The sequence below is a fragment of the Ruegeria sp. BB10 genome (assembly GCF_056535725.1).
The window spans coordinates 1,918,224-1,972,335 of the sequence record NZ_JBQFIW010000001.1 but is presented as its reverse complement, the minus strand read 5'-3'; the positions used below and the strand labels follow the sequence as shown (position 1 = coordinate 1,972,335).

Genomic DNA, 54,112 nt, shown 5'->3' with positions numbered 1-54,112 from the left:
AGGTGAGTGAGCTAGAAAATAGGCGGCGCGCTGATATGCCTATAATTAGGGCTTTTATCATGTATCGCAACCATGCAATTCACCGAATATAGCGAGTAGTAGGAGCAAATCTTTGTCAGAATCAGTGATTGCACTGGGTGCGAATCTCAATTTGAGATCATCTGGGCCCAAGGTGACACTTGAACGGGCTATTGACGCGATTTTGCGTCAGGGGGTGGTGATTCGCGCCGTCAGCCGCTTTTTCGAGACCCCTTGTTTCCCTGCCGGAGCTGGGCCGGATTACGTCAATGCCGCTGCATTGATCGAGACTGAAAAGACCCCGGCCGAGGTTCTGCAACTACTGCATGAGGTCGAACACGAATTTGGCCGCGAGCGGGTGCAACGGTGGGGCATGCGGACATTGGATCTGGATCTGGTCTGTTATGACGATCTTATACTGCCGGATCGTGCTGAATACGACCATTGGCTTAACCTGCCGCCCGAGGCGCAGAAACAGCAGGCGCCCGAGCAATTGATCTTGCCGCATCCGCGCCTGCAGGACCGGGCATTCGTGTTGGTTCCGATGGCGGATGTAGCCCCTGATTGGCGGCACCCGGTGCTTGGTCGGACCGTCACCGAGATGGTCGCAAGTCTGCCTACCGAGGATGTCGAGGCTGTAACCCCTCTGTGAATGGTGCAATTGACGCCATTTCCTGCTTGTCAAGGCGGGGATTCGCCCTTAGATAAACGTCTTCCTGACATGGATTCAGTAACGGAGAGCGCCCCATGGCCCGCGTGACGGTTGAAGATTGCGTAGACAAGGTTCCAAACCGGTTTGAACTGGTGATGCTTGCCGCCCATCGTGCGCGCGAGATTTCCGCCGGTGCATCGATCACCGTCGACCGTGACAACGACAAGAACCCTGTTGTGTCGCTGCGCGAGATCGCGGACGAAACCCAAGGTGCCGACGAGCTGCGCGAGCGTCTGATCGAAGCCAACCAGACCCAGATCGAGGTGGATGAGCCAGAAGAAGATCAGATGGCTCTGCTGATGGGTGCGGAATCGGACAAACCGGTCGAGGATGATATGTCGGAAGAGAAGCTGCTGCGCGCTCTGATGGAGGCTCAAGGCCAGGGGTAACCCCCAAACACGAAGGTGCGGACCGGATGATTTCTGCTGAAGACCTGATTGCGCTGGTCCGCAACTATAATCCCAAAACCAATGCCGACCGCATCGCCCGGGCTTATGAGTTCGGGATGCAGATGCATGACGGTCAGTTCCGCCATTCCGGCGAACCCTATTTCACCCATCCCGTTGCCGTTGCCGCCATCCTGACCGAACAGCGTCTGGACGATGCGACAATTATCACAGCGCTGCTGCACGACACGATCGAGGATACCAAGGCCAGCTATGGCAAAGTGTCCGAGCTGTTCGGGGATGAGGTCGCCAAACTGGTTGATGGCGTCACTAAACTGACCAATCTGCAGCTGTCCAGCCGTGAGACCAAACAGGCCGAGAATTTCCGCAAGCTGTTCATGGCTATGTCCAAGGACCTGCGGGTTATTCTGGTCAAGCTTGCCGACCGTTTGCACAACATGCGCACCATCAAAGCGATGCGTCCGGAAAAGCAGGTGGTCAAGGCGCGCGAGACGATGGATATCTACGCGCCACTTGCGGGACGGATGGGTATGCAGTGGATGCGCGAGGAACTGGAAGACCTCGCCTTCCGAGTGCTGAACCCCGAAGGCCGCCAATCTATCATCCGCCGCTTTATTACTCTGCAACGGGAAACTGGCGATGTGATCCACCGCATCACCGGCGATATGCGGCACGAGCTTGAAAAGGCCGGGATCGAGGCAGAAGTGTTTGGCCGTGCCAAAAAACCTTATTCGATCTGGCGCAAGATGCAGGAAAAGGATCAGGGGTTTTCACGCCTGTCCGACATCTATGGCTTCCGCATCATCACCCAGACCGAAGAAGACTGTTACCGTACCCTTGGCGCTATCCACCAGCGCTGGCGCGCGGTGCCGGGAAGGTTCAAGGATTACATCAGCCAGCCGAAATCGAACGGATATCGCTCGATTCACACGACGGTGTCAGGGCGTGATGGCAAACGGGTCGAGGTTCAGATTCGCACCCGTCAGATGCATGACGTGGCCGAAACCGGTGTTGCGGCGCACTGGTCGTATCGCGATGGTGTGCGTTCGGAAAACCCGTTTGCAGTCGATCCCGCCAAGTGGATTGCCAATCTGACCGAACAGTTCGACAGCGAGGATGATCACGAAGATTTCCTCGAAGCCGTCAAGCTTGAGATGTATTCGGACCAGGTGTTCTGCTTCACGCCCAAGGGTGATGTGGTGAAACTGCCGCGCGGCGCGACGCCGATTGATTTTGCCTATGCCATCCACACAAGGATCGGCCATGCATGCGTCGGGGCCAAGGTGGACGGTATCCGTGTGCCGCTGTGGACCCGGATAAAGAACGGGCAATCGGTGGACGTCATCACTGCGGATGGGCAGACCCCACAGGTCACATGGCTTGAGATAGCGGTCACCGGCAAGGCCCGCACCGCCATCCGCCGCGCCTTGCGCGAGGTGGATCGTGAACGGTTCATCAAACTGGGCAAAGAACTCGCACGTTCAGGTTTTGATCATGTCGGGCGCAAGGCCACCGACAAGGCGCTGGACACCGCAGCCAAGCACCTGCGTCTGAAAGACCGGCACGAGCTGCTGGCCCGCCTCGGCAGTGCCGAGCTTACGGCACATGATGTGGTCAGCGCCGTTTACCCGGAGCTGACCCAAGACGATGGCGACGCCATTTCCCCTCGTCGTGCTGTGATTGGTCTGGAACCGGGTCAGAAATTCGACCGCGCGCCCTGTTGCCAGCCGTTGCCGGGCGAACGCATTGTTGGCATCACTTTTCGCGGCAAGGGCGTGGTGGTTCATGCCATCGATTGCGACCGCTTGTCCGACTACGAAAGCGAACCGGATCGCTGGGTCGACTTGCACTGGCATTCTGGCACACACCCGGCAGTCTATGGGGTGACGCTGGACCTGACCATCGGCAATGACGCGGGTGTGCTGGGGCGTATCTGTACATTGATCGGTGAGAAAAAGGCCAATATCTCGAACCTGGAATTCGTTGACCGCAAACCGGATTTTTACCGTCTTTTGATCTCTGTCGAACTGCGCGACCTTGAACAGTTGCATTCGCTGATGTTGATGCTTGAGGCTGAAAGCGACGTTGCCGCGGTCGAGCGGCATCGGAATCGGGAAAAAACCGCAGTTGCGGCAGGCTGAGAAGGGGTGATCAGGAGTGGTTTTCAAGCGCCGAGACCGACGCTCGCCCATTCAGATCGCTTCGGAATTCATCTATCCGCGCGGCGGCTGGACCCGTGCCTTTCATTACGTCAAACACCGCATCCGGCGGCTGCCCGATTCACCTGAGCGTATCGCGCGTGGTGTCGGAGTGGGCGTGTTCACGGCGTTCACGCCGTTTTATGGGTTCCACTTCTTTATCGCGGCCCTGCTTAGCCGGATTTTCAATGGCAATTTGCTGGCATCGCTCAGCGGTACCTTCTTTGGCAACCCTCTGACTTATGTGCCCATCGGGGTCGTCTGCCTGCAAACAGGCCATTTCCTTTTGGGTGACGACTTTGAAGAGGAAGAAACCCACGGCCTGATGGATAGCTTCTTCAAGGCGTTGAGTGACCTGAAGAACAACTTCATGGCGATGTTCACGGGCCGCGATGCCGATTGGCGCGGGCTAAGTGTGTTTTATGATGAGGTGTTCTTTCCTTATCTGATCGGCGGCATCTTTCCTGGGCTGATTGCCGGGTATATCTGCTATTATCTCAGCCTGCCGGTGGTACGCACCTATCAGCAGCGCCGCCGCGCCCGGATCAAGGCGAAATTCGATGAAATCAAACGTTTGGCCGAAACCAAGGCTGCCGTTCCGGTGGCAAACCCTCTAGGCTCGGGCCGGAATTCGGGAAAGGAATCAAGCGATGTCTGACAAACACCTGCGTCTGGGCGTGAATATCGACCACGTGGCCACCGTGCGTAATGCACGTGGCGGGGCTTATCCTGACCCTTTGCGCGCGGCCAAGCTGGCTGAGGAGGCCGGTGCCGACGGCATCACTGCTCACCTACGCGAAGATCGCCGCCATATCTCGGACGCTGATATCGATGGGTTGATGGAGGTTCTGTCGGTGCCGTTGAATTTTGAAATGGCCGCCACGCCCGAAATGCAGCAGATCGCCCTGCGCCACAAACCGCACGCGGTTTGCATCGTTCCCGAAAAACGCGAAGAGCGGACCACCGAAGGCGGGCTTGAGGTTGCGCGCGAGGAAAACAAGCTGGCCCATTACATCGCCCCTTTGCGCAAGGCGGGGTGTCGCGTGTCGATCTTTATTGCAGCCGACCAGCGCCAGATCGAAGCTGCCCACCGCATCGGCGCAGAAGTGATCGAACTGCACACCGGCGCCTATTGCGATGCCCACGCCGAGGGCCGCATGGACGAGGCCACGCGCGAAATGGAATCACTGCGCGAGATGTCCGCCTATGCCCACTCGCTGGGACTGGAGGTTCACGCGGGCCACGGCCTGACCTACGACACGGTGCAACCCATCGCTGCGTTCCCCGAGGTGCGCGAGTTGAACATCGGTCACTTTCTGATCGGTGAATCGATCTTTCGCGGGCTGACCCCTGCGATTGCCGAAATGCGCCGGTTGATGGATGAAGCGCGGGGGTGATCGCTTCATATCACCATTGTCGGAAGATGGGGTAATGCAATGAAAGCAATTTCATATCGTAACTTTGGTCCAGCAGAGGACGTGCTTGAACTGATTGATATGCCCGATCCGGTGGCTGGGCCGGGTGAAGTTGTGGTTCAGATCAAAGCCACCGGAATCAATCCGTCGGATGTTAAGTTGCGTGGTGGTGCGCGGCCCGGGGCGGTCATGCAGCACCCGCTTGTCATTCCACATTCGGATGGTGCCGGAGTGATTGTGTCCGTTGGCTCAGGTGTCGATCCGTTCCGGGTTGGTGAAAGGGTCTGGATCTGGAATGGCCAGTGGCAACGCGCGTTCGGAACCGCTGCTGAGTATATCGCTTTACCGTCAGAACAGGCCGTTACTCTTCCTGACACTACCAGCTTCGCCGAAGGTGCGTGTTTTGGGATTCCGGCAATGACCGCATGGTACGCCTTGTATGCTGACGGGCCGATCGCTGACAAAACTATCCTGGTGACCGGCGGGGCGGGTACTGTGGGGCGTTACGCCTGCCAAATGGCCGCTCTTGGCGGGGCTCGGGTTATCACCACGGTCAGTTCGCAGGAAAAAGCAGCGCACTCTGGTGCAAAGGAATTTGTGAATTACCGTACCCAAAACGTGGCTGAGACTGTATTGGATATGACAGACGGCGCGGGCGTTGATCGTATTGTCGAAGTGGACTTTGCGGCAAATCAGGATGCGTCTCTGGCACTAATCCGGCCGGGTGGTACCATCGCAAGTTATTCTTCCGTGTCGCAAATGCGACCAGAGCTCGATTTCTACGGTTTCATGTTCAAGAACATCCGCTTGCATATGTTGATTGTTTATCAACTGGATGCTGTTGCACGGCGCAGGGGCGAAGCTCGACTGAGTGAATGGTTGAAGCAGGGGGCATTGAACCATGCAGTAGTACCAGGCGGGCATTTAGCCAACGCAGCGGCAGCCCACCAGATGGTTGAAGCCGGTGACAAACTGGGCACCGTGGTTCTGGAGGTCTGATGTGATCCTTGGCATCGGCACAGACCTCGCAAATATCGAACGCATTCAGGGTACGCTCGACCGGTTTGGCGACCGGTTCCGCAATCGTGTTTTCACCGATACTGAACAGACCAAGGCCGAGCGCCGCGCCGATACGGCCGGGACCTATGCCAAACGCTGGGCCGCGAAAGAGGCATGTTCCAAGGCGCTGGGCACCGGCCTGCGCATGGGTATCGCGTGGAAGGATATGGCGGTCACTAACCTGCGTACAGGCCAACCCGTCATGCATGTCACCGGTTGGGCCGCCGAACGTCTGAAAGAGATGACGCCCGAGGGCCATGAAGCCATCATCCATGTCACTCTGACAGACGACCACCCTTGGGCACAGGCCTTCGTGGTGATCGAGGCCCGACCACTTCAAGATAACGCCACGCAGCCTTGACTTGCCCCCGTCGGCCCCGCATGTAGCACCCCAACAACCAAAGGACCGGAGAGCAGTATGGCCGAGGACGTCAAAACCGGAAATCCCGTGTGGGAGACGATCAAAACCATCGTCTATGCCCTATTGATCGCGGGCGTTTTCCGTACCCTGTTCTTTCAGCCGTTCTGGATTCCTTCGGGCTCGATGAAACAGACGTTGCTGATCGGGGACTTCCTGTTCGTCAATAAAATGGCCTATGGCTATTCTTATGCTTCTTGCCCAAGCCTGATTATTCCCAGCGTCGGCTTGAACGTCGATGCGGAAGATATTTGCGGTTGGATGAAAGGTGACAACACGCGCATTTGGGGTGGTGAGCCCGAGCGCGGCGACGTCATCGTTTTCCGTCATCCCGTCACCGGGCGCGACTATATCAAGCGGCTGATCGGCCTGCCGGGGGATCGCGTTCAGGTCCGTGAGGGGCAGATCATCTTGAACGGTACACCAGTGCCGCAACAACCCGACGGCGTCTTTACCGAAACCGCCGAACCTCAAGGCCCGCAAGGCCTACGCCCGCGCTGCGAGAACGGGCCTGTCGGCATTGGCGGTGTCTGCGAAAAGAGCCGTCTGATCGAAACCTTGCCCAACGGGGTCTCTTACGACGTGCTGAACATCACCGATCAGGGTTCGGACAATACCGGCATTTATACTGTGCCCGAAGGCCACTATTTCTTCATGGGTGACAACCGCGACAATTCCAGCGACAGCCGCTTGCCACAATCCGCCGGGGGCGTGGGGTATGTTCCTTATGAAAACCTGATTGGTCGTGCTGATCGGATCATGTTCTCGTCCGCGGGTCGGTCGATGCTGTTCTTCTGGACCTGGCGTGGTGACCGCTTCTTCAAGGCGATCAATTGAAGCTTTCCGCCGAGATAAAAGCGTTTGAGCAGCGATTGGGGTATGAGTTCGCAGACCCCGAACTGCTGGTGCGCGCGTTGACTCATGGATCGGTCTCTTCGGCGACCCGACCCGACAATCAACGGCTGGAGTTTCTGGGCGATCGCGTTCTGGGCCTGGTCATGGCGACGGCTCTGCTTGAGGCCGACAAGAAGGCATCCGAAGGCCAACTTGCCCCCCGCTTCAATGCGCTGGTCCGCAAAGAGGCCTGCGCCGACGTGGCCCGTCAGATCGACCTGGGCGCGGTATTGAAACTGGGCCGGTCGGAAATGATGTCTGGCGGCCGCCGTAAACAGGCCCTGCTGGGCGACGCGATGGAGGCGGTCATTGCCGGGATCTATCGCGACGCCGGGTTCGAAGCGGCGCGGGATGTTATTCTGGCGCTTTGGGGGGATCGTATCCACACGGTCGAAGCTGATGCGCGGGACGCCAAAACCTCGTTGCAGGAATGGGCGCAGGCGCGAGGCCAGAAGCCGCCGTCTTATGTCGAGATCAAGCGCAGCGGCCCGGATCACGCCCCCGTCTTCACGATTGCCGCTCGACTGCAAGACGGCACCGAGGCTCAGGCAACCGCAGGTTCAAAACGTCAGGCAGAACAGGCCGCAGCCAAATCGCTGTTGGAAAACCTACCTAAGTAGATTGCGGTCTTGGGCAGGGGGCAAGCCCCTTTTTGCCCGTATTGGTGTGGTCAAACTGAACCTCAATTCACCCGAATATATCCGGTTAGCCCGCTTTTTTGATGCTCGATCACGTGGCAATGAAACGCCCAGTCGCCCGGGTTGTCGGCGACCAACGCGATCTCGACCACCTCATCTTTCAACAGCAACATCGTGTCGGTCAGCAATGGTGGTAACGGGCGAAGGTTTGATTTTATTGGTACAAAAGCCAACCCATGCAGGTGGATCGGATGCAGGTTCGGTGACTCGTTACGCAATCGCAATACATAACTTTTACCTCTTTGCAGCGTGGCCAACGGACCAACCCCTTTCGCCGCATCCCCCGGCCAAGGCGTTCGGTTGATCGACCAGAAGTTATATCCCAGAGAGCCACAAAACCCATTGGTCGGCTCGCCTCCTTCGGGTGTCCAGCCAAAGACAAATTCGTGCAATTCGGCATTCGCCAGATCCGGTTTTGTTGTGGGGTTCACGGGTAGGGGGCGCAGCTCGCGCAGATCGCGCGAGACGGGCGCACCAACTGCACGCAAGCGGGTCATGGAGCGATGCGGCTGTCCAGGAAACTTGGCCATCAGATCGACAGTCTGACCCTCGCCTAGTGGCATTTTCAAAGCAAAATCCACACGCTGTCCGGGTCCAATCAGCAAGGGGTCATCGGCACTGGGCAATGGAAGGTCAACTTCAACCGGGTGACCGTCCCATGCGATAATTCGGACCTCGGCACCGTTCAGATGCACCTTGTAGATGCGGGTTGTGTCCGTGTTTACCACGCGCAAACGCACAAGGCTGCCTGCGGCGTGATCATAAACCGGTCCATCCAGCCAGTTCGCCGTTTGCACATTACCAAAGGTTCCCGCCCTTGCGGCCCCGCGCGCGGTGTAGGCAGGCAGGAACGACCCGTCATCATTCAGGCGGAAATCACGCAGGTTGATCACCTGCTCGCTGTCAAAACCGGGATCTGCGGCCTCGGCGATCACCAACACTCCGGTCAGACCATGGGCCATCTGTTCCATCGTCATGCAATGAGGGTGATACCAATAGGTGCCCGCATCCGGAGGCGTGAATTCATAGTCAAACACCTCACCCGGTCCAATCGGCATTTGGGTCAGATAAGGCACCCCGTCCATGTCATTCGGAATACGCAACCCGTGCCAATGCATCGCCGTATAATCAGGCAGGGTGTTGCGCACCGGCAGGCGCATCACCTCACCCTGTTTGCCATGTAAAACCGGAGGCGGCGCGTCGGGCGACAGGCTGACCATACCGGTGGTGACCTGATCGCGCAGGGCAAAGCTGGCGGGTTGGACGACCAGCTCTTGCGCACCTGCCGCTAAACCAAAGCCACCTAGACCCAACGCCCCTGTGGCAGCGCCACTACCCAAAAGAAACTCGCGACGGTTCATTTCAGCCTTATGAAAAGAAGGATTGCCTGGCTGTTATTGGCGTGGCGTGATCCGGTGATGCCATCCCGACCGCATGGCCGCAATGCGACAAATGCCTCTGGCCCGCGGGGGCTTTCTGCTATAGGGGTGCGCACTTGCAAACAGGATCGCAACACACATGACCACACGCGCCGGATTTATCGCCCTGATCGGAGAGCCCAACGCAGGCAAATCCACCCTTCTGAACCGCATGGTCGGGGCCAAGGTCTCGATCGTGACGCATAAGGTGCAAACCACCCGCGCCCGCATTCGTGGTGTGGCGATGGAAGGGGATGCGCAACTGGTATTCGTTGACACGCCCGGCCTGTTCAAACCCCGCCGTCGTCTGGATCGCGCCATGGTCGCGGCCGCCTGGGGCGGGGCTGCGGATGCTGATGTGGTGGTGCTGATGGTTGAGGCGCATCGCGGCATCACCGAAGGGGTCGAACGCATCCTCGAAGGTCTGGAAGAGATCGGGCAGGGCCGTACCATCGCGCTGGCGATCAACAAGATTGACAAGGTCCCGTCCGAGAAACTGCTGGCGCTGACCAGCGATCTGAACGCGCGCTATCCTTTTGCCGAAACTTTCATGATCTCGGCCGAGCGCGGCTATGGTGTGGACGATCTGCGTAAGTGGCTGGCCGCAGAACTGCCCGAAGGGCCGTGGCTGTATCCAGAAGATCAGATTGCCGATCTTCCGATGCGCATGATCGCCGCCGAGATGACGCGCGAGAAACTGACCCTGCGCCTGCATCAGGAACTGCCCTACCAGTTGACCGTCGAGACCGAGAACTGGGAGGAACGCAAGGACGGGTCCGCCAAGATCGATCAGGTCATCTATGTCATGCGCGATGGTCATAAAGGTATCGTTCTGGGCAAACGCGGCGAGACCATCAAGGCCGTCAGCCAGGCGGCGCGGGCCGAGCTGGAAGAGTTCCTCGACCGCAAGGTTCATCTGTTCCTGCAGGTCAAGGTGCGTCCGAACTGGCTGGAAGAATCCGAGCGCTATTCGGAAATGGGGCTGGATTTCAAAGACGGCAACGCATGACGCGCCTGACGGCTGATTTCTGGGTCCACGCCTATCTGGCGCGGCTGCGGTTTCAGGACATTCCGGCCTACGTAGTGGCCCACGGGGACGACACGGCCGGCGCTGTGCTGGTTAAGCTGAACACTCTGGACGGGCGGGCCGTGGCCTTCCAACGCAGCTTTGATCTGATGAGCGGCGAGCGCAAATGGGTTGAACTCTCTAGCGGTGCGGAAATGGATGTGGATGAAGCCATTAAACGCCAGCGCAGCTTTGACCCAGACCTTTGGGTGATTGAGGTAGAAGACCGGCAGGGGCGGCATCTTCTTGGAGAAGAAGGGCTGGATTAACTGCAGCTTGGTCTGGCGGACAAAGTCTAACAATCTATTTCTATTTAGCGTTACAACCTGCACACTGAAATACCATCTGGAATTGTGCCCCCTTCTTAAGAGTTTGGAATTTATGAAAACCTTCTTGTTAGCCTGCCGTCTTCCCTTTTTGCTCTTGGTTTGCACAGCGACTTCCGCAGCGGCGCAGCCCAGATTGGGTTGGATCTATCAACTTGACGGGCTTGCTGCTTTTCAGGGCGATGCGAGTTTGAGTGGAGGTGGAGAGTTCTCGGCAAGCCGTGCTTTTGTGCGAACCACCGCGCTTTATAACATGGACGGAGGGAACTCCGTTGGGGTGTCGGCTAGCTTCGGTAGGTTCGATTACAACTTTAGCGAAGCAAATAACCAGCCTTGGGAAGATATCCGAGACATTCGCGTTTCCTTGCCAGTGCGGATTCGAGTTGGAAATACAGCCACCGCCTTTATATCGCCACAGATCAGATGGGACTATCAAAGCGGCGCTACTGCCTCGGACGGACGTACCTATGGAGCTTTTGCGGGTATTGCATGGAAGCTAAGTGAGCGTCTTACCATCGGCCCTGCATTTGGCGTGTTTTCGCAGTTGGAGGATGACGATATCGATTTCTTCCCAGCCTTGTTGGTGGATTGGGATATAAACGACCGCTGGAACTTGAACACAGGCTCAGGGATTGGTGCTACCCAAGGTCCAGGACTCACGCTCAGCTACGCGCTAAATAACGAAATGAACCTGTCGCTTTCGGCTCGCTCCGAGAGAATACGGTTTCGATTGGATGGAGATGGCTTGGCTCCGGATGGGGTGGGTGAAGACAAAAGCATCCCTGTTGTGCTGGCGTTAGGTTACAGTCCCAATCCTGGCGTTTCGTTGAATGTCTTTGCAGGGGCTGAGTTGGATGGCCGTTTGACATTGGACGATGCAAATGGTTCGGAACTCAGTCGCCAGAATTACGAAACGGCACCATTGGTCGGCTTTGCGTTCAGAGTAAGGTTCTAATTGCCCTTCTGGTTCAGTTTTTCCCTCTAGACTACCCGACCTGCGACTATCCTTTGAAAACCTGGAGCCATGGGGGACCGGGATTGGCCTAGTGCGATCACGGCATACTTCTGAATCTAATTGTTGCGTCAAAATCGGAGGTATTGATACCGCACAGACAATTGTCGATTGACGCGCAAAGAAACCACTCTTATCCAGCCAGTTCCACCCCGGTTTTGCGCAATACCTCGGAAATTTTGGCACCGTCTTGAACCGGGCCTGGTGCTTCACGATCAAGGTCCGCGAACATCTCGATGGCGCGCGAACCCCTGCCGCTTATCTCAAGCAGATGTGCGCCCCCGGGGCCAAACTTGAAACTGTGTACTGTCCCGGCCGGGAAATGAACCAGCGTACCGGCGGGGGCGCTTCTGGTTTCCTCGTCCATGACAAATTCGACCTCGCCTTTCACCACAAAAAAGGTCTCATCCCAAGGGTGCGTGTGGGGCGGTGGGCCATTGCCTTCGTGACCGTAATTGAGCGTGACTGCATAATCCCCGATCTGTTCAAGACGTGCTAGCACAGTGATTTTGTCGCCAAGAACGTTCAGGGGTTCAGGGTAGTCGGAAGGTGAGGTGAAAAAAGGTGTTCTCATGGTGTACTCCTGTCTGTTCTCGGGGCGTATCCCGTTCAAATCAATCAATGAACCTGCCCCAGCAGCGCGCCGGTGCCGTTGATCATAGCATTTGTCGGAAGGTCTGGGGACTTTTACAGAATTGCAGCGGAACCGGCATATATCTTGCGCATGATCGGTTGTTGCGGTCTTGTGGCCGGGAAGTTCTATACCCATCAGGAGCCCACTTTGGATTGGCGTGATCACGGCATCCTTCTGACCTCGCGCCGCCACGGCGAAACGGCGGCGATCATCGAGGTTTTTACCGAAGGCCACGGTCGCCATGCTGGGGTTGTGCGCGGGGGCGCCAGCCGCAAGACCGCGCCGATCCTGCAACCGGGGGCGCAGTTGGACGTTCTGTGGCGCGCGCGACTTGAGGAACATATCGGAACGTTTCAGGTTGAACCCCTGCGATCCCGCGCGGCGGCGGCGTTTTCGGGGCGCTTGGCGCTGGCCGGGTTAAACGCTGTTGTCTCCTTGTTGTCCTTTTGTCTGCCGGAACGAGAGCCGCACCCTGCCGTCTACAATCAGACGGAACAGCTGATGGATTTGCTGGGCCAGGATGAAATTTGGCCGCTGGCTTATCTACGGTGGGAACTGGCCATGTTGGAAGAGCTTGGGTTCGGGCTTGATTTGTCCGTTTGCGCCGTGACGGGCACACGTGAGGGGCTTGTTTATGTCTCGCCCAAATCCGGCCGGGCGGTCAGCGGCGAAGCGGCAGGGGAATGGGCGGATAAGCTGTTACCTCTGCCGCCTTGCCTGCGCGGAGAAGGCGCTGCGCCGGACGCAGAGATCGCAGCGGGTTTGCAAACGACCGGGTATTTTCTGGAACACCGCGTGGCCCCGTCGCTGGGGCACCACCCGTTGCCAGAGGCGCGGGCACGATTTGTGGATCAGTTTACTCGACGGCTGTAAACACCATCTCGTGCCCGTCTTCATTTCGCAGGATCAATACATCACCAGAGACCTCGGACTGGGTCATGGCCATAAGGGCTGCGAAGTAGAACCCTTCAGCCTCAAGCCCGGCACAGGCGGCGCGGGTCGCAGTAAGGTCTGCGATCTCAAACCACGGATATGGCGCGTTCAGAGTACCGCTGTAGCTGTTGCAAGGGGCATTTCCTGCTATCTTGCCTTCCTCGGGAAAGCGCAACAGGGCGCTGGTCTCAAAGGGTTGTCCGTCGATTTCCTGCAACGCCCATGTTTGATCAGCCGCGCCGTAGGCAGCGACGGTTTCGTCTTTGTCGCATTGGAAAAGGGCCAGCAGGGGTAGGGTCAGGATCAGGCGGGTCATGGGATGGTCTTAGCGCAACCTTTGAGCGGACGGAACCGACGTCAGTAGGGGATCTCGCCGCTAATCAGTTCTTCCCGGACCTCCAGACGAGGGCGCCAGTTATACTTGGTATCTTCCCGGACCGGCTCCCATGTCAGCGCACCGCTGGCCCGCCAAGGGTCAAGGATAATCCCGTCATACATCGAATCCCCCTTGGCACTGATCAGGGCCGAGTGGTGGATGATCCGAAACGCCGTCGGCGGGGAAGTCGCCCAGTGCAGGTCCAGCGTGCGGAAATTCTCTTGCTTTAGGCGTGTGGTCATGGCCTGAGCCCAATCATTGCACAGCCCAAACTCGCGAAAGCCGTTGATGACCTTGGCGTTGTGGATGATGGCTGAGTCTGTGACGTTCCATTCCTGCTTCAATTGCTGGGAATAAGAGTAGGCAATCGTGGCGGCTTTGTTTGCCTCGGCCGGATCGACCTCGGGGCCAAGGGCCAGGATGGCCATCGCCAGATCGTCAATATCGCTTTGGCCGACGGTCGGTTGCTTGGTCGCGCATCCGCCAAGGGCGATTGCGGCTAGAACCGCACACAGTGCGAAAAGTGGTCTGGTCATTCTTCGTGCCATTCTTTCTTGAGCGCAGGATGCTCTAACCAGGTTCGTACCTGAGATCAAAGGGGAAGTTCGCCATCAGCGGATCACAACCTGCCCCGAACAGAAAAAGACCCGGCGCCAGGGCCGGGTCAGTTGGGGAAACGGGAATACCGAAAACGGTCAGCTCAGCAGTCGTCTTGCGATAACCTGAGCCTGGATTTCGGCAGCCCCTTCGAAAATATTCAGAATACGCGCATCGCACAGGACACGGCTGATCTTGTATTCCAACGCAAAGCCGTTGCCGCCATGGATTTGCAGACCGTTGTCCGCAGCCGCCCAGGCCACACGCGCGCCCAACAGTTTGGCCATACCTGCCTCAAGATCGCAGCGCTGGCCGTGATCCTTTTCCCAGGCCGAGAAATAGGTCAGCTGCCGCGCGATCATGATCTCAACCGCCATCATCGCCAGCTTGCCCGAGACACGGGGGAAGTTGATCAGCGATTTGCCGAATTGCTTGCGGTCCTGCGCGTATTGCATGGCGATATCCAGCGCACTTTGTGCCACGCCGATGGCGCGGGCTGCGGTCTGGATACGGGCCGACTCGAAGGTTTCCATCAACTGTTTGAAGCCTTTGCCCTCTTCGCCACCCAGAAGGTTTTCACCTTTCACATGGAAACCGTCAAAACCCAGCTCATATTCCTTCATGCCGCGATAGCCCAGCACTTCGATCTCGCCACCGGTCATGCCGGGGGTGGGGAAGGGGTTCTCGTCCGTGCCAGTTGTTTTTTCAGCCAGGAACATGGACAGGCCGCGGTGATCGGTAGTGTCCGGATTGGTCCGCGCCAGCAGGGTCATCACATGGGTTCGGGCCGCGTGAGTAATCCAGGTCTTGTTGCCGGTGATCTGGTAATCGCCGTTCTCATCCTTGACGGCGCGTGTACGCAGGCTGCCCAGGTCGGAACCGGTATTGGGTTCCGTGAATACAGCTGTTGGCAAAATTTCGGCGCTGGCCAGTTTCGGCAGCCAGTTGGCTTTTTGCTCGTCGGTGCCACCCGCGATGATCAGTTCGGCCGCGATCTCGGACCGGGTACCCAGTGAACCCACACCGATGTAACCGCGCGACAGTTCCTCGGACACCACGCACATCGAAGCTTTGGACAAGCCGAAGCCGCCGAATTCCTCGGGGATGGTCAGGCCGAAGACGCCCATTTCGGCCAGTTCTTCGATGATTTCGATCGGGATCAGCTCGTCCTTGAGGTGCCAGTCATGGGCGTTCGGTTCGACCTTTTCCTGTGCATAGCGGCGGAATTGGTCGCGGATCATTTCCAGTTCTTCATCCAGACCCGAGGCGCCGAACATGGTGGAACCGGCCTGATCACCCATCAGGCCAACCAGTTGTGTGCGGGCGGCCTGTGTGTTGGCCTGAGCCATCAGCGTCTGGACTTCGGTGCATTGGAAACCGGACAGGGCGTCCCAGCCAAGGCCCATATCTTGCAGACGCACGACCTCTCCCTGGTTCATCGGGATGCCACCTGCGACCTGATGCAGATACTCACCAAAGGCGATCTGATGCAACAGCTGTTCCATTTCGCCAAATTTGCCATCTGCATCCAGGGCTTCGGCCCAGCGTTGCATCTGTTGTAGTGATTGGTTGTACGTCGCCAGCCACGAAAGGCCGTGGGCGGCGGTTTGATTGGCTTCAATCAACGCGCCAGAGACCCGGCCGTCAGCGGTGACTATCCCGCGGACCGACTCGCGGGCGCGTTCAAAAACTGCTTCAACGGCAGGCAGGGCCGCGCGGGTCAGCGTCAGAAGGTCGGGCAAAATCGCGGATGTCGTCATATGGGTCATATCCTGTCCGTCATGGGCCATGAATCACGTCCTTCTTTAGAGTCGTCTGGTCATACCATGCTGCACGTGCAGCGCAACAAAAATGCGAATTAAGCAGTGAAAAAGTTCGAAAATTGCTTTGTCGATTTTGCGATGCAGCGCGCGCCAAGAGTGTTATCACGGGCGCATGACATTGTTTTCCTTACTCAGTCCGCATGAATTGATGCTGGCCGCCGCCCTTGCTTTTGTTGCGGGGTGGGTCAAGGGCATGGTTGGATTTGCCATGCCGATGGTTCTGGTGTCGGGGCTGAGTATGTTCTTGCCGCCCGATCTGGCGATCGCCGGGTTGATCTTACCAACGCTGGTAACCAACGTGTTTCAGGCCCTGCGCGAGGGGGTGCCCGCCGCCGTGTCCGCGATCAAGCAGTTCCGTACCTTCTTGATGGTAGGTTTTGTGTTCCTGCTGTTGGGGGCCCAGGTTGTCAGCGCCGTGCCCGCGTCCACGTTTCTGTTGATGATTGGCCTTCCGGTTACGGTTTTCGCGCTGTTTCAAGTGCTGGGAATGCAGTTGACACTGAGCAAACCATCGGCACGTGTCGAGGTGTGCATAGGCGCGATTGCCGGGTTTATCGGAGGGATGTCCGGCATCTGGGGGCCGCCAACCGTCGCCTATCTGACTGCACTGAACACACCGAAGGCAGTGCAGATGCGCGTGCAAGGCGTGATATACGGACTGGGATCAGTGGCATTGTTGCTGGCGCACATAGCGTCGGGCATTTTGCGAGTCGAGACGGCACCGTTCTCGGTTGCTTTGGTCCTGCCGGCACTGTTTGGTATGTGGGCGGGCTTGCAGTTGCAATCACGAATCGATCAGGCGTTGTTTCGAAAGGTAACGTTGCTGGTTTTGCTGGTCGCAGGGGTGAATCTGCTTCGTCGTGCGCTAATCGGTTAGTGGCGCCTGTCCGCAAGCCGAAAGGCAAAATATAGCCCCAGCATCAGGAAAAACAGACCTGAGATATCACCGATCAGAAAGGCGACATATTCGACGCGCGCGCTGCCAAAAGCCAGATTGGTCAACCCCGAGACAAGGAAAGAGGTGACGATCCCAACCCCCATGACGCATGACCAGCAAGGTTTGCGATCAGCGTGGGGAAACAGATCCCAACCTGCCCACTTAAATAGATAGAACACCGCAGGAACGGTGGTGACGGCAATGAACATCGCCATCAGTCGGCTTGGCAGAAACACGTCGCTGCCGCCGAGAACGGCAAAAACCAGGAAAACGCCGGGCAACAAGGCGAATATCGCCCGCCATCCTAACAGCCACGCCGATAGAACCCGCACCCCGTGCGGAAGAAACAAAAGACTGGCCCGACTGGGGTATTCCGGAAAAAACACGTTCTGAAGCGGCATCAGGACCTCAAAAGTGAGGTACGATGCGGCGACATAAGCCGATGAGGCAAAGAGCGTGTCAGTAGCCCACCTGCGCACGTTGATCAGCCACCTGTACGCAGGAAGAAGGCATTACTTGGGTGCATGAACGATATACCGGCCCCGGTTGGCGGTACCGCTTTGCGACAGATACCCTTTCTGTACCAACGATTTCAGCGCACGAAAGAATGTCGGGCGCGAGACGCTTTGAACCAGCGTGTGTTCAATCAAGCCGAATGTGCGCACTTCGTCATCGGATTTGGACAGCTCTTCGGCGGCGTAATAAATGTCACGCTCAACCGGAGACAGCTGTTCCAGGCCCAGCGTCCGTTCCATGCTCTGCATCAGTTTACGCAGTTCGGTCAGTTTTGAGATTTCTGTCATATTCTACCTGTCGCTCTTCGTGTCGATGCCGCTTCACGGCGACAAAATGCGATTTACCGATTTCTTAAACAATATCAGTAAGTCTCATATTGACACTCATCCCCTTTAGCTTACACTAGTCACGTTTTCAGGTTGCTCATCGTGCTGATGTGAGAGTTCGCCCGAGCCACCCAAAGGTCTTTTTTCTTTCCGCCCGGTGCGTAAGCGCCGGGCTTATTCATTTCAATAGCGTCGAAATTACCTCAGGCAGGCATGCCGGGCAACGCATTTGTACGTGAAGTCTGTATTATGCAACTTTAGCGAGAGCTCTTTTGCGATACCCACTAAGGAAAAAGGGGGCGTCAGCGCCCCCTTGTCCAATTACCCGATTGCAACGGCTTTGATGTCGTCGTCGATGAACGGCAGGTACTGCTCAAAGTTCTCGGCGAACATCTTCACCAGTTTCTCGGCCTGTTTGTCGAATGCCGCCTGATCGTCCCAAGTGCGGCGCGGGTCCAGCAGAACCTCGGCTACGCCGGGTACGGTCACCGGCACGTCAAAGCCGAAATTTGCGTCCTTGCGGAATTCGGCATCACGCAGCGAACCGTCCAGTGCCGCAGTCAGCAGCGCACGGGTGGCTCTGATCGGCATCCGCGACCCAACGCCGTAGGCACCGCCGGTCCAGCCGGTATTCACCAGCCAGCAGGTCGCGCCGTGCTGAGCGATTTTTTCACGCAACAGGTTGCCGTAAACTTCCGGACGGCGCGGCATGAACGGCGCGCCGAAACAAGTCGAGAAGGTCGGCTGGGGTTCGGTGACGCCACGCTCGGTTCCGGCCACTTTGGATGTGAAGCCCGACAGGAAGTGATACATCGCCTGCGCCGGGGTTAGCCGCGCGATCGGAGGCAGAACGCCGAACGCATCGCAGGTCAGCATGATGATGTTCTTAGGGTGACCACCCAGTGCGCTGCTGGACGCGTTCGAGATATACTCGAGCGGATAAGCGCAGCGCATGTTTGCGGTCAGCGAGTCGTCGTCGAAATCCAGTTCCTTGGTTTCGGGGTCGAAAACCATGTTTTCGATGACCGTGCCGAATTTGCTGGTTGTCGCATAGATTTCCGGCTCGGCCTCGGCATTCAGATTAATGGTCTTGGCATAGCAGCCGCCTTCAAAGTTGAAGGTGCCGCGATCCGACCAGCCATGCTCGTCGTCACCGATCAACGTACGCGACGGGTCGGCCGACAGGGTAGTCTTACCCGTGCCGGACAGGCCAAAGAAAACAGCGGTGTCGACTGGATTGCCAACCGCGTGGTTGGCCGAGCAATGCATCGGCATCACACCTTTTTCCGGCAGCATGTAGTTCAACAGGGTGAATACGGACTTTTTGTTTTCACCTGCGTATTCCGTGCCGCCGATCAGGATCAGCTTGCGATCGAAGTTCAGTGCAATCACCGTCTCAGACTGGCAGCCGTGCTTTTTCGGGTCGGCCTGGAAGCTGGGGCAGTTGATGATGGTGAAATCCGCGATGAATTCATCCAAATCCTCGCGATCCGGACGGCGCAACAGGTGGCGGATGAACAGGTTGTGCCAGGCCAGCTCGGTGACCATCCGAACGTTGATCGAATAGGCTGGGTCTGCTCCGCCAACGAGGTCCTGCACGAAGTAATCCCGGCCCTTCATGTGAGCCAGCATATCATCATAAAGCGCGTCAAAGCCTTTGGGGCTCATCTCGGCGTTGTTTTCCCACCAGATAGAGTCAAGGACGCTTTCAGTTTTGACGACATGTTTGTCCTTGGGTGAGCGACCGGTAAACTTGCCGGTAGTGACCAGAAATGCCCCGCCGTTGCCAAGTGTACCCTCGCCACGCTTCAACGCCTCTTCAATCAGCGCCGGTTCCATGAAGTTGTAATAGACATTGCCCAATCCCTCGATGCCCTGATCTTCGAGGCGGAATTGCGGGTTAACCCGTCCAGATGTCATGTGTGTCTTCTCCTGTGGCGGCGCATTGGCGATTGGCCTGGATGCGCTCTTGGGGCATTTGCCGGAAAAACCCGGCGGTCAAGCGCCTCTTATCACGGTCGTTTAGGGCATGAACAGGACGGTTTGGCGCAGTTAGCGCCACCAAGCTCAAGTTTAGCGCCACCAAGAATTTCCTGATGGAAATCTGGGCAGTATTTTGCGGGCTGCAAGGCATTTTTGCCGCATAGCTGCCGCAAGAATGGCATGATTCGCAGTTACGGATTGATTCGGCGCGTCAAAACCGCCAACAATGACTTACAAAAAAGCGTATTATTGCGTAGGTGAGCAGGAATAGGGGTGAACCCGATGTCAAAGATTGCACTGGTGGACGACGACAGAAACATTCTGACGTCCGTGTCCATGACGCTCGAAGCTGAAGGATTCGAAGTCGAAACCTATAATGATGGGCAGGCGGCTCTGGATGCTTTCAACAAGAAACTGCCCGATATGGCCGTGCTGGATATAAAGATGCCGCGTATGGACGGTATGGATCTGTTGCAACGGCTGCGACAGAAAACCCAGATGCCGGTGATCTTTCTGACCTCGAAAGATGATGAAATCGATGAGGTTTTGGGCCTGCGCATGGGCGCGGACGACTATGTAAAAAAGCCCTTTTCCCAACGTTTGCTGGTCGAACGCATCCGCGCATTGCTGCGTCGACAAGAGGCGACGGCGGGTGATGCGACCAACGCCAATACCGGCGAAACCAAGGTGATGGAACGAGGCGAACTGCGGATGGACCCGTTGCGCCATGCGGTCAGTTGGAAGGGTGCGGATGTCTCGTTGACGGTGACCGAGTTCTTGCTGCTTCAGGCGTTGGCGCAGCGACCGGGCTTTGTCAAAAGCCGTGATCAGCTGATGGATGTTGCATATGATGACCAAGTCTATGTCGACGACCGGACCATCGATAGCCACATCAAGCGCCTGCGCAAGAAAATGCGCACCGCAGACCCTGAGTTTTCGGCCATCGAAACGCTGTATGGTATCGGATACAGGTACAACGAAGAATAAGTGTGGCCACTGAGAAGGGGTAACCGGGTCTCGTGCGCGATACGGAACAAGCAAACGAGTTGCGCGACGGTGACGTCGTTCTGGGGGATGATTGGGTCATCCCACAAGACCCGGATTCGGCTGAACTCCGGGCCTCGCGCCGACGTCGCAACATGTTCTCGCTGCGCGGGTCGCCCCTTGCGCGTCGGATTATTACCTTCAATCTGATTGCCCTTGTGATCCTGGTCACCGGGTTGCTGTATCTCGACGATTCTCGCGAAGAGCAGGTCCAGCAGACTGCGCGCAACCTGATCGGGGACGCGCAGCTAGTCAGCAATGTGTTCGAAGCCCAGCTGCGTCAAAACCAATCCGGAACCGCACAGGATGCGGCGGCGTTGGACGTTAAGGATACGCTGGCGGGGCTTAGCCTGCCTGACGGCGGCGAGGTCTTTGTCTATGACATGGATGGAACGCTGATCGGCTGGACGCGCGGAGTTTCGACCTCAACGCAGACCTATGCATTGCTGAAAACCGAAGCCGAAGTGCAGACCGGGAGTACTCTGATCAGTGACGCACTGAACGCTGTGTGGACCGGGCTGTCCCGGGTGTTCACCCGTTCCGACCCCGACGAAGCACCAACGCTGGCACAGCGCGTGCAGGAAATCATTCCATTGTCGATTCAGGGGCAGAAGCAGATAGAGGCGGTAAAGGATGACGCTGGTCAGACGGTCATCGTTGCCGCGGCTCCGATCCTGCAAAGCGGCGAGCCGGTGGGCGCCGTCGCAATGGCTGGTCCTGCTGGACAGATTGACGCGCTGGCCCGGCGCGCGCAGGAACGCATTTTGCAGATGTTTGTTGTAGCATTGCTGGTGTCCATCGGTCTCAGCCTTGTTTTGGCCTCGACCATCGCCAACCCGTTGGCCGATCTGGCCGCTGCGGCCGAGATGGGCAAAGATCGCGGTGCCGGGGTAAATCCCGGCCGTATCCGCATCCCGGACCTCAGTGCGCGGCCGGATGAAATCGGACGCCTCAGCCGCGCCCTGCGTGGGATGGTAACAGCGCTGTATAATCGTATCGATGCGAATGAACAGTTTGCCGCCGATGTGGCGCATGAGATCAAGAACCCGTTGGCCAGCCTGCAATCCGCGGTGGGAACCCTGCGCGTGGTCAAACGCGACGACCAACGCGACAAGTTGTTGGGCGTGATCGAACATGATGTGCGGCGGCTGGATCGTCTGGTCAGCGATATTTCGAACGCATCGCGTCTGGATGCCGAACTGGTCAAAGAAGAGGAACAACCCTTTGATCTGCTGAAATTGCTGGGCAATATCGGTCAATATCTGGGCGAAGAGGCCCGTACCAAAGGCATCGACTATATCACTGACCTGCCGTCTCAGCCGATTATCGTGAACGGGCTCGAAGCACGGCTGGCGCAGGTATTCGTCAACCTGATCACCAATGCGATTTCTTTCTGCGAAGACAGCGATGCCATTCGGGTCTGGGTGCGGCGTCGCGAAAACCGGGTATTGATCGTGGTCGAGGATACCGGCCCGGGCATCCCGGAACAGGCGCTGACCAAAATCTTCAAACGGTTCTATTCACAGCGTCCCGACGAGCATTTCGGCAATAACTCGGGCCTTGGACTGGCGATCTCGAAACAGATTGTCGAGGCCCATGGCGGTGTGATTTGGGCCGAGAACATCCGCCCAACCGAGGCAGATATTACATCAGACCCACAAGGCGCGCGCTTTGTCGTGGGGCTGCCTGTATAAGCGCATGAGCGGCAAGACCCTCTTGGACATCCAACATCAAGACAAGGCCATCCTCCATGCGACATGTGTTGCCGTCGAGGGGCAAGGCGCATTGATTCTGGGGCAGTCGGGTTCGGGCAAGTCGGCGCTGGCCCTGCAGATGATGGCGCATGGCGCAACTTTGGTGGCTGACGACCGAATTGCCCTGTCGATGGTGGGCGATACGGCTATGGCTGATACTGCTCCAAACCTACGTGGATTGATCGAGGCACGGGGCATTGGTTTGCTTCGGGCGCACACGGCGGGGACAACGCCGATCCGCTATGTGGTTGATCTTGATCAAAACGAACCCGCCCGCTTGCCCGATCCCGATAAGACCCTAGTTCTAAAGCAATCCGTTCCCTTGCTACGGGCGGCAGGCGTCCCCAATTTGGCGGCAGCACTCATGCAACTTTTGAAAATGGGACGCGTGGACCCGGAATGGCCCAGCACATGACCTCGCAACGGCGCATCGTTCTGGTAACCGGCCCCTCGGGCGCCGGGCGCTCGACGGCGATTCGCGTTCTTGAAGATCTGGGTTTTGAAGCCATCGATAACCTGCCGATGGGTCTTTTGATGCGCCTGCTGGACGGTCCGCAAAGCGATCGTCCAATGGCGCTGGGCATCGACGCACGCAACCGCGATTTCTCGACCATCGGATTTATTGAGCTGGCGGTCAGGCTGCGGCGGATGGAGCAGGTGGACTTGACTACCCTCTATCTGGATTGCAGCGACGAGGTATTGCTGCGGCGTTTCTCGGAAACCCGGCGTAGGCACCCTGTGGCCACAGATGCCAGCCCGGAAACCGGTGTGCGGCAGGAAAAGGAACTGTTGGCTCCGATCCGCGAGATCGCCGACACATTGATCGACTCCAGCCCGCTGAACGTCCACCAATTACGCGAAGAGGTCGAACGCTGGTTCGCTCCCAAAGGCGGCCGGCATCTAGCTGTTTCGATTGAATCTTTCTCGTACAAGCGCGGTTTGCCGCGCGGGTTGGATATGGTGTTTGACTGTCGGTTTCTGGACAATCCGTACTGGCGTCCTGACTTGCGGGCGAAAGATGGTCGAAACCCCGATGTCGCGCGCTATGTACAATCGGACACGAACTACGCACCTTTTTTCGACCGGGTGGTGGATCTGCTGAAACTCTTGTTGCCGACCTTCCGTGCCGAAGGCAAAGCACACCTGTCCGTGGCCTTTGGGTGTACCGGAGGGCAACACAGATCGGTGGCCATGGCCGAAGCGGTTGCAAAGGCCCTTGCAGAGGAGGGGCAGCAAGTGGCAATTAGGCACCGCGAAATGGAACGTCGATCGTTGAATGTGAGGCCGGATTGATCGGGATCGTACTCGTAGCACATGGTGGGTTGGCCAAAGAGTATCTGGCCGCCATGCAACATGTGGTCGGAAAGCAGCCCGGCCTAGTCGCGATTTCGATCGAGGCTGACCATGACCGTGCCGCAAAACAGGCTGAAATCTGTGCGGCTGCTGACAGCGTCGATGTCGGGGATGGGGTTGTTGTTGTAACTGATCTGTTCGGGGGCAGCCCGTCGAACCTGAGCTTGCGGGCCTGCGCGCCACAGGATCGCCGTATCCTTTACGGTGCAAATCTGCCTATGTTGATCAAACTGGCCAAAACCCGCCACCTGCCCATAGCAGATTCAGTACGGCAGGCGATGGAGGCTGGACGCAAATATATCAATGCGCAAAACATTACATTAGAAGAAGACCGGACAGATTAAGAATGACCAATCGAAGCCTGAAAATCATTAATGAAAAAGGTTTGCATGCCCGCGCCTCGGCCAAGTTGGTTGAGGTGGTCGAGGGCTTTGACGCACAGGCCGAAGTATCCAAAGACGGATTTTCTGCATCCGGCGATAGTATAATGGGCCTTTTGATGTTGGCAGCCTCGCGCGGAACGACTATTGACGTCGAGACGTCCGGACCGGATGCTGAGGCGTTGGCTGATGCCTTGGAAACCCTGGTGAACGACAAGTTCGGGGAAGGTTTCTGATTTCATCCGCCGCGTAACGAAGAACGGGAAGACCTGGAATTGGCGGAAACAACGCACGAGACGAAGACCGGCCCAGTGGTGGATGGGACCACAGATCAGGGTGAGATCTACGATCGTAGAACCCTGACCTATGCGAATTCGTTCGATGATGTCTGGACGTCGACGGCCATTCGCGCCATCGAATGGTGTACTGGCAAGCTGACCATTCTGCGTATGGTCAACAAGTTCGAAAAGAAGAACGAATATTATCGCGGCCAACGGTTCTGGGGTGGTGCGCTCAAGACGATGGGCATCGACCTGACCACCCCTCAGGAACAAATCGCCCGTATACCTAAAGAGGGTCCCGTTGTTGTGGTGGCGAACCACCCCCACGGTATGGTTGACGGGATGATCTTGGCTGAACTCATTGGCCAAGTGCGCAGCGATTACCGCATCCTGACCCGTTCTGTTCTGACGGGACTGGACGAAGCCGCGACGTCGTTCATGATCCCGGTGCCATTTCCCCATGACCCCGAGGCGCAAACCAAGATGCTGGAAATGCGCAGCAAGTCGATGGACCACCTGAAAGAAGGTGGTGTCGTTGCCTTGTTCCCGTCAGGCGTGGTGATGTCCTCGGACGACTGGTTCGGCCCGGCGCAAGAGCGGGAGTGGAACGTGTTCACCGCAAAGATGATCCGCCGGTCCGGTGCCAAAGTGGTTCCGATCTTCTTTCCGGGCAGAAACTCTCGCGCTTATCAGATTGCCAACAAGCTGTCCCCGATCCTGCGACAAGGCCTTCTGCTGCATGAGATCGTGCGGTCGTGCAACAAACCGCAATCACCGGTTATCGGCGATCCGATCTCGGACGAGGACATGCAATTGCTGGAACGCGACCCGCGTGGCTTCATGGCTTGGCTCAGAAAACACACGATGTCGCTGGCCGAAACGCTAAAAAACTGATCCGTTTCTTAATCTGGCCAAAAATACCTTGGAGGTGAGGGGGCTGACCCCCTCTGCCTTAACGGGTCGGAATCGGAACCTCGCCCCGATAGTCATAAAACCCGCGTTCGGTTTTTCGGCCCAGCCATCCGGCTTCGACATATTTGGTCAGCAACGGGCAGGGGCGGTATTTTGTGTCGGCTAATCCTTCGTGCAACACGTTCATGATCGCCAAACAGGTGTCCAAACCAATGAAATCGGCCAATTCCAACGGCCCCATCGGGTGATTGGCGCCCAATTTCATGGACTGGTCGATGGATTGCACATTGCCCACGCCTTCGTACAAGGTATAGACCGCCTCGTTGATCATCGGCATCAGAATGCGGTTCACGATGAAGGCGGGGAAATCCTCGGCGCTGGCGGCGGTTTTACCCAGACGATCCACCACGGATTTGCAAGTGTTGAAGGTCTCTTCGTCCGTGGCGATCCCGCGGATCAATTCGACCAGCTGCATCACTGGCACCGGGTTCATAAAGTGAAACCCCATAAACCGTTCAGGCCGGTCCGTACGACTGGCCAGGCGGGTGATTGAAATTGACGACGTGTTCGACGTCAGAATCGTGTGCGGTTGCAGGTGCGGCTGCAAATCCTCGAAGATCGCCTGCTTGATTGATTCTCGCTCGGTGGCGGCCTCGATCACCAGGTCCGTTTGCCCCAGTTCCGGCAATTCCAGTGTCGTCTTTACGCGTTTCAGGGCGGCTTGCATCGCCTCATCGGTAATTTTCCCGCGCGAGGCCTGACGCGCCATGTTGCCTTCGATTGCGGCGACGGCAGCTTCCAGTGCATCCTGGTTCACGTCATTCAGCAGAACGTCATATTCCGCAAGGGCCAGGACGTGGGCGATACCATTGCCCATCTGGCCTGCGCCAATCACTCCGACTGATTTTACGTCCATGTTCTGATGCCTCTGTGTCTCGGGATTGAAGGGACAGTACCGGCAGATCGGTAGGGGCGGCAAGGGGATCGGACCCATCGAATTTGTCTAAATTGCGCGCATTAGGAATTTCTCAAGACATGCGGCTGCAAGATGGCAACCGGGTGAAAAATGGGTGAGTGTTATGAGCTATCATCAAACAGGCTCGGCAGGTGCCGGGCATGCCGTATGCCAATACGGTCAATCACGTCTTTGGTTTCGGGGACCAGAGAGGTCTTTGGACACGGCCTATATGGCCTGTGTCGGCGGGGATGAGACCTATGGGCGATTTGTTGACCGTCCTTATGCAGCGATTCTAGAGGACAGGCTGGACCGGCGCTGCCTGAATTTGGGCAGCCTGTTTTGCGGCGTCGAGGCGCTGTGCGGCGATGCAGGCCTGTTCACGCTGTTGAATGGGGCCGAACTGTGTGTGTTACAGGCGCCCGGGGTTCTGAGCCAGTCAAACCACTTTTACCGTGTCCATCCTCGGCGCAACGACCGGGTTTTGGCACCAACTCAGGATCTGATCGACCTCTACCCCAAGGTTGACTTTACCGATGTCCATTTTGTGGGCCACCTGATGCGGCGGCTGCAAGACTATCAGGATGCCCGCTTTGAGGTTGTGGCAGAAGAGCTGCGTCGTAACTGGGTTCGGAAAATCAGCGACCTGCTGCAAAGGTTGAAGGTACCGGTCCTGCTGCTGGCGCTGAAGGTGCTGCCGCAAAAAAATGATGAACATCAGGAAGAGAGGGCACCAATGACAGTCACTCCTGAAATGCTAAAGGCCGTGCGGCCTTTCTGCGCCGATTGTGTCGAAGGCACGGCTTGTGTGTCCGGGCATTCAAATGAGCTTGAGGATATGTTGTTCGGTACGTTGCAACAGCCGATGGCCGAGCACATGATTGGCCCAGCGGCACATCGGTCAATCGCGGATGCACTGGTTAGTCCAATTCGGAACCTGCAATGAAAAAGGCCCGCCACGTGGCGGGCCTTGCTAGATTTTTCGGCGAAAAATCTTTTTCTGCTATCAGCCAAGCTTTTCGGTCAGTTCCGGCACGGCCTGGAACAGGTCGGCAACCAGTCCGAAGTCTGCGACCTGGAAGATCGGTGCTTCTTCGTCCTTGTTGATCGCGACGATGACCTTGCTGTCCTTCATACCGGCCAGGTGCTGGATCGCGCCCGAGATGCCGACGGCGACATACAGGTCCGGGGCAACAACCTTACCGGTCTGCCCAATCTGCCAGTCGTTCGGTGCATAGCCCGAATCGACCGCCGCGCGCGAGGCACCAACCGCCGCGCCCAGCTTGTCGGCCAGACCTTCGATCAGTTTGAAATCGTCTTCCGAGCCGACACCACGTCCGCCCGAGACAACGACCCCAGCCGAAGTCAGTTCCGGCCGGTCGCTTTCGGCCACCTTGTCCTCGACCCAGGACGACAGGCCTTCGGAGCCGGGAACCGAGATGGTCTCGACCGTGGCCGATCCGCCTTCGCCCGCCGCGTCAAAGCTGGCGGTCCGCAGAGTGACAACCTTTTTGGCGTCGTTCGATTTCACGGTCTGGATGGCGTTGCCCGCATAGATCGGGCGCTCGAAGGTCGAGCCGTCGACCACGCCCGACGCGTCCGAGATCACCATCACGTCCAGCAGCGCGGCAACGCGCGGCATCACGTTCTTGGCGTCGGTGGTGGCAGGGGCAACGATGTGCTCATACCCGTCGGCCAGCGACACGATCAGTGCGGCGGTCGATTCCGCCAGGCGATGACCCAGCGAGTCGTCTTCGGCAACCAGAACCTTGGACACACCGTCGATCTTGGCAGCGGCTTCTCCAGCAGCAGCGGCGGAACCGCCAGCGGCCAGAATGGTAATGTCGCCCAGAGCCTTGGCGGCATTGACGGCCTTGGCGGTGGCGTCCAGCGCCAGCTCGCCATTGTTAACCTCGGCAAGAAGAAGAACAGCCATTACACAGCCCCCGCATCTTTGAGTTTCGTAACCAGCTCATCAACCGAGCCGACAATGATGCCCGCAGCACGCGCCGGCGGCTCTTCGGTCTTGACGATCTCAAGGCGCGGGGAAACGTCTACGCCGTAATCGGCGGCGGTCTTCTCCTCCAGCGGCTTTTTCTTCGCCTTCATGATGTTGGGCAGCGACGCATAGCGCGGCTCGTTCAGGCGCAGATCAACGGTCACGATGGTCGGCATCTTGACGCTGATGGTCTGCAGGCCGCCGTCCACCTCGCGGGTGATCTTGGCGGCGTCGCCTTCGATGTCCAGCTCGGACGCGAAGGTGCCTTGCGACCAACCCAGCAGGGCCGACAGCATCTGACCGGTGGCGTTCATGTCATTGTCGATCGCCTGCTTGCCGCACAGCACGATGCCAGGCTGCTCTTCTTCGACCACCTTGGCCAGGATCTTGGCCACGGCCAGCGGCTCGATGTCTTGATGCACGTCATCGGCGGCCACAACCAGAATGGCGCGGTCGGCGCCCATGGCCAACGCAGTGCGCAGCGTCTCTTGCGCCTGTTTCACACCGATCGAAACGGCCACAACCTCTTCCGCCTTACCGGCTTCTTTCAGGCGGATCGCCTCTTCCACCGCAATCTCGTCGAACGGGTTCATCGACATTTTGACATTGGCGAGATCGACACCGCTACCGTCCGCTTTCACGCGAACCTTCACATTGTAGTCAATCACGCGTTTGACAGGCACGAGTACCTTCATTTTAGCGCTTGCTCCTCACAAAAAACGGTAAGCCGCGTTGCGACTCCACCAATGCTCTCGGACGACTGAATAACGTCTGAATTCGCCCTGCAACAGAGCAAAATCGTCACGTCATGGGTTTGGGACGTCGCGTTTCGTGTTTTTTGACGTTAAGGTCCGCGACTTAGCGGTTCGCTCCCGGAACCCATAGCACATCCTGCGTGCCGTTTTCATTGGCGCAACGTGCGGCGACGAAGAACCAGTCGCTGAGACGGTTGAGGTATTTCACCGCAACCGTGTTCACCGGTTCCATATTGGTCAGTTCTACCGCCAGCCGTTCGGCCCGGCGTGAAACAGTGCGGCACACGTGAAGATGTGCCGCCAGACGCGAACCACCCGGCAGAATGAAGCTGCGCAGCGGCTCCAATGCTTCGTTCATGGCGTCGATTTCCGCTTCCAACCGGTCGATCTGGGCTGGCACGACGCGCAGCGGGGGATAGTCGGCCTCGGCATCCTTTTCCATGTCGGGACGGCAGAAATCGGCGCCCAAATCGAACAAATCGTTCTGGATACGGGACAGGGCGGCTTCGACATCGCCCTCGGCTTCGGTGCGGGCCACGCCAACAAATGCGTTCAACTCGTCAACAGTGCCATAGGCAGCAACACGGCCGGAATACTTTGCAACGCGTTCACCATTGCCCAGAGCGGTTTTGCCGTCATCGCCAGTGCGCGTGTAAATCTTGTTGAGAACGACCATCTATTGGGCTCCTTGTCCACGCAACCAGACGTAAAGCACGATCAGCACTACGGCAATGAACTGAAACAGGATACGCAGGCGCATCATCTTGTTGCTTTTCATCGCGGCCTCTTTACCGCTTTTGCCAAAGTTTGAGATGCCAATCGCCAGCACGACGACAACAGCCGCCATGGCCAACAGCAAAACGACCATCATTAGGTCCATGGGTACACCGTCCGCGTTTTTTGTTTCCTTGGGCTATCATCTAGCCCCATAGGTGTGAAAAGCGAACGGGTAATATTGCCTCAGACGTCCGACAGAATGCGATCAATCGTGCGGGTCGGCAGAACGCGGCGCAGGTATCCGGCGATATAAGTCGGCGTCGTCACATAGTATCGCGCGCGTGGCCGTTTTGATTCGACCGCATGGGCCAGCTTGTCGGTTACCGCCGACGCGGGTAGTTCGAACCGATCCGGCCCCGAGGATTCGTACAGTCTTTTCAACAACGAAGATTCGTACCGCTCTCGCAGGGGCGAGTTCTGCCAGTTGATGAATTTTTCAAAGAAGGGGATCGAGTTTTCGCGGATTTTCGAGGTGATCGGGCCGGGCTCGATCAGGATAACCTTGATGTCGGTATCTGCCAGTTCCAGGCGCAGCGTGTCCGTCAGACCTTCGACCGCGTATTTTGTGGCCACATAGGCGCCGCGCCAGGGATAGGCCACCAGGCCCAGCACGGACGAGTTCTGAACGATTCGCCCATGTCCTTGCGCCCGCATGGCTGGAATCACCTGCCGGGTCAGCTCGTGCCAGCCAAAGAAATTGGCCTCGAAAATTGCACGTAAGCCATCCGTCGGCAAATCCTCGACCGCACCGGGCAGGCCATGCGCGCCATTGTTGAACAACGCATCCAGCGTGCCACCCGTCGCCTCAAACACCGAAGCCAGCCCCGCGGTGATGCTGTTGGCGTCGGTGTAATCAATATGCGGGCTTTCAAACCCTTGTGCCCGCAGCCGGTCGCAATCTCGCTGCTGACGGCAGGAGGCAAACACCCGCCAACCTCGGGCGCGCATGCCGTGCGCCGCATCCAGTCCAATGCCCGAGGAGCAGCCGGTGATAAGAATGGTTTTTTGCATGGTCTTCCTGAATCTGAACCTGATCTATAGCTATGGCGAGGTTCAGGTCAGGACAATGACACGGCTGCGTCAGTTCGCGATTTTTCGCACCAGCGAGGCCGAAATCCATCCGACCTGTTGCTGAGGCAACACGCGCAGGCGCAACCAGCCGGTTCCGGATTCGCTTAGTACTTCGACCTTCTGACCGATGGTGGCCTTGCCGACAATCGGATAGATCGTACCCGGCCCGTCGCGCATGTTCACGCGGGTTCCCGAAATCTCGCGAATGTCTTTTTCGGGCTCGGGGATGGCGGGTGTTTCGGCCACATCTTCCTGTACGTCATCCGTGATCTGGCGCAGCCCGGCGACACCGTCCTCAAGCGAAGCAAGCGTGATGTTGGCGTCTTGGTCCGCGAAAACCGTAATGGTTGAGAAAGACCCCAGCGTGGCATCATCGGCCACAAATTCGACCACCTCTTCCACGGCGGGCTTGGGTTGCACACGTGCAGTTGGCGCACGAACTGCGACATTGGTCACAAGCTCTTCGGCCCGGGCAGGAACAATGGTTTGCGTCGGGGCGGTTGCAATACGAGCGGGTTGCTCGGCACGCAGGCCACGCGGTTCGAAATCCGGCCCGCCGCTCATTACGTAAAAGCACCAACCAAGTGCAGCGAAAGTAAAAACAACAAGGCGCGTCATGGCGCATCCCCCAGGGTCAATCGTAAGATACAAGAAATAGGCAGCAGTCTAATCCAGTCAGCGTAGCATATTTCAGGGTCCAAGTCGAAAGACGGGGGAAATCGGGGGGTTGCCTCCCCCTGTTGCAAAAAGCGCCACTTGTCCCCAGTAAAATGCGTGCTGCTCGCTTTACCAGCGCGCGGTTGCGGCGTATCACATCATGTATGACCGATACGATCGACGACCCCAACATGGAGGCCCCCGACAACGGGGGCGAGATAGCCGAACCGCTACGCCGCGCGATTGGCGAACGCTATCTGACCTATGCTTTGTCCACCATCATGCACCGGGCGCTGCCTGATGCGCGCGACGGGCTGAAGCCGGTTCACCGGCGAATCCTGTATGCGATGCGCGAGTTGCGACTCAGTGCGACGGGTGGTTTCCGGAAGTCTGCGAAGATTTCCGGCGACGTGATGGGCAACTATCACCCGCACGGCGACGCCGCGATTTACGATGCGATGGCGCGTCTGGCGCAGGACTTCAACGTCCGTTACCCGCTGGTCGACGGGCAGGGGAACTTCGGCAATATCGATGGTGATAACCCGGCGGCCTCGCGATACACCGAGGCACGGATGACCATCGTCGCCGAGGCGCTGCTTGAGGGTCTTAACGAGGACGCCGTCGATTTCCGCGATAACTATGACGGCACGCTGACCGAACCGGTCGTGCTGCCCGCGCAGTTTCCGAACCTGCTGGCCAATGGCTCCAGCGGCATCGCGGTCGGTATGGCGACAAACATTCCACCGCATAACATCGCCGAGCTGTGTGACGCCTGCCTGCATTTGATCAAAACACCAGACGCGCGTGACGACACCCTGCTGAACTATGTGCCCGGCCCCGATTTCCCGACCGGTGGCGTCATTGTCGAGCCGCCCGAGAATATCGCGCAGGCCTATCGCACCGGGCGCGGGTCCTTCCGCCTGCGCTGTAAGTTCGAGGTTGAGGATCTGGGCCGTGGCCAGTGGCAGATCATTGTCACTGAGATTCCGTACCAGGTTCAGAAATCCAAGCTGATCGAAAAGATCGCCGAGCTTATCCAGACCAAGAAAATTCCAATTCTCGCTGATGTGCGCGACGAATCTGCTGATGACATCCGCCTGATACTTGAGCCGCGTTCCAAGAATGTGGACCCCGAGGTGCTGATGGGTATGCTCTATCGCAACTCGGACCTTGAGGTGCGGTTCAGCCTGAACATGAACGTGCTGATCGACGGGGTCACGCCCAAGGTCTGTTCGATGAAGGAAGTGCTGCGCGCCTTCCTGGATCACCGGCAAGAGGTGTTGCTGCGTCGCTCGCGTCACCGGATGGCGAAGATCGACCATCGGTTGGAAGTGCTGGAAGGCTTTATCGTTGCCTTCCTGAACCTTGACCGAGTGATCGACATTATCCGCTACGACGACGACCCCAAAGCCGCGCTGATGCGCGAGGACTGGGGGATCGATCATGTTCGCGCCACTAGCGAGGCCGACTATGTCTCACCCAAACCGGGTGAGGGCGAGCTGTCCGAGGTTCAGGTCGACGCGATCCTCAACATGCGCCTGCGCAGCTTGCGCCGTCTGGAAGAGATGGAACTGGTGCGCGAGCGCGACGAGCTGATGATGGAGCGCGCCAATCTTGAGGACTTGCTGGCCGATCCGGCCTTGCAATGGGCCAAGATCGCCGAGCAGTTGAGAGAGACTAGAAAGACCTTTGGCAAGGATTACGAAGGCGGCGCGCGTCGAACCCAGTTTGCCGAAGCCGGACAGGTTGAAGAGGTTCCCCTTGAGGCGATGATCGATAAGGAACCGATCACGGTCGTCTGCTCTCAGATGGGCTGGATTCGCGCCATGACCGGGCATATCGACCTGAAGCGCGAGTTGAAATTCAAGGATGGCGACGGCCCGCGTTTCATCTTCCACGCGGAAACGACGGACCGGCTGCTGGTGTTTGCCTCGAATGGGCGATTTTACACGGTCAGCGCCGCCAACCTGCCCGGCGGGCGGGGCATGGGCGAGCCGCTGCGTTTGATGGTCGATCTACCGAACGAGGCGCAGATCATCGACATCCTGATCCATAAACCCGGGCGCAAGCTGCTTGTGGCCTCGGATGCGGGTAACGGGTTCATGGTGCCTGAGGATGAGGTGCTGGCCCAGACCCGCAACGGTAAACAGGTGCTGAACGTCAAAGGCGAAGAAACCGCAATGATCTGTAAGCCCATTGATGGCGATCACGTGGCGGTGGTGTCTCAGAACGGTAAGTTCCTGGTCTTCCCAACCGAAGAATTGCCCGAGATGACCCGCGGCAAAGGCGTGCGTCTGCAGAAATACAACATGGCGCGTGGACGGCAGGGCACACTTGAGCTGGATGGCGGCTTGTCCGACCTGACCACCTTCAACTGGGAAGAGGGTCTCAAGTGGTCGATGGGTGGGGATAAAACCCGGCACGAGGCGGATATGTCCCAATGGCTCGCCAAGCGCGCCAGTGTTGGGAAAAAGCCACCCTATGGTTTCCCGCGTGACTATAAATTCTCGTGATTATGCGCTGGACGCAGGTAGAATTTCGCTGATACGGCTTGGCACAGGCCGTATCGGTGCGCTAGACCAAAGAAAAACAGGCCTATCGAGATGAACCTATGCTGCGCATTCTGACTTTGATCACCGGATTGGCCCTTATGGGCGCCTGCACGCAAACGCAGCTTTATGAAGAGCCGGAATCGCTGGGCGAATTCAAGTTGCGGGTCAATTATGCCTTTGCTGACAAGGCGGTGCAGGGGCCGGTCAGCCGCGATGCCACACCGGATGAATGGACCGCTGCTATTCAGAACGCAGTTGATATCCGGCTGGGTCGCTATGAAGGCGTGCAGGAATACGACATCGGTATCAGCCTCGAAGGCTATATGCTTGCGCCTCCGGGTATCCCGGTCATCTACAATCCGAAAAGCACGGCCATTGTCCTGGTCAACGTCTATGACGTGAACAAAAAAGAGTTCCTTGCCAAGGGCAAGCAGTTCCAGGTTCTCGAGGACACGACCGGCGGCAGTGCTTTGAAGGGCTCTGGCCACGAACGGACCAAAGAAGAGCAGATGAGCGGGCTTGCACTGAAGGTCGCTGACCGAGTCGAGGAATGGTTGGCCGAGGAACATAAAGACAATGGCTGGTTTGATCGTCGTCCAGACCTGATCCAACCGCTCGAATCCGGTGTTGTTACGCAAAATCCGGCATCTTAACCTGCTTTTCACGCAGGATGTGCTTGATTTTCCCCTTTGAACCAAATATCTCGCGCGCGCAGATGTAACCACGGGACCGAGGGTCCCCCAAATCGCAAAAGGGCGCCTGAGGAATGGCAAAGGAAAAGTTTGAGCGTACAAAACCGCACGTCAACATCGGCACGATTGGGCACGTTGACCACGGTAAAACCACGCTGACCGCAGCAATCACCAAGTATTTCGGTGACTTCAAAGCGTATGACCAAATCGACGGCGCGCCTGAAGAGAAGGCTCGTGGCATCACCATCTCGACCGCCCACGTGGAATACGAGACCGACAACCGCCACTATGCACACGTCGACTGCCCCGGCCACGCCGACTACGTCAAGAACATGATCACCGGTGCCGCTCAGATGGACGGCGCGATCCTGGTTGTGAACGCTGCTGACGGCCCGATGCCTCAGACCCGCGAGCACATCCTGCTGGGCCGCCAGGTTGGCATCCCGAAGATGGTCGTGTTCATGAACAAAGTTGACCAGGTTGACGACGAAGAGCTGCTGGAACTGGTGGAAATGGAAATCCGCGAGCTGCTGTCTTCGTATGACTACCCCGGCGACGATATTCCGATCATCGCAGGTTCGGCTCTGGCCGCGATGGAAGGCAACAACCCGGAAATCGGCGAAGAGAAGATCAAGGAACTGATGGCGGCTGTTGATGACTACATCGATACCCCTGAGCGTGCTGTTGACCAGCCGTTCCTGATGCCGATCGAAGACGTGTTCTCGATCTCGGGCCGCGGTACCGTTGTTACGGGTCGTGTTGAGCGAGGCGTGATCAACGTTGGCGACGAGATTGAAATCGTCGGCATCCGCGACACCAGCAAAACCACCTGTACCGGTGTTGAAATGTTCCGCAAGCTGCTGGACCGCGGTGAAGCGGGCGACAACATCGGCGCTCTGCTGCGTGGTGTTGACCGTGAAGGCGTTGAGCGTGGTCAGGTTCTGTGTAAGCCGGGCTCGGTTACACCGCACACCAAGTTCGAAGCCGAAGCCTATATCCTGACCAAGGAAGAAGGCGGTCGTCACACTCCGTTCTTCGCGAACTACCGTCCGCAGTTCTACTTCCGTACAACGGACGTGACCGGCACCGTGACCCTGGCCGAAGGCACCGAGATGGTCATGCCCGGCGACAACGTGTCGTTCGAGGTTGAGCTGATCGCCCCGATCGCGATGGAAAACGGCCTGCGTTTCGCCATCCGCGAAGGCGGCCGCACCGTCGGCGCCGGCGTTGTGTCGAAAATCATCGAGTAAGGCGCTTATGCCAATACTCAAAGAAAGGGCGTCCCAAGGGACGCCCTTTTTGCTTGGATGTATGCTAATGCGCGCAAACTGCCTTTGCCGAAGGCTTAATCGTAAGCAGCATCCACGATAAATTCCACTTTCAGTTCGGGGCGTGCCAGCTTGGCTTCCCCGCAGGCGCGGGCCGGTGCGTGACCTTTGGGAACCCAGGCATTCCAGACCTCGTTCAATCCGGCAAAATCTTTCATATCGGCCAGCCAGATCGTTACACGCAACATATTTTCACGTGATGACCCGGCTTGTACGAGCAGGGCATCGATTTTTTCGAGGCAAATTCGGACTTGTTCCTGAATAGTGTCACCCTCGGCGACTTGTCCGGTCAGGTAGGCCACGCCGTTGTGTTTTACGATTTTCGAGGACCGTTCGCCGGTGTCGATGCGTTCAATCATGGGGCATTCTCATTTAGATGTTTGATGCGGCTGTTCATGGTCACAAGATGACCTGCTTGGCAATTGCTATTTTCGTGGCAAGATCTGCGGTCGTTTTGGCGTTTTAATTTTACCTCCACCTCAACGCAAAGAAGTGACCCCATGTTTGCACTCGAAGCAAACGGCGCGAGACCCGCAGGGGTTGGTGTCAGAAAATCAGAGTTTGGGGTAAATCATGTTTGGACTTCCGTTCGTACACTACAGCACGCGTATCCTGCACAGCACCGATCTGGGCGACATGCAAGCCGCAATCCTAAGCGCCGATGATCCTGAGACGGGCACCAGATCGCACCTGCCACGTCCGCAGCAGAAAGTAAGCCACATAACCTGTCTTTCAGAGAAACCTGAAAGATTCCGGGTGAAAAAGTAATAGGTCAGAATCAACGCTCTAGCCCACCTAACAGCGACTGCTAAACTCAACATGCACCTGTAAAGCGCGCCTGGCCCCGGTCAGCGCGCAAAACTGATGAGGTAGGGCATGGTGGGTTTGGACCTTTTGGTAAATGCGGCGAATGTCTTTTACCTGATATCTTATTCAGTCAGGGATATTTTCTGGCTGCGTGTTCTGTCGGTGATTGGCGCGATGATCCTGCTGCCCTATTACTATCTGCAACCCGCGCCGCTGTGGGCCCCGATCGGGTGGAACCTGTTTTTCACCGGTATCAACATCTTTTGGATTATGCGTTTGTTGCTGGAACGACGCCCGGTGCCATTTACCGATATGCAAAGACACCTCTATGAAATCGCTTTGCGCAATTTCTCGGAGCGGGACGCATATGACCTGCTGAGAATGGGAGTTGCAAAAACAGTTCCGGTTGGAACCAATCTGTTAACGCAAGGTAGCCCGGTACACAGCCTATCGCTTATCGTGGATGGGGAAATCGGTGTTGAGTTGAGCGGAGATCGCGTAGACACGCTGGGCGAAGGCCGGTTCCTTGGCGGGACGGCCTTTCTGGCCAAAGATCAGGGCTTTACCGCGCCGGTGACCGTGACAGCCCTTAAACCGTCACGGGTGATCGAATGGAACATGTCCGATCTGACTGCGGAACTGCAAAAACAGCCAGATCTGGCAATTTCAATCGAAGCCAGCCTTGGGCTCGAGATTTCGCGGTTTCTGCAAACCGCCAGATTGCAGATGGCCTAAACCGCAGATTCTGCGGCAGCCCGTACGGCGCGAATATTGTCGCCATAGACACCGGGGCTTTCAACTGATCCACCCTTGAAGACGGCTGATCCTGCTACCAGCACGTCAGCACCTGCGGCCGCAACCAACGGGGCTGTTTTCGGGTCAACACCGCCGTCGATCTCGATATGCACGGGGCGGTCACCGATCATCTGACGCAGTTTGCGGACCTTGCTGGTCATGTCGATGAACTTCTGACCACCGAATCCTGGGTTCACGGTCATAACGCAGACCAAATCGGTCAGGTCCAGAAGATGTTCGACGGCTTCGGCTGGCGTGCCGGGATTCAGCGCAACCCCTGCCTTCATCCCGGCTGCACGAATGGCTTGCATCGTACGGTGGGTGTGCGGACCGGCCTCGATATGCGCTGTAAGGATATCGGCACCTGCATCGGCATAAGCTTGAATATAAGGATCAACCGGCGCGATCATCAGGTGGACATCCATCACCGTTTTAACATGCGGGCGGAATGCTTTGACGGCGGGTGGGCCAAAGGTCAGGTTCGGGACGAAATGGCCATCCATAACATCGACATGGACCCAATCCGCGCCCTGGGCCTCGATCGCCTGAATCTCTTGCCCAAAATTGGCGAAATCGGCGGATAGGATCGACGGGGCGATCTTGATGGTGCGGTCAAAGCTCATGGTGGCCTCGCGTCAGCTGAAGAGTCGCGGTCGCGTATACCTGCGCTGCATTGCAAAGGGTAGCCCCCGCGGTTTGCCCAACGTTACAAAACTTTCACCGCGTTGCAGGAGTGCTTGAGCATTATAGGAGCAGTCATGTCAAAGGGCGGAGCCACTCCCGCACCCGCAGGCGCATGGGCTGTGCCGATACCCCCTGGCGGCTTTGGGCCCGGCGCCACGCGCAGCGCGGCGCTACGCCCAACGGGATGAGGCCTCCGCAAGGAGGTCGAAGACGGGCGGGAGCCTCCGGTGCTCAATCATTATTCAGGGTCAGGGTAACCCGCTCTCCTGCAAAAACCGTGCGCCCGAATTCGACCGGTACGCCGTTTAGATCGGCATTGATCCCCGTCGAAAACAGCACCGGAGCGCCTTGCGACAGTTGCAGATGCAAACCCTGTGTCGCCGTGGCAGCCCGCGCGGTCAGGCGGGTAGACACACGGGTGTAGTCTGCGACGCCGCAGCGTTGCAGTGCCTTGGTCACGGATCGCGTGTCCTGCAGCGCAGTCAGGATGTCGGGCAGACGATCGGCCGGAAAGACGCTCTGAAATAGGCCGATGGGCTGGCCATCGGCCAGAGACAGGCCGTCATACACGTGAACCGTGTCTCCGGGGGTAAGCTGCAGAGCTTCGGCTTCGGTTTCATCTGCCGCGCGAGTGGTCAACGACAGGATCGTCTTGCCCGGCATCTTACCGCTGGCCGATATGCTTTTGTGGTATCTCACCCGTTTGCCAATTGGATAATCGGTCGGGCGCGCGGCCACAAAAACGCCTGACCCGCGCCGTGGGCGGACCAGACCTTGTTCGGCCATGTCCGACAGCGCGCGCCGTACCGTATGCCGATTGACACCATGTTGCGCCGCCAATTGCGCCTCGGTCGGCAACCGGTCACCTGTATTGTATCGCCCCTCGGCTATGTCCGAGGTCAGGCTGAGCGCAATGCTTTTCCAGACAGGCGTTTTATTCATGTCACCAAACTTTCACGGGTGCGAGGATTGCGGGTTCTCCGCGAGGGGTGTAATATTTGTCTAGTTGTATAGCTCATGTAGACAACCTGGCCAAGGGGGTTTGATGACCGATAAAACAAAAACCGCGAATGCTGCGCGTCAGGAATGGATGGGTTTGCTGGCCTGCGCTCCAGAAGAAGAACTGATTGCGTTGTTGGATGAAATTGGCGCGCTTCAGCGCTTTCAATGGATCCGTCACCCCGAAGTAGGTGGTGTGATGGTGCGCGGACGGATCGGCGGCACAGGCGCGCCATTTAATCTGGGTGAAATGACGATCACGCGCTGTTCGCTCGCGTTGCAGGACGGAACAGTTGGCCATGGCTATGTGCAGGGGCGTTCCAAGCGAAAAGCGGAAAAAGCGGCGCTGGTTGATGCGTTGATGCAAACCGACGCCGCCGGAGACGTTCGTGCGCGGGTGATCGCTCCGCTTGGTCAACAGATGCAGACAGCCAAAACAACCCGCGCCGCCAAGGCCGCGGCCACCAAGGTCGAGTTTTTTACGATGGTGCGAGGTGAAGACTGATGACCGTGCAAAACCAATTTTCAGGCGGGTTCCAGAACGCACCAATTGAAGCGGCCTATGCTTTTCGTGCCGCGATGACGGTCATGGCGCGCCCGGGTGAGATCCGCAGGATCATCGGCACGCACCCACCCGCGCCCTTGTCCGTGGTGGCGGGGACGTTGCTGCTGACGCTTTGCGACCCGGACACCAGTGTGTTTTTGGCGGGTGAGGTTGATACGGATGCAGTGCGGCAATGGTTGACCTTTCACACCGGTGCGCCGCTTGTGGCAGCGGACCAGGCTGACTTCGCAATCGGAACGTGGCAAGCGCTGATGCCCTTGGGGCAGTTCCGCATTGGAACGCCTGAGTATCCTGACCGTTCAGCGACGCTGATCGTGGAATGTGACGACCTAAATCAAGCGGGGGCAATGCTGACGGGGCCGGGGATCAAGGGCGTCGCCCGTCTGTCACTACCGGATATTCCGACGCTTCGGGCCAATGCGGCGCTGTATCCATTGGGATGCGATTTCTTCTTCACCTGCGGTGACAAAGTCGCGGCCTTGCCGCGGAGCACGCAGATCAAAGCAGAGGGTTAGTCGATGTATGTGGCTGTAAAAGGCGGTGAGAAGGCCATCGAAAACGCCCATGCCTGGCTGGCCGAGGAACGGCGCGGGGCGACCGATGTTGCTGAACTCAGCATCGCGCAGATCCGTGAACAGCTGAGCCTTGCGGTAAACCGGGTAATGGCCGAAGGGTCTTTGTTCGACCCCGATCTGGCTGCTCTAGCCATCAAGCAAGCGCGCGGCGATTTGATCGAGGCGATTTTCCTGATCCGTGCCTATCGCACCACCTTGCCCCGGTTCGGGTATACCAACCCGGTTGAAACAGACCGTATGGCCTGCGACCGCCGAATCTCGGCCACGTTCAAGGATGCGCCGGGCGGACAGGTGCTGGGTCCGACCTTTGATTACACACATCGTTTGCTGGATTTCAAACTGGCCGCCGAGGGCGAGGTTCCGCCCTCACCCAAAGGTCAGCCACGCACAGACCCGGTTCCGCATATCGCCGACTTTCTGAAGGATGAGGATATCATTCAGGATGAACCTGCAAGCGAAGACACCCCGACTGACCTGACCCGGCAACCGATGGAGTTTCCGGCCGAGCGCCCCCTGCGCCTGCAATCGCTGGCCCGCGGGGATGAGGGGTTTGTGTTGGGCATGGCCTATTCAACCCAGCGCGGTTACGCCCGCAACCACGCCTTTGTCGGCGAATTGCGCATCGGCAAAGTCGCGGTCGAGATGGATATTCCCGAGTTGGGCTTTGCCATCGAAATCGGCGAGGTGGAATTGACCGAATGCGAGACGGTGAACCAGTTTAAGGGCTCCAAGACCGAACCACCCCAGTTCACGCGCGGTTATGGTCTGGTCTTTGGCCAGTCGGAACGCAAATCAATCGCCATGGCTTTGGTCGACCGCGCGTTGCGCTGGCAGGAATTGGGAGAAGACAATCTGGGTGCCCCTGCGCAGGACGAGGAATTTGTCCTGAGCCATGCGGACAACATTCAAGCGACCGGGTTCCTCGAACATATCAAGCTGCCGCACTACGTGGATTTTCAGTCCGAACTGGAATTGGTCCGCAAGCTGCGGCGCGAGGCCGAGGCGTGGACTACACCGCAGGAGGCAGCCGAATGAGCCCAACCAACGCACAGCGGATAAGCGGTTTATTGCTCCTACTCCGTGTCCTTCACTCTGTGATCGCCAAGGTCAGGGGCGCCGATTGCTTTCCAAATACCGGCCTTGTCCCGCAGCATCGATTCTCGTCGCCGTCTGGAATGGCGGATATGCAGGATGAGATAAAACATAACGGCCAAAAAGACCGCTCCACATACAAAAACGTCCATAAAAATACCAAAACACAAAGTGATACTTCAAAATGAATGAGTACAACTTTGCATATTTGGACGAGCAGACCAAGCGGATGATCCGTCGAGCTATCCTCAAGGCTCTGGCTGTTCCGGGATATCAAGTACCTTTTGCCAGCCGTGAGATGCCCATGCCCTATGGCTGGGGAACGGGCGGCGTGCAGGTATCGGCTGCAACATTGACGCCGGACGATACGCTCAAAGTGATTGACCAGGGGGCCGATGACACCACCAACGCCGTTTCGATCCGCAAGTTCTTTGAAAACACCGCAGGGGTGGCGACAACCGAGGAAACCGCGAAGGCAACTGTTATCCAGACACGCCATCGCATCCCCGAAGTAAAACTGACCGAGGATCAGATCCTTGTGTATCAGGTACCGATCCCTGAACCCCTGCGTTTTCTCGAACCGCGCGAGACCGAGACCCGCAAGATGCACAGTCTTGAGGACTATGGCCTGATGCATGTGAAATTGTACGAGGATATCAGCCAACACGGGGCGATCTCGACCGCATATGCCTATCCGGTAAACGTCTCGGGGCGTTATGTGATGGATCCGTCGCCGATCCCGAAATTCGACAACCCGAAGCTGGAAATGGACGCAATCCAGCTGTTCGGGGCCGGGCGGGAACAACGCATCTATGCGCTGCCGCCGCATACCAAAGTGGTGAGCCTGGATTTCGAAGATTACCCGTTCGAACCCACCAAGGCCGATCATGCCTGCGACCTGTGCGGGGCAGAGGACAGTTATCTGGACGAGGTAATCATGGATGATGCAGGCAACCGGATGTTTGTCTGTTCCGACACGGATTACTGCTGCACGCGACGCGCGCGGGGGAGCCAAGGGCGATTAAGCAAGGAAGGCGAGATATGATACGGCAGAATGTATTGGGAATTGATCACCTTGGCCTGACGGTCGCTGATCTGGACGCCTCGAAAGGGTTCTTTGTCGACGGGTTAGGCTGGGATGTAGTGGGTGGCAAGCCGGAGTACCCCTCGGCTTTTATCAGCAACGGTGCCGCCGTGCTGACCCTGTGGCAGCAGAAGGGTGACAACCGGCGCGGGTTCGATCGGCACGCAAATGTGGGTCTGCATCACGTGGCATTCAAAGTGCCGGGCGAGGCCGCGCTGAACACCGTATTCGATGCCATCAAGGACTGGCCAGGGGTTATGGTCGAATTCGCGCCAGAGCCATCCGGCGCGGGTCCGAAAGTCCATTTCATGATCCGGGAACCCGGCGGCAACCGGATCGAGTTTGCCTACGATCCGAGGTGACGGTTATGACACCCCTGCTAAGCGTTCAGGGCATCACCAAGACATATGGTGCACGAATCGGCTGTACGGGAGTCAGTTTCGATCTCTATCCCAGCGAGGTGATGGGCATTGTTGGCGAAAGTGGCTCAGGCAAGACAACATTGCTGAACTGTCTGGCAGGTTATCTGGAGCCGGACACGGGGCAGGTGATCTTTGACACGCGCACGGATGGTCCGATGGACACAGTGACCATGTCGGAACCCGAACGCCGGATGCTGGGGCGAACGGATTGGGCCTTTGTCCATCAGCATGCAAGCGACGGTTTGCGCATGTCGGTCAGCGCGGGGGGGAACATAGGCGAACGGCTGATGGCCTTGGGTAACCGCCACTATGGGTCGATCCGAGGCGATGCTATGGATTGGTTGGGGCGAGTCGAGATTGACACAGACCGCATTGATGACCGCCCCACCGCGTTTTCCGGTGGGATGCAGCAGCGCTTGCAGATCGCGCGCAACTTGGTGACGGGGCCTCGGCTGGTGTTCATGGATGAACCGACCGGTGGGCTGGATGTCTCGGTTCAGGCGCGCTTGCTGGACCTGCTGCGGGGGCTGGTGCGCGAGATGGGGCTGAGCGCCATAATCGTAACCCATGATCTGGCCGTGGTGCGGCTGCTGGCGGATCGGTTGATGGTGATGAAGGACGGCCACGTGGTTGAGGCCGGGTTGACCGATCAGGTATTGGACGATCCGCAGCACGCTTATACGCAGCTCTTGGTTTCAAGCGTACTGCAAGTGTGAAAGGGAAGGCGATGATCGAACTTAAAGGTGTCAGCAAAAGCTTTACCCTGCACAATCAGAACGGTGCCGTGATCCCGGTGATGGAAGGCGCTTCGCTGAAAGTCTTGCCTGGCGAGTGTGTTGCTTTGACCGGGGCGTCGGGGGTGGGCAAGTCGACTTTGATGCGGGTGATCTATGGCAATTATCTGGCGGCATCCGGTCAGGTTCTGGTTGGTGGGCTCGACGTAGCTCAGGCTGAACCGCGTGAGATTTTGAACCTGCGCCGTGAAACGCTGGGATACGTCAGCCAATTCCTGCGTGTCGTCCCACGAGTGCCAACGCTTGAGGTTGTGGCCGAACCGCTGTTGGCCATCGGATTTGACCGGCAAGTGGCTCTGGACAAAGCAGCTAATCTGCTGGTGCGGCTGAACATTCCCGAACGCTTGTGGACCCTAAGCCCTACGACATTTTCCGGCGGTGAACAGCAGCGGGTGAATATCGCGCGGGGCTTTGTGCATGACTATCCGGCGTTGTTGCTGGACGAGCCCACGGCCTCACTGGATGCGCAGAACCGCGAGACGGTTCTGGCGATGATCACTCAGGCCAAGGCACGTGGCGCGGCAATTGTCGGCATTTTCCACGACGTGGACGCACGCAAGTGCGCCTGTGATCGCGAGGTCAACGTATCCGACTTTGCACCTGGAATGGCCGCATGAGCCTTGCAACTGTCATAGCGGTCGTGGGCCCGTCAGGCGTCGGCAAGGACAGCGTGATGCAGACGTTGGTGGCCCGTGCGACCGGCATTTGTTTGGCACGCCGCGTGATCACGCGACCCGAGGGCGAAGAAGGTGAGGATTTCGACCGAGTGTCTGATACTGAGTTTCATCAGATGGTTGCGCGGGATGCCTTTGCGCTACACTGGTCCGCGCATGGTCTGTTCTACGGCGTGCCCCGCACCATTGAAAAACAGCGGCAAAGGGCAGATGCGGTATTGGTGAACCTGTCCCGATCCGTCTTGTTGCAGGCCCAAGAGGTGTTAGGCGATCTGATCGTGATTTCTCTGACCGCTGACCCTGAAGTATTGGCGCAACGCCTGTTGATGCGCGGACGTGAGAGCGCGCCTGAGCAGACACGAAGGTTGGCGTGTGCCAAAGTGCCTTTGCCCGAGGGGCTGAAACGGGTGATCGAGATCGACAACTCCGGGCCGCTGGAGGCCACGGTTGAAACCATTCTCGATCAGCTTCAGCCGGAAAGGACGTAGCGATGGATCAGGTGAAACCGCCCATCCCTTGCCTCGCCCACCAAAGCCAGATCATTGATTTGAAAAGGCGCGGGCAGCAGGGGAACAAGGTGCGATTGCAGCGCGCGCTCAACTGTCGACAACGTGGGTTTGTCCAATTTTCCGCTGAGGGTGATGTGAAAGCGGAAAGACTCCATCACATGCGGATAACCCCATTGCACCAGGTTAGCCTCTTGCCGGGCGTTCAGGCCATGGGCGCGGCGGCGGTGCAGTTCGGCCTCCGATGGCGGGGCACGAAAGCTGTCCAGATCACGCACACAGGCGGCAGCCAACGCGTTCAGAGCGACCTCATCCCCCATCGGACGCAAAGCCAGAAACCGACCCAGTCGGGCGATCTGCAGCCCGTCCAGGGCGACCGGGGCCTGCGTGGCCGCAAGCCGCGCGCAGGCGTCGTGCAACGCTTCAACCGACTGCCCATCCCGCAGGTGAAACGGGGGCTTCATCGTCGCATGCAGCCCGTATTTGCGCGGCACCTCGGTCACGGCTGCAACGTCCACACCGTTTATCACCGGGCGGGCAATGGGCGTTCCGACCTCCATATCCCAGCCCAGCCAGCTGGTGGCGAATTTCGTCCATTCCGCCCGCGCCGGTGGCATAAAATAGATCGCGTATCGCGTGAATGTCACGTTGGCCTCCTGTGCGCGGCCTTTCCACTTGTTCAGACCGTGTGAAGTTCAGATGACAGAAGAAATGATCCTTGCCAATGCCACGCTTGTTCTTGCCGATGAGACGATCACCGGCAGCGTCCGTATCGTAGGTGAATCGATTGCCGAGATCGCCACTGGCCGCACGGTTCTCCCGGGCGCGATTGATTGCGAAGGTGACTATGTCAGTCCCGGTCTGGTCGAGCTGCACACCGACAATCTGGAACGCCATATCCAACCGCGCCCCAAGGTCGACTGGCCGCATGCGGCGGCCATCTTGGCCCATGATGCCGAGCTGGCCAGCACCGGGATCACCACTGTCTTCGATGCGATACGCGTTGGGTCAATCCCCAGCGGCCAGCGTTACCGACGATACGCCCGCGAACTGTCTCGTGAACTGTGGCAACTGCGGGAACAAGACGTGTTGAAGATCAGCCATTTTCTGCATCTTCGGGCCGAGGTGTGTTCAGAGACCCTGGTCGAGGAGTTAAACGAGTTCGGCCCCGAAGATAGGGTTGGGCTGGTTTCGCTGATGGATCACACACCTGGCCAACGTCAGTTTCAAGATATGTCGAAACTTGAGATTTACCTGAAAGGAAAGCTGGGGTTGGAGGGCGAAGGGTTTCAGCGCCATGTCGCGGACCTCAAGGCAATGCGAAAGCGCAACGGAGACAAGCACGAGGTCGAAACCGTCAAGGCCGCCAAGCGGTTCGGGGCCATGCTGGCCAGCCATGATGACACCACACCGGAACAGGTGCGAGTCTCGGCAGGACACGGCATCCGGCTGGCCGAATTTCCCACCACCGTCGAGGCCGCACGCGCCTGCAGCGAACACGGGATAAAGGTGATGATGGGGGCGCCTAATCTGATCCGGGGCGGGTCGCATTCCGGCAATGTGGCCGCTCAGGAACTCGCCGATCTGGGCCATCTCGACATTCTCTCCTCAGATTATGTTCCCGCCGCGTTGCTGTTGTCGGCTACACGTCTGGGGGAGATATGGGGCAATATGGCCCGTGGCCTGCGAACGGTGACGCGGACGCCAGCACAGGTTGTTGGTTTGGACGACCGCGGAGAACTGCGCAGCGGCGCGCGCGCAGATATCATCCGATTCTGTCTTCACCATGGCGCCCCGGCGCTGAACGGGGTGTGGTCTCGTGGACGGCGCGTGGCTTGATCAGGCGCGGTAGAACAGATACCGGTCCGGCGCGATGGTATCCGGACCTTTGATCTCTTCGAACCCGGTTAGAGGTTGCCCCGATATCAGCAACCCGCCGGGCCGCATTACCCGCGCAATTAGCGGGCTAAGACGCGCTGCTTCGGCAACATCGTCTTCTTTGATGCCACGTCCAAAATCATAATGGGCCAGCGCGATCTTTGGCCCGTCGATACCAAGCTTTTCAAGCATGGGCTCCGCTTCGCCCTGCAGAAAGTCCTCGGCCGGAGGGGTGCTGGACGGATGGCATTGCAGCACCCGGTCCATGACCCATATCCTCCGGTCCGGCAGAATTTCCCGCAAATGGTCATAGGTGCGACCGTTGCCCAGCCCCATGTCCAGAACATCGCCGTCCATGTCGCTGATCTGGGCGACCGCCCAATTCAACCCGTCGCGTTGCGCGGTCAGGCGGCGTAGCATGGAATCCAGTCGGCTCATTCGGGTTCTCCGGTTGGTATTGTGGGGCCTGCCCAGGCAAAACCGGGGCCGTCCAGAAGTCGGCTCAGCAGCTCTTGGGTAAAGGTCCAGATCTCCTGATCATGGACCAGATGGTGGGTCAAGACGCCAAAAGGTTCGGTAATGTCGGCGCGTCCTTCACGCCGGTCGCGTAAAAGGTCTGCTGTCTGAATGGTCAACTTGTCCGCCGCCACCAACCCGCGCGTTCCGCGCCAGTCAATCGGGTCCAGATGGGTGTTGATCTGCTCCAGCCTTGGGACAGGTTCCCGCGTCTTGCGCGGTGTCGCTGTCGAAACGATGCGATACCCAAGATCAGGTAATTCCTGCACCACCTCGGGCGCGATGCGGTTCCAGGGCGGTACAAACATCGGACACAGCCTGTCTCCGAACAAAGTACGCAGGCGCTCCAGCCCGGATTGCGCGTCGACGATTATGGCCTCAAGCGGGCGGTGCAACCGGAATTCGGATTTCTTCTCGTCAGGCGGTGCGTGGTTTTGATGCGCCCAGCCATGCACTACAGGAATCAGCCACGGCTGCTGCGTGACGTAATCGCCCAGCCCGGCATCGGCATCTCGAGGAATGATCGCCAGATGAACGGGCAGGTCAAGCGACCGCGACAGCTTTGACAGCCTTTCAAGCTGCGGTGTCCTTGATATGGCGTCATCATCCCGCCACCACAGCGGCAGCGACAAGCCCTGCGCCTGCCAGATGTCCAACTCCGCCTCCAAAGGGCGCCAGTCCATCATCTTGTTTGCTCCCGCAAGTTCACGGCAATCTCGACCGATCTTGCGGCCCCGTCAAAGCCCTGCGCTGAAACCGGGCGTGGGCCATCTGCCATGACCGACGCAACGGCCCGCGCTAATGAATCCCCATTGAGGGATTTGCTAGGCAACACATCGATGGCCGACAGGTCCGAGAGGCTCTGACCACGCAAACCCTGCTCAACCTCTTTGCCGTCGTCGAACGGGATAAAAACCGCAGGCGTTCCCGATTGCAAAATATCCAGCGCCGTGTTGTAGCCGCACATACTGACCGAGGCTGCCGCATGGGGCAGCATTTGCCGGAAGTCCGGGCGCACCGGTTCCAGCGTCACTTGGGCATCGCCCACGAGTTGTGACAGTTGATCAATACGTGCCCTTGCGTCCTGCCCGCCCACCAACAGGCGCCAGCGCCTGTTGGGCATCTTTTGGGCGGCCTCAATGGCCGCGCGAAAGATCGGCTGGCCCACAGATCCGCCACCGGCGCTGACCAATATTTCGCCATCGCCCACCGCGTCAGGATGCGGCACAGGCGCCTCGGGCGCAACAAAACCGGTATAGAACAACCGCGAGCGCAATCGATCGGTCACCGGCCAGCTCACCTCCAGCGGAACAACGCTTTGATCTGAATGGACGAGGATACCGTCGTAATACTGGCACACGATCTCTTCTGTGCGTTCCGCCTTTGATGCCTTCGATGGCGGGGCCAGAATATCGCGGATCGAGCCCAGAACGACCGGCCGTCGCGGTAAGTTCCAGGCGGCTACCAAGGCGGCATTGAACTCGGCCGCAAGTGACCTGCGACCAAAGGGAAAAAGCTCGGTGATCAGCACATCAGGAGCGAAACTCTGCAAGGCTGCGACCAATGCGGTTTCACGAGATGTCAGATAGGCGGCATCGGCCACTTCATCGCTTTGGGTCAAAAGCCGGGTGAAATTCGTGCCGTCCGAACGCAGCGGTGGAAGCCCCAACAGGGTCATGCCCGCGCTGTCTAGCTGTGGTGCCGGCATTCCACCCGAGACAACAAAGGTCTCGTGCCCGGCCCGTACGAAAGCCCGGCCCAAAGTCAGCGCCCGGCTCAGATGCCCAGTGCCCAACAAGTGCGTGACAACGATCATCACCTTCATTGTGATGCCTCTGGTCTGATCAGGCGGACGGGTTCGGGCTGGGGACGTAGTGTCGACATATCGACGATATACATGCGGTTGCGTTTGATTTTAAAGGGGGCGCGGCCATTGAAATCCCATCCCCAGGCCCGCGCCAGAATGACCCGCATAATACCGATGTGGCAGACGGCAACCGTATCGCCCGACAACGCGTTCAGCCAGGGGTGTAGACGGGCCCAGACCTCAGCTGGGCTTTCACCGTTTGGCGGGCGAAAATCCCAGCTCCAGTCTTCGATATGGCGGTATCCGCTATCTGGGTCGGCAATCAGGTCGACCCCGTGTAACCCTTCCCAATCACCCCAGTTCATCTCGGTCAGCGCGTCCGAAGTCTGCGGCTCGCGTCCCGCGACCAGACGGGCGGTTTCGCTGGCCCGCAGCAAGGGGCTGGACCAGAGGTCCGCGTCCTTCCATGGCGCGGGCAGTTGCATAGCGGATAGCTCTGCCCGCGCATCTTTGTCTAGCGGTATATCACTGCGCCCCTGAATGCGGCCCGCGCGGTTCCAATGGGTGTGACCGTGTCGAAGCAGTGCTAGCCGGGTCATGACCGAACCTCCATCAAGGGTCGCGTTGCCTGCCAGAACCGGTCGGTTGCTGCAGGCATCAGGTGACGTTCGGCCACGCGCGCGCGGGCGTTGGCCCCCAGCGACAGGCGGGAAGAAAGGTCATCCAGCAAGGTGCGCAGCCGTCCAGCCAATCCTTCGGGGCCAGCGTCGACCGAAGGATAGTCCGACGGGGACAGCACATCCCGCACGCCGGGCCGGTCCTGCGCTACAACAGGCACACCGCTGGCCTGCGCCTCAAGATAGATCATGCCATAGGCCTCGTTCACTCCCGGCCACAACAGTACCGAGGCCGCACCGTACAGCTTCTGCAATGCATCGCGGTCACATTGCCCCAGAAACCGGACCTTTGATCCGAACGGTGCCATCAGCACCTCGACTACGGGACGTGCTGGGCCATCACCCGCAATATCCAAGGACCAGTCGCCGTCCAATAAGGCCAGAGCCTGCGCTAGAAGAGTGTAAGAAGCCAGCTTGTCACCGTGCCGCATCATGCCCACGGTCAGCATCGGCCCCTCACAGCCCGAGGCGGGCGGCAAATCCGACCGGGGCAGGAAAGGGGGCAGTTCCACAAGGCTTTGATCCCCGTACCGTTCCCGTTCCAGAGTGATCAGGTCATTGGAGGTGTGGTAGAAAATCACCTGCGCCGCATCACAGGCGTCATGTGCAGCTTTTGCAAACCCTGCCCAGGGACCTGTCAGGCGGCTGGTTGCGCGGGTGCTTTCCAATTGAACGTAGGGAATGTTGCGCGCCTTGCAGACACGCGGGCCCAGCAGATCGGGGGCCTTGTAATAGTTGTGATAGGTCACCCAAAGCGCGGTGTCCGCGGGAAGATCGGCGAGCAGACGTTGCACCTCGGCGTCAGCTTCGGCGCGCAATGCGGCCTGCACCTGCGCGTCCCCGGCTTTGTCGTAGATGCGCAGCCGCGAGGCCAGTTCGACCATATCCTCTTGCGCGGCGATCGCGTGCATCAGGTTACGGGCCATTTCGCGATCCCCCGACGGCACCGGGCTGTCCGGCGCTTTCATCGGAGAGTAAAAGGCCACTCGTGCCATCAGCCTATGTCCGAACCCAATGCGCGCAGTCGTTTGGACAGGCGGGCAATGCCGGGGTCCATGCGGAAATCGGCGATCAAACGATCATAGGCGGCACTTGCCATCAAAGCAGTTTGCTGCGGATTGGCGGCCAGATGGATGATGGCGCTGGCCAATGCGGCCGGATCATCGTCGGACAAGACGCCGTGGGTGCCGGTTTCAATAAACTCGGGGATGGCCGATACCGGCGTCGACAGGATCGGCAACAGCTGTGATGCGGCCTCCATCAAAACATTGGGTAGCCCGTCGCGGTCTCCGTCACTGGCGATCCGGCTGGGAAGCACAAACAGGTCTGCGCTGCGCATTGCTTCGATCACTTCGGGTTGATCACAAGCGCCTTGCCACGTTATCCGTTGCGACAGGCCAGCGGCGTCGGCTCGATCACGCAAGGCATTGCCAAGTGTTCCGCCGCCAATGTGCGTCCAGTGCCAGTCCAGCGTTTCTGGCAGCATGGAAAACGCGTCGATCAGCCGGTCAAAGCCCTTTTTCTCGACCAGACGACCGACCGAGAGCATGTGAAACGGCCCGTCCGGCGCGCGTGGCATACGGTTTGGCGGAGATGGAAAACGGTTCAGATCCAGCCCGTGATAGATCAGGTCAACCCGCGCGGGATCGTCGGCCAAACTGCGTAGATGGTCGGCCCCAATTGACGTGCAGGTCGCACCAAAAGCCGCTCCATGAGTGTCGGCGCGCAGTTTTTCGATCTTTTCCCACTCGGGTGATGTCCAGATGTCCTTGGCGTGGGCAGAAAAACTCCACGGCAGGCCACGCATAATGGCGGCGTAGCGCGCGACCGAGGATGGGGTGTGCATGAAATGCGCGTACATCACTTGTGTCGCGTCGGGTAATTCGGCGGCCAGAACGCAGGCCTGACCAAAACGCCGTATGCGGTTGTGGGTCGGATCACGGCGCAGATCGGCGCGCCAGACCCGGTAGGCCTCGGCATAGCCCGGCAGGTTTTGCGCAGTCTGTCGCGCAGCCCATACGCGCTGTGGTTCTTCGTATAGGTATTCAGGGAGGTAATGCACCTGACCCTGAAAACGGTCGTGCAGCGGGTGCCGTTTTATGTCGGTCGGATGGCGCAAAGACCAGATGTCAAAGCTGTGCCCGGCCTCTTGCAGGGCGACAAGTTCCTGGGCAATGAACGTCTCGGACAGGCGCGGCCACCCTTTGACCAGCACCGCCAGTTTCGGCTGGGCTGTGGTCATCCGATGGCCCGTTCCTGTTCCTGGCCTAGCAACGCGTCAACGCGGTCGATGACATAATCCAACCCGTCCAGCAGCCCGTCCTGAATGGTCTGCGATGGCAGGGGTTGGTGCGGCAGGTCGCGGATCGCCTCGATCATCGCATCCGCTGTCAGCCCGTCGCGGTTTTCGTCCAGCATCCGCACAAGGCCCAGTCCTTCTGCGCGCGAGGCGCGAATCCACTGTTCTAGTCGTGGCGTCGTGCGAGGCACGATGACGGCACGTTTGTCAAAGGACAGAACTTCGCAGAAAGTATTGTAACCGCCCATACAGACCACCCCGGCGGCCCCCGCAAAAAGCGTTTCGATCTGGGATTCGAACCCCACGGCGGTCACCCGGCCATTCAACGCGGCAACGCGGGTCTCGAATTCTTCACGCAACTCACCGGAAAGAAAGGGGCCGTAAACCAGCACTGCACGCGGCGACAGGGTAGGGTCTTTTTCGTAAGCGGAGAGAACCTGGTTCACCATCGCCTTACCGTCGCCACCGCCACCTGGCGTGATTAGGATGTAGGGTTGTTCAGGTGGCTCGCCTACAGGGCCAAGATCCCGCCGCAGGTAACCGGTCCAATGCGTGCGCGATTGCGCTGCGTGGCTAAGCGGCAGCCCTTTGGTCGGATCATAGATCGAGCGCAGACCGTAAACCCAGATTTCGTGATAGAAGCGCTCGGTCGCGGCAAGGGCCTCTTTCCGCTCCCACTCGGCGGCCAGAACTTCGGGTTCGTCCAGCACGTCGCGCAGGCCAAGAACCAGCTTGGTGCGTTGGGAATGCAACAGATGTTCCAGTGTCGGCAGCAACTCCCCACGAAAACCGGTGGGTTCCTTGTCGACGATCAGCATATCGGGATCGAATTGCTGGACGGCAGTCTGGATCAGACCTGCGCGCAGTTCGGTCACCTCTTCGATCCCCATGCCAATGGTGCGCGCTGCATAAGAGCCATCGGCACGTTTGGTCACACCTGGCAGGCGCACGTGGTCGACCCGGCGCGGAAAGGTGAACCGACCTGCCACGGGTGACCCGGTCAGGATCAGGGCTGACGCTTGCGGGTTGGCTTGCGTGATAGCTGCGGCAAGGGCGCGCGACCGGCGCAGATGCCCCAATCCAAATGTATCGTGGCTGTAGAACAGTATGCGCGGCGCACGGCCGGTGATGTTGTTTTGTATTCCTAGGCTCATGCCTTCGCCTGTCGTGTCCCTGGGTGCAAATCCGCGCGTTAAACTCCGTTACCGTATATTCTTTGGCGCCGCTTGCCAAAGGGGGTGCCGAGATTGTGCAAATTCGTCAAACATGGCGAAATGGCAACAGCCAAAGTACAGGAGGTTTCGGAGCGTTTTTCCCCGTTACACCCGGCGTTGATCTTGCCATTCCACTCATACTACTGGGTCGGTCATATTCAGTTTTTTCAAGGTTGCAAACACTCTTGTCGCCTGCATTGCAGCCGAAACACGAAGTGACACGAAATTGAGCCGTGAAACGCTGAATATTTGAATACGCTCAGGCGCTTCTGTAACCTGCGATGCAACATACGGCTTGGACAGAAAAATTGATGAAACTCAGACTAATTGGTGGAATGGCTCTGATCCTGTGGACGTTTGCTGCGGCCTTCGTCACAGGGGCATCGGCGCAAGTCCCTTTGATCCCCGGATATACCTCAGAGTCTGAGGCCGAAACTGGGACCGATGG

63 protein-coding genes (1 of these 63 running past the window's edge) are annotated in these 54,112 nt (G+C 58.1%); 37 read left to right on the top strand and 26 right to left on the bottom strand.

All coding sequences use genetic code 11. The annotated features are described in order from the left end of the window. Positions 1–88 precede the first annotated feature (88 nt). From folK to rnc, 9 genes are all read left to right on the top strand, one after another. Positions 89–670 (top strand): 2-amino-4-hydroxy-6-hydroxymethyldihydropteridine diphosphokinase, encoded by a 582-nt coding sequence (gene folK, locus ACR3EP_RS10010; RefSeq protein ID WP_480639012.1) that lies wholly within the window; start codon positions 89–91, stop codon positions 668–670. Positions 671–765: 95 nt separating this feature from the next. Next, positions 766–1,119 carry a DNA-directed RNA polymerase subunit omega gene (gene rpoZ / locus ACR3EP_RS10005; protein WP_170350365.1) on the top strand — a complete coding sequence of 118 codons (354 nt, stop codon included), beginning with the start codon at positions 766–768 and terminating at the stop codon, positions 1,117–1,119. A gap of 26 nt (positions 1,120–1,145) precedes the next feature. Next, the gene (locus ACR3EP_RS10000) at positions 1,146–3,278 is read left to right on the top strand and encodes a RelA/SpoT family protein (protein ID WP_170360026.1); all 2,133 of its coding nucleotides are present in this window, start codon (positions 1,146–1,148) and stop codon (positions 3,276–3,278) included. A gap of 16 nt (positions 3,279–3,294) precedes the next feature. Continuing rightward, on the top strand, positions 3,295–3,993 hold the full coding sequence (locus tag ACR3EP_RS09995; protein ID WP_170360028.1) for a DUF2062 domain-containing protein: 699 nt from the start codon (positions 3,295–3,297) through the stop codon (positions 3,991–3,993). Then, positions 3,986–4,732: a pyridoxine 5'-phosphate synthase gene (locus tag ACR3EP_RS09990; RefSeq protein WP_170350368.1), complete on the top strand. Its 747-nt coding sequence runs from the start codon at positions 3,986–3,988 to the stop codon at positions 4,730–4,732. The genes ACR3EP_RS09995 and ACR3EP_RS09990 overlap by 8 nt, the downstream gene beginning before the upstream one ends. Positions 4,733–4,771: 39 nt before the next feature. Beyond that, the gene (locus tag ACR3EP_RS09985; RefSeq protein ID WP_480637576.1) at positions 4,772–5,749 is read left to right on the top strand and encodes an NADPH:quinone reductase; all 978 of its coding nucleotides are present in this window, start codon (positions 4,772–4,774) and stop codon (positions 5,747–5,749) included. A 1-nt stretch (position 5,750) separates the two neighbouring features. Further along, on the top strand, positions 5,751–6,170 hold the full coding sequence (gene acpS / locus ACR3EP_RS09980) for a holo-ACP synthase (RefSeq protein WP_170350370.1): 420 nt from the start codon (positions 5,751–5,753) through the stop codon (positions 6,168–6,170). A gap of 57 nt (positions 6,171–6,227) precedes the next feature. Next, positions 6,228–7,064 carry a signal peptidase I gene (gene lepB / locus ACR3EP_RS09975; RefSeq protein ID WP_170350371.1) on the top strand — a complete coding sequence of 279 codons (837 nt, stop codon included), beginning with the start codon at positions 6,228–6,230 and terminating at the stop codon, positions 7,062–7,064. Then, positions 7,061–7,741, top strand: a complete 681-nt coding sequence (rnc, locus tag ACR3EP_RS09970; RefSeq protein ID WP_170360034.1) for a ribonuclease III — start codon at positions 7,061–7,063, stop codon at positions 7,739–7,741. Before lepB ends, rnc begins: the two co-directional genes overlap by 4 nt. Before the next feature lie 62 nt (positions 7,742–7,803). Here the strand turns inward: rnc and ACR3EP_RS09965 are convergent, their stop codons facing one another. Beyond that, positions 7,804–9,180, bottom strand: coding sequence for a multicopper oxidase family protein (locus ACR3EP_RS09965; protein WP_480637573.1), 1,377 nt, complete (start codon positions 9,178–9,180; stop codon positions 7,804–7,806). A 157-nt stretch (positions 9,181–9,337) separates the two neighbouring features. Here ACR3EP_RS09965 and era point away from each other — a divergent pair, with 157 nt between their 5' ends. From era to ACR3EP_RS09950, 3 genes are all read left to right on the top strand, one after another. After that, a complete protein-coding gene (era, locus tag ACR3EP_RS09960) occupies positions 9,338–10,246 on the top strand; it encodes a GTPase Era (RefSeq protein WP_170350374.1) in 909 nt (302 codons plus the stop codon). After that, entirely contained in the window at positions 10,243–10,572 is a 330-nt protein-coding gene (locus ACR3EP_RS09955; RefSeq protein ID WP_480637572.1) for a DUF1491 family protein, read from the top strand. The genes era and ACR3EP_RS09955 overlap by 4 nt, the downstream gene beginning before the upstream one ends. Positions 10,573–10,684: 112 nt before the next feature. Further along, on the top strand, positions 10,685–11,584 hold the full coding sequence (locus ACR3EP_RS09950; protein WP_480637571.1) for a hypothetical protein: 900 nt from the start codon (positions 10,685–10,687) through the stop codon (positions 11,582–11,584). Between the two features lie 190 nt (positions 11,585–11,774). On the opposite strand, the gene ACR3EP_RS09945 is transcribed toward ACR3EP_RS09950, so the two are convergent. Further along, complete coding sequence (locus tag ACR3EP_RS09945) at positions 11,775–12,215, bottom strand: cupin domain-containing protein (RefSeq protein WP_480637569.1); 441 nt, start codon at positions 12,213–12,215, stop codon at positions 11,775–11,777. 207 nt (positions 12,216–12,422) lie between these two features. On the opposite strand from ACR3EP_RS09945, the gene recO reads away from it, so the two are divergent. After that, complete coding sequence (gene recO / locus ACR3EP_RS09940; protein WP_170398698.1) at positions 12,423–13,148, top strand: DNA repair protein RecO; 726 nt, start codon at positions 12,423–12,425, stop codon at positions 13,146–13,148. Here the strand turns inward: recO and ACR3EP_RS09935 are convergent. The 3 genes from ACR3EP_RS09935 to ACR3EP_RS09925 all read right to left on the bottom strand — a co-directional run bounded on the left by ACR3EP_RS09935 (position 13,132) and on the right by ACR3EP_RS09925 (position 15,971). Beyond that, positions 13,132–13,524, bottom strand: coding sequence for an META domain-containing protein (locus ACR3EP_RS09935; protein ID WP_480637567.1), 393 nt, complete (start codon positions 13,522–13,524; stop codon positions 13,132–13,134). The genes recO and ACR3EP_RS09935 overlap by 17 nt on opposite strands. Before the next feature lie 41 nt (positions 13,525–13,565). After that, complete coding sequence (locus ACR3EP_RS09930; protein ID WP_480637565.1) at positions 13,566–14,120, bottom strand: hypothetical protein; 555 nt, start codon at positions 14,118–14,120, stop codon at positions 13,566–13,568. A 159-nt stretch (positions 14,121–14,279) separates the two neighbouring features. Beyond that, positions 14,280–15,971 (bottom strand): acyl-CoA dehydrogenase family protein, encoded by a 1,692-nt coding sequence (locus tag ACR3EP_RS09925; RefSeq protein WP_480637563.1) that lies wholly within the window; start codon positions 15,969–15,971, stop codon positions 14,280–14,282. 145 nt (positions 15,972–16,116) lie between these two features. On the opposite strand from ACR3EP_RS09925, the gene ACR3EP_RS09920 reads away from it, so the two are divergent. Continuing rightward, positions 16,117–16,881 (top strand): sulfite exporter TauE/SafE family protein, encoded by a 765-nt coding sequence (locus tag ACR3EP_RS09920; protein WP_480637561.1) that lies wholly within the window; start codon positions 16,117–16,119, stop codon positions 16,879–16,881. Here the strand turns inward: ACR3EP_RS09920 and ACR3EP_RS09915 are convergent. The 3 genes from ACR3EP_RS09915 to ACR3EP_RS09905 form a co-directional block, all read right to left on the bottom strand. After that, a complete protein-coding gene (locus ACR3EP_RS09915; protein WP_217356018.1) occupies positions 16,878–17,342 on the bottom strand; it encodes a hypothetical protein in 465 nt (154 codons plus the stop codon). The genes ACR3EP_RS09920 and ACR3EP_RS09915 overlap by 4 nt on opposite strands. A 111-nt stretch (positions 17,343–17,453) precedes the next feature. Next, positions 17,454–17,744 (bottom strand): hypothetical protein, encoded by a 291-nt coding sequence (locus tag ACR3EP_RS09910; protein ID WP_170350384.1) that lies wholly within the window; start codon positions 17,742–17,744, stop codon positions 17,454–17,456. 360 nt (positions 17,745–18,104) lie between these two features. Further along, positions 18,105–19,703: a phosphoenolpyruvate carboxykinase gene (locus ACR3EP_RS09905; protein WP_170350385.1), complete on the bottom strand. Its 1,599-nt coding sequence runs from the start codon at positions 19,701–19,703 to the stop codon at positions 18,105–18,107. Between the two features lie 345 nt (positions 19,704–20,048). On the opposite strand from ACR3EP_RS09905, the gene ACR3EP_RS09900 reads away from it, so the two are divergent. The 7 genes from ACR3EP_RS09900 to ACR3EP_RS09870 are packed head-to-tail and all read left to right on the top strand — an operon-like array spanning position 20,049 to position 25,472. After that, positions 20,049–20,753 (top strand): response regulator transcription factor, encoded by a 705-nt coding sequence (locus tag ACR3EP_RS09900; protein ID WP_170350387.1) that lies wholly within the window; start codon positions 20,049–20,051, stop codon positions 20,751–20,753. Positions 20,754–20,785: 32 nt separating this feature from the next. Beyond that, positions 20,786–22,504 carry an ATP-binding protein gene (locus ACR3EP_RS09895; protein WP_170377531.1) on the top strand — a complete coding sequence of 573 codons (1,719 nt, stop codon included), beginning with the start codon at positions 20,786–20,788 and terminating at the stop codon, positions 22,502–22,504. A 4-nt stretch (positions 22,505–22,508) separates the two neighbouring features. Continuing rightward, on the top strand, positions 22,509–22,979 hold the full coding sequence (locus tag ACR3EP_RS09890; protein WP_480637559.1) for an HPr kinase/phosphorylase: 471 nt from the start codon (positions 22,509–22,511) through the stop codon (positions 22,977–22,979). Then, on the top strand, positions 22,964–23,857 hold the full coding sequence (rapZ, locus tag ACR3EP_RS09885; protein ID WP_254429537.1) for an RNase adapter RapZ: 894 nt from the start codon (positions 22,964–22,966) through the stop codon (positions 23,855–23,857). Before ACR3EP_RS09890 ends, rapZ begins: the two co-directional genes overlap by 16 nt. Further along, the gene (locus ACR3EP_RS09880) at positions 23,854–24,261 is read left to right on the top strand and encodes a PTS sugar transporter subunit IIA (protein ID WP_170350392.1); all 408 of its coding nucleotides are present in this window, start codon (positions 23,854–23,856) and stop codon (positions 24,259–24,261) included. Before rapZ ends, ACR3EP_RS09880 begins: the two co-directional genes overlap by 4 nt. 2 nt (positions 24,262–24,263) lie before the next feature. Further along, complete coding sequence (locus ACR3EP_RS09875) at positions 24,264–24,533, top strand: HPr family phosphocarrier protein (RefSeq protein ID WP_170328297.1); 270 nt, start codon at positions 24,264–24,266, stop codon at positions 24,531–24,533. Positions 24,534–24,572: 39 nt separating this feature from the next. Beyond that, positions 24,573–25,472, top strand: a complete 900-nt coding sequence (locus ACR3EP_RS09870; protein ID WP_170518092.1) for a lysophospholipid acyltransferase family protein — start codon at positions 24,573–24,575, stop codon at positions 25,470–25,472. A 58-nt stretch (positions 25,473–25,530) separates the two neighbouring features. Here ACR3EP_RS09870 and ACR3EP_RS09865 read toward each other — a convergent pair whose 3' ends face one another. Then, positions 25,531–26,406 carry a 3-hydroxybutyryl-CoA dehydrogenase gene (locus ACR3EP_RS09865; protein WP_170377533.1) on the bottom strand — a complete coding sequence of 292 codons (876 nt, stop codon included), beginning with the start codon at positions 26,404–26,406 and terminating at the stop codon, positions 25,531–25,533. A gap of 163 nt (positions 26,407–26,569) precedes the next feature. On the opposite strand from ACR3EP_RS09865, the gene ACR3EP_RS09860 reads away from it, so the two are divergent. Then, positions 26,570–27,391 carry a DUF6473 family protein gene (locus ACR3EP_RS09860; protein WP_480637556.1) on the top strand — a complete coding sequence of 274 codons (822 nt, stop codon included), beginning with the start codon at positions 26,570–26,572 and terminating at the stop codon, positions 27,389–27,391. A gap of 60 nt (positions 27,392–27,451) precedes the next feature. Here the strand turns inward: ACR3EP_RS09860 and ACR3EP_RS09855 are convergent, their stop codons facing one another. The 6 genes from ACR3EP_RS09855 to ACR3EP_RS09830 all read right to left on the bottom strand — a co-directional run bounded on the left by ACR3EP_RS09855 (position 27,452) and on the right by ACR3EP_RS09830 (position 31,665). After that, a complete protein-coding gene (locus ACR3EP_RS09855; protein WP_480637554.1) occupies positions 27,452–28,381 on the bottom strand; it encodes an electron transfer flavoprotein subunit alpha/FixB family protein in 930 nt (309 codons plus the stop codon). Further along, the gene (locus ACR3EP_RS09850; RefSeq protein WP_170350401.1) at positions 28,381–29,139 is read right to left on the bottom strand and encodes an electron transfer flavoprotein subunit beta/FixA family protein; all 759 of its coding nucleotides are present in this window, start codon (positions 29,137–29,139) and stop codon (positions 28,381–28,383) included. The genes ACR3EP_RS09855 and ACR3EP_RS09850 overlap by 1 nt, the downstream gene beginning before the upstream one ends. 163 nt (positions 29,140–29,302) lie before the next feature. Continuing rightward, positions 29,303–29,875 (bottom strand): cob(I)yrinic acid a,c-diamide adenosyltransferase, encoded by a 573-nt coding sequence (locus ACR3EP_RS09845; RefSeq protein ID WP_170360066.1) that lies wholly within the window; start codon positions 29,873–29,875, stop codon positions 29,303–29,305. Continuing rightward, the gene (locus ACR3EP_RS09840; RefSeq protein WP_170350405.1) at positions 29,876–30,079 is read right to left on the bottom strand and encodes a twin transmembrane helix small protein; all 204 of its coding nucleotides are present in this window, start codon (positions 30,077–30,079) and stop codon (positions 29,876–29,878) included. It abuts the gene before it with no gap. Positions 30,080–30,159: 80 nt separating this feature from the next. Beyond that, positions 30,160–30,987 carry an SDR family NAD(P)-dependent oxidoreductase gene (locus tag ACR3EP_RS09835; protein ID WP_170398727.1) on the bottom strand — a complete coding sequence of 276 codons (828 nt, stop codon included), beginning with the start codon at positions 30,985–30,987 and terminating at the stop codon, positions 30,160–30,162. 69 nt (positions 30,988–31,056) lie between these two features. Beyond that, positions 31,057–31,665 carry an SH3 domain-containing protein gene (locus ACR3EP_RS09830; RefSeq protein WP_480637552.1) on the bottom strand — a complete coding sequence of 203 codons (609 nt, stop codon included), beginning with the start codon at positions 31,663–31,665 and terminating at the stop codon, positions 31,057–31,059. Positions 31,666–31,868: 203 nt separating this feature from the next. Here ACR3EP_RS09830 and ACR3EP_RS09825 point away from each other — a divergent pair, with 203 nt between their 5' ends. The 3 genes from ACR3EP_RS09825 to tuf all read left to right on the top strand — a co-directional run bounded on the left by ACR3EP_RS09825 (position 31,869) and on the right by tuf (position 36,198). Next, complete coding sequence (locus ACR3EP_RS09825) at positions 31,869–34,217, top strand: DNA topoisomerase IV subunit A (RefSeq protein WP_170398730.1); 2,349 nt, start codon at positions 31,869–31,871, stop codon at positions 34,215–34,217. Between the two features lie 98 nt (positions 34,218–34,315). After that, on the top strand, positions 34,316–34,909 hold the full coding sequence (locus ACR3EP_RS09820) for a hypothetical protein (RefSeq protein WP_170360073.1): 594 nt from the start codon (positions 34,316–34,318) through the stop codon (positions 34,907–34,909). A gap of 113 nt (positions 34,910–35,022) precedes the next feature. After that, positions 35,023–36,198, top strand: a complete 1,176-nt coding sequence (tuf, locus tag ACR3EP_RS09815) for an elongation factor Tu (RefSeq protein ID WP_170362959.1) — start codon at positions 35,023–35,025, stop codon at positions 36,196–36,198. A 95-nt stretch (positions 36,199–36,293) separates the two neighbouring features. Here tuf and ACR3EP_RS09810 read toward each other — a convergent pair whose 3' ends face one another. Beyond that, positions 36,294–36,635, bottom strand: coding sequence for a RidA family protein (locus ACR3EP_RS09810; RefSeq protein WP_170351824.1), 342 nt, complete (start codon positions 36,633–36,635; stop codon positions 36,294–36,296). A 517-nt stretch (positions 36,636–37,152) separates the two neighbouring features. Between ACR3EP_RS09810 and ACR3EP_RS09805 the strand changes: the two genes are divergently transcribed. After that, complete coding sequence (locus ACR3EP_RS09805) at positions 37,153–37,818, top strand: Crp/Fnr family transcriptional regulator (RefSeq protein WP_480637550.1); 666 nt, start codon at positions 37,153–37,155, stop codon at positions 37,816–37,818. Here the strand turns inward: ACR3EP_RS09805 and rpe are convergent. Together rpe and phnF are read right to left on the bottom strand one after the other, a co-directional pair. Continuing rightward, positions 37,815–38,501, bottom strand: coding sequence for a ribulose-phosphate 3-epimerase (gene rpe, locus ACR3EP_RS09800; protein ID WP_170398991.1), 687 nt, complete (start codon positions 38,499–38,501; stop codon positions 37,815–37,817). The genes ACR3EP_RS09805 and rpe overlap by 4 nt on opposite strands. Before the next feature lie 292 nt (positions 38,502–38,793). Next, positions 38,794–39,504 carry a phosphonate metabolism transcriptional regulator PhnF gene (phnF, locus tag ACR3EP_RS09795; RefSeq protein ID WP_480637548.1) on the bottom strand — a complete coding sequence of 237 codons (711 nt, stop codon included), beginning with the start codon at positions 39,502–39,504 and terminating at the stop codon, positions 38,794–38,796. 103 nt (positions 39,505–39,607) lie between these two features. On the opposite strand from phnF, the gene phnG reads away from it, so the two are divergent. From phnG to phnN, 9 genes are read left to right on the top strand one after another with little or no spacing between them, the layout of a single operon-like run. Continuing rightward, a complete protein-coding gene (gene phnG / locus ACR3EP_RS09790; RefSeq protein WP_480637547.1) occupies positions 39,608–40,066 on the top strand; it encodes a phosphonate C-P lyase system protein PhnG in 459 nt (152 codons plus the stop codon). Then, positions 40,066–40,641 (top strand): phosphonate C-P lyase system protein PhnH, encoded by a 576-nt coding sequence (gene phnH, locus ACR3EP_RS09785; RefSeq protein WP_480637545.1) that lies wholly within the window; start codon positions 40,066–40,068, stop codon positions 40,639–40,641. The genes phnG and phnH overlap by 1 nt, the downstream gene beginning before the upstream one ends. A 3-nt stretch (positions 40,642–40,644) precedes the next feature. Next, positions 40,645–41,736 (top strand): carbon-phosphorus lyase complex subunit, encoded by a 1,092-nt coding sequence (locus ACR3EP_RS09780; RefSeq protein ID WP_480637544.1) that lies wholly within the window; start codon positions 40,645–40,647, stop codon positions 41,734–41,736. After that, positions 41,733–41,981, top strand: coding sequence for a hypothetical protein (locus tag ACR3EP_RS09775; protein WP_480637543.1), 249 nt, complete (start codon positions 41,733–41,735; stop codon positions 41,979–41,981). Before ACR3EP_RS09780 ends, ACR3EP_RS09775 begins: the two co-directional genes overlap by 4 nt. Continuing rightward, positions 41,978–42,838, top strand: coding sequence for an alpha-D-ribose 1-methylphosphonate 5-phosphate C-P-lyase PhnJ (locus tag ACR3EP_RS09770; protein ID WP_480637541.1), 861 nt, complete (start codon positions 41,978–41,980; stop codon positions 42,836–42,838). The genes ACR3EP_RS09775 and ACR3EP_RS09770 overlap by 4 nt, the downstream gene beginning before the upstream one ends. Next, positions 42,835–43,239: a VOC family protein gene (locus ACR3EP_RS09765; RefSeq protein WP_480637540.1), complete on the top strand. Its 405-nt coding sequence runs from the start codon at positions 42,835–42,837 to the stop codon at positions 43,237–43,239. The genes ACR3EP_RS09770 and ACR3EP_RS09765 overlap by 4 nt, the downstream gene beginning before the upstream one ends. 5 nt (positions 43,240–43,244) lie before the next feature. Continuing rightward, entirely contained in the window at positions 43,245–44,015 is a 771-nt protein-coding gene (phnK, locus tag ACR3EP_RS09760) for a phosphonate C-P lyase system protein PhnK (RefSeq protein WP_480637538.1), read from the top strand. 11 nt (positions 44,016–44,026) lie between these two features. Continuing rightward, complete coding sequence (phnL, locus tag ACR3EP_RS09755; protein ID WP_480637536.1) at positions 44,027–44,710, top strand: phosphonate C-P lyase system protein PhnL; 684 nt, start codon at positions 44,027–44,029, stop codon at positions 44,708–44,710. Continuing rightward, on the top strand, positions 44,707–45,255 hold the full coding sequence (gene phnN / locus ACR3EP_RS09750) for a phosphonate metabolism protein/1,5-bisphosphokinase (PRPP-forming) PhnN (protein ID WP_480637535.1): 549 nt from the start codon (positions 44,707–44,709) through the stop codon (positions 45,253–45,255). The genes phnL and phnN overlap by 4 nt, the downstream gene beginning before the upstream one ends. On the opposite strand, the gene ACR3EP_RS09745 is transcribed toward phnN, so the two are convergent. After that, positions 45,237–45,920 (bottom strand): DUF1045 domain-containing protein, encoded by a 684-nt coding sequence (locus ACR3EP_RS09745; protein WP_480637533.1) that lies wholly within the window; start codon positions 45,918–45,920, stop codon positions 45,237–45,239. The two genes, phnN and ACR3EP_RS09745, sit on opposite strands and share 19 nt — an antisense overlap. 52 nt (positions 45,921–45,972) lie before the next feature. Between ACR3EP_RS09745 and ACR3EP_RS09740 the strand changes: the two genes are divergently transcribed. After that, entirely contained in the window at positions 45,973–47,112 is a 1,140-nt protein-coding gene (locus ACR3EP_RS09740) for an alpha-D-ribose 1-methylphosphonate 5-triphosphate diphosphatase (protein ID WP_480637531.1), read from the top strand. On the opposite strand, the gene ACR3EP_RS09735 is transcribed toward ACR3EP_RS09740, so the two are convergent. The 7 genes from ACR3EP_RS09735 to ACR3EP_RS09705 are packed head-to-tail and all read right to left on the bottom strand — an operon-like array spanning position 47,113 to position 53,604. Continuing rightward, a complete protein-coding gene (locus tag ACR3EP_RS09735) occupies positions 47,113–47,589 on the bottom strand; it encodes a class I SAM-dependent methyltransferase (RefSeq protein ID WP_170362481.1) in 477 nt (158 codons plus the stop codon). After that, entirely contained in the window at positions 47,586–48,353 is a 768-nt protein-coding gene (locus ACR3EP_RS09730) for a polysaccharide deacetylase family protein (RefSeq protein WP_480637530.1), read from the bottom strand. The genes ACR3EP_RS09735 and ACR3EP_RS09730 overlap by 4 nt, the downstream gene beginning before the upstream one ends. Beyond that, positions 48,350–49,492 (bottom strand): glycosyltransferase family protein, encoded by a 1,143-nt coding sequence (locus tag ACR3EP_RS09725; RefSeq protein ID WP_480637528.1) that lies wholly within the window; start codon positions 49,490–49,492, stop codon positions 48,350–48,352. The genes ACR3EP_RS09730 and ACR3EP_RS09725 overlap by 4 nt, the downstream gene beginning before the upstream one ends. Beyond that, entirely contained in the window at positions 49,489–50,073 is a 585-nt protein-coding gene (locus ACR3EP_RS09720; protein WP_480637527.1) for a histidine phosphatase family protein, read from the bottom strand. Before ACR3EP_RS09720 ends, ACR3EP_RS09725 begins: the two co-directional genes overlap by 4 nt. Continuing rightward, positions 50,070–51,146 carry a glycosyltransferase family 4 protein gene (locus ACR3EP_RS09715; protein WP_480637525.1) on the bottom strand — a complete coding sequence of 359 codons (1,077 nt, stop codon included), beginning with the start codon at positions 51,144–51,146 and terminating at the stop codon, positions 50,070–50,072. Before ACR3EP_RS09715 ends, ACR3EP_RS09720 begins: the two co-directional genes overlap by 4 nt. Continuing rightward, positions 51,146–52,393 carry a glycosyltransferase family 4 protein gene (locus ACR3EP_RS09710; protein ID WP_480637524.1) on the bottom strand — a complete coding sequence of 416 codons (1,248 nt, stop codon included), beginning with the start codon at positions 52,391–52,393 and terminating at the stop codon, positions 51,146–51,148. The genes ACR3EP_RS09715 and ACR3EP_RS09710 overlap by 1 nt, the downstream gene beginning before the upstream one ends. Beyond that, entirely contained in the window at positions 52,390–53,604 is a 1,215-nt protein-coding gene (locus ACR3EP_RS09705; protein ID WP_170351804.1) for a glycosyltransferase family protein, read from the bottom strand. Before ACR3EP_RS09705 ends, ACR3EP_RS09710 begins: the two co-directional genes overlap by 4 nt. A 371-nt stretch (positions 53,605–53,975) precedes the next feature. Between ACR3EP_RS09705 and ACR3EP_RS09700 the strand changes: the two genes are divergently transcribed. Further along, positions 53,976–54,112: the 5' end (the start) of a mechanosensitive ion channel domain-containing protein gene (locus ACR3EP_RS09700; RefSeq protein WP_480637522.1), read on the top strand. Its footprint extends 2,230 nt past the window's final position; only the first 137 of its 2,367 coding nucleotides appear in the window; its start codon is at positions 53,976–53,978; the stop codon falls past the right edge of the window.

Bases quoted from the DNA above. Each gene is read 5' to 3' on its own strand.
- ACR3EP_RS09950 (WP_480637571.1), top strand. From the start codon at position 10,685: ATGAAAACCTTCTTGTTAGCCTGCCGTCTTCCCTTTTTGCTCTTGGTT.
- ACR3EP_RS09735 (WP_170362481.1), bottom strand. From the start codon at position 47,589: ATGAGCCGACTGGATTCCATGCTACGCCGCCTGACCGCGCAACGCGAC.
- ACR3EP_RS09935 (WP_480637567.1), bottom strand. From the start codon at position 13,524: ATGACCCGCCTGATCCTGACCCTACCCCTGCTGGCCCTTTTCCAATGC.
- ACR3EP_RS09955 (WP_480637572.1), top strand. From the start codon at position 10,243: ATGACGCGCCTGACGGCTGATTTCTGGGTCCACGCCTATCTGGCGCGG.
- ACR3EP_RS09770 (WP_480637541.1), top strand. From the start codon at position 41,978: ATGAATGAGTACAACTTTGCATATTTGGACGAGCAGACCAAGCGGATG.
- ACR3EP_RS09715 (WP_480637525.1), bottom strand. From the start codon at position 51,146: ATGGCACGAGTGGCCTTTTACTCTCCGATGAAAGCGCCGGACAGCCCG.
- tuf (WP_170362959.1), top strand. From the start codon at position 35,023: ATGGCAAAGGAAAAGTTTGAGCGTACAAAACCGCACGTCAACATCGGC.
- phnL (WP_480637536.1), top strand. From the start codon at position 44,027: ATGATCGAACTTAAAGGTGTCAGCAAAAGCTTTACCCTGCACAATCAG.
- ACR3EP_RS09710 (WP_480637524.1), bottom strand. From the start codon at position 52,393: ATGACCACAGCCCAGCCGAAACTGGCGGTGCTGGTCAAAGGGTGGCCG.
- ACR3EP_RS09900 (WP_170350387.1), top strand. From the start codon at position 20,049: ATGTCAAAGATTGCACTGGTGGACGACGACAGAAACATTCTGACGTCC.
- ACR3EP_RS09850 (WP_170350401.1), bottom strand. From the start codon at position 29,139: ATGAAGGTACTCGTGCCTGTCAAACGCGTGATTGACTACAATGTGAAG.
- phnK (WP_480637538.1), top strand. From the start codon at position 43,245: ATGACACCCCTGCTAAGCGTTCAGGGCATCACCAAGACATATGGTGCA.
- ACR3EP_RS09780 (WP_480637544.1), top strand. From the start codon at position 40,645: ATGTATGTGGCTGTAAAAGGCGGTGAGAAGGCCATCGAAAACGCCCAT.
- ACR3EP_RS09810 (WP_170351824.1), bottom strand. From the start codon at position 36,635: ATGATTGAACGCATCGACACCGGCGAACGGTCCTCGAAAATCGTAAAA.
- ACR3EP_RS09855 (WP_480637554.1), bottom strand. From the start codon at position 28,381: ATGGCTGTTCTTCTTCTTGCCGAGGTTAACAATGGCGAGCTGGCGCTG.
- ACR3EP_RS09945 (WP_480637569.1), bottom strand. From the start codon at position 12,215: ATGAGAACACCTTTTTTCACCTCACCTTCCGACTACCCTGAACCCCTG.
- ACR3EP_RS09765 (WP_480637540.1), top strand. From the start codon at position 42,835: ATGATACGGCAGAATGTATTGGGAATTGATCACCTTGGCCTGACGGTC.
- phnH (WP_480637545.1), top strand. From the start codon at position 40,066: ATGACCGTGCAAAACCAATTTTCAGGCGGGTTCCAGAACGCACCAATT.
- ACR3EP_RS09705 (WP_170351804.1), bottom strand. From the start codon at position 53,604: ATGAGCCTAGGAATACAAAACAACATCACCGGCCGTGCGCCGCGCATA.
- rapZ (WP_254429537.1), top strand. From the start codon at position 22,964: ATGGCCCAGCACATGACCTCGCAACGGCGCATCGTTCTGGTAACCGGC.
- ACR3EP_RS09920 (WP_480637561.1), top strand. From the start codon at position 16,117: ATGACATTGTTTTCCTTACTCAGTCCGCATGAATTGATGCTGGCCGCC.
- ACR3EP_RS09925 (WP_480637563.1), bottom strand. From the start codon at position 15,971: ATGGCCCATGACGGACAGGATATGACCCATATGACGACATCCGCGATT.
- phnG (WP_480637547.1), top strand. From the start codon at position 39,608: ATGACCGATAAAACAAAAACCGCGAATGCTGCGCGTCAGGAATGGATG.
- ACR3EP_RS09965 (WP_480637573.1), bottom strand. From the start codon at position 9,180: ATGAACCGTCGCGAGTTTCTTTTGGGTAGTGGCGCTGCCACAGGGGCG.
- ACR3EP_RS09910 (WP_170350384.1), bottom strand. From the start codon at position 17,744: ATGACAGAAATCTCAAAACTGACCGAACTGCGTAAACTGATGCAGAGC.
- ACR3EP_RS09805 (WP_480637550.1), top strand. From the start codon at position 37,153: ATGGTGGGTTTGGACCTTTTGGTAAATGCGGCGAATGTCTTTTACCTG.
- ACR3EP_RS09860 (WP_480637556.1), top strand. From the start codon at position 26,570: ATGAGCTATCATCAAACAGGCTCGGCAGGTGCCGGGCATGCCGTATGC.
- ACR3EP_RS09835 (WP_170398727.1), bottom strand. From the start codon at position 30,987: ATGCAAAAAACCATTCTTATCACCGGCTGCTCCTCGGGCATTGGACTG.
- phnF (WP_480637548.1), bottom strand. From the start codon at position 39,504: ATGAATAAAACGCCTGTCTGGAAAAGCATTGCGCTCAGCCTGACCTCG.
- ACR3EP_RS09830 (WP_480637552.1), bottom strand. From the start codon at position 31,665: ATGACGCGCCTTGTTGTTTTTACTTTCGCTGCACTTGGTTGGTGCTTT.
- ACR3EP_RS09840 (WP_170350405.1), bottom strand. From the start codon at position 30,079: ATGGACCTAATGATGGTCGTTTTGCTGTTGGCCATGGCGGCTGTTGTC.
- lepB (WP_170350371.1), top strand. From the start codon at position 6,228: ATGGCCGAGGACGTCAAAACCGGAAATCCCGTGTGGGAGACGATCAAA.
- ACR3EP_RS09825 (WP_170398730.1), top strand. From the start codon at position 31,869: ATGACCGATACGATCGACGACCCCAACATGGAGGCCCCCGACAACGGG.
- ACR3EP_RS09905 (WP_170350385.1), bottom strand. From the start codon at position 19,703: ATGACATCTGGACGGGTTAACCCGCAATTCCGCCTCGAAGATCAGGGC.
- ACR3EP_RS09930 (WP_480637565.1), bottom strand. From the start codon at position 14,120: ATGACCAGACCACTTTTCGCACTGTGTGCGGTTCTAGCCGCAATCGCC.
- ACR3EP_RS09775 (WP_480637543.1), top strand. From the start codon at position 41,733: ATGAGCCCAACCAACGCACAGCGGATAAGCGGTTTATTGCTCCTACTC.
- rpe (WP_170398991.1), bottom strand. From the start codon at position 38,501: ATGAGCTTTGACCGCACCATCAAGATCGCCCCGTCGATCCTATCCGCC.
- ACR3EP_RS09720 (WP_480637527.1), bottom strand. From the start codon at position 50,073: ATGACCCGGCTAGCACTGCTTCGACACGGTCACACCCATTGGAACCGC.
- era (WP_170350374.1), top strand. From the start codon at position 9,338: ATGACCACACGCGCCGGATTTATCGCCCTGATCGGAGAGCCCAACGCA.
- ACR3EP_RS09845 (WP_170360066.1), bottom strand. From the start codon at position 29,875: ATGGTCGTTCTCAACAAGATTTACACGCGCACTGGCGATGACGGCAAA.
- ACR3EP_RS09820 (WP_170360073.1), top strand. From the start codon at position 34,316: ATGCTGCGCATTCTGACTTTGATCACCGGATTGGCCCTTATGGGCGCC.
- ACR3EP_RS09875 (WP_170328297.1), top strand. From the start codon at position 24,264: ATGACCAATCGAAGCCTGAAAATCATTAATGAAAAAGGTTTGCATGCC.
- rpoZ (WP_170350365.1), top strand. From the start codon at position 766: ATGGCCCGCGTGACGGTTGAAGATTGCGTAGACAAGGTTCCAAACCGG.
- ACR3EP_RS10000 (WP_170360026.1), top strand. From the start codon at position 1,146: ATGATTTCTGCTGAAGACCTGATTGCGCTGGTCCGCAACTATAATCCC.
- ACR3EP_RS09730 (WP_480637530.1), bottom strand. From the start codon at position 48,353: ATGATGGACTGGCGCCCTTTGGAGGCGGAGTTGGACATCTGGCAGGCG.
- ACR3EP_RS09740 (WP_480637531.1), top strand. From the start codon at position 45,973: ATGACAGAAGAAATGATCCTTGCCAATGCCACGCTTGTTCTTGCCGAT.
- ACR3EP_RS09865 (WP_170377533.1), bottom strand. From the start codon at position 26,406: ATGGACGTAAAATCAGTCGGAGTGATTGGCGCAGGCCAGATGGGCAAT.
- ACR3EP_RS09725 (WP_480637528.1), bottom strand. From the start codon at position 49,492: ATGAAGGTGATGATCGTTGTCACGCACTTGTTGGGCACTGGGCATCTG.
- phnN (WP_480637535.1), top strand. From the start codon at position 44,707: ATGAGCCTTGCAACTGTCATAGCGGTCGTGGGCCCGTCAGGCGTCGGC.
- ACR3EP_RS09890 (WP_480637559.1), top strand. From the start codon at position 22,509: ATGAGCGGCAAGACCCTCTTGGACATCCAACATCAAGACAAGGCCATC.
- ACR3EP_RS09990 (WP_170350368.1), top strand. From the start codon at position 3,986: ATGTCTGACAAACACCTGCGTCTGGGCGTGAATATCGACCACGTGGCC.
- ACR3EP_RS09985 (WP_480637576.1), top strand. From the start codon at position 4,772: ATGAAAGCAATTTCATATCGTAACTTTGGTCCAGCAGAGGACGTGCTT.
- ACR3EP_RS09915 (WP_217356018.1), bottom strand. From the start codon at position 17,342: ATGCCGCTTCAGAACGTGTTTTTTCCGGAATACCCCAGTCGGGCCAGT.